Source organism: Stenotrophomonas maltophilia, from assembly GCF_004920835.1.
GTDB lineage: Bacteria > Pseudomonadota > Gammaproteobacteria > Xanthomonadales > Xanthomonadaceae > Stenotrophomonas > Stenotrophomonas maltophilia_AQ.
The window spans coordinates 1-57,671 of the sequence record NZ_QFHO01000007.1 but is presented as its reverse complement, the minus strand read 5'-3'; the positions used below and the strand labels follow the sequence as shown (position 1 = coordinate 57,671).

Genomic DNA, 57,671 nt, shown 5'->3' with positions numbered 1-57,671 from the left:
GGCACCGAGTAAGTACCCGGGGTCACCGCGCGCACCAGATAGAACACGTTGGCCTTGCTGCCACGCGAGAGCTTCAGCGCGGCCACATAGCGGTCGTCGCGGAACTCTTCGTGCTTGGTGTCAGCGGCTTCGCCGCGGTCGCTGATGGTGATGCCATCAACCACCACATCGGCCCACTGCTTGGCATCGCCCAGATTGAAGTTCTCGATCTCCAGGCCGGCCGGCAACAGGTCGGTCAGCAATGCATCGGGCATCGTGGTGTCGGCGGTAACGGTGACGCGCACGATCAGGGCTTCGCCCTCCTTCAGCGGACGCGGCGACCACGGCTTGCCATCGGTGCCGAAGTAGCTGCGCTCGATACCCAGCACGCGGTTGTCCGGTGCGGGCGCACTGCGCGGAATGCCGGCCACGTCGATGCTGGCGAACATCGGCGGCTGCCCCTGCGGGGTGAAGCGCACGCCACTGGCCAGTTCGCTAGCACTGAAGTTGCGGCCGAACAGCTTGCGCTCGCCGATGGTCTCGGTGTTGCCACCGATCACCAGTTCACCGGCCACCAGTGCCTTCTGGTTGGCGGCCAGGGCCTTGCCAAGACGGGCGATGGCCACCTGCTCCTGCGTACTCAGCCACATCCAGCCCGCATTACGGCGCGCATCCAGGCCACGGCCCAGATCAACCGCACGTGCATCCCAGGCCGGCTTGGCCAGCTTGTTTTCGTGGGTCAGCGCGATCATCAGCGCGTCATCACGGATCGCACTGCCGTAGTCGCCGAAGTACGACGGGCGTTCGCTGCTGGACTTGGCGAAGGCCGCGGCCAGTGCCGCCTGGCCACGCTTGGCATCGCCCTGCAGCGACAGCGCCACGCCCAGGTGGACCAGCGACAGGCCACCCACCGCCTTGCTGCGCTCGTTGTCGTACAGCGTGCGCAGCGTACCCAGCGGCGCACGGTTGACCCGGGCCAGCACGTAACCCGAGTACGCCTGATTGGCGAACTTCAGCTTCTCGCGATCCTCCTGGCCGTAGAACTGGTTGCCACCGGACAGCAGGTCCTCGCTGAGCCGGTTCAGTGCCTTCTGCAGCACGTTGTCGGGCACCGCGAAGCCGGCGTCCTTGGCGTCGAGCAGGAACTCGGTGATGTACGGGGTCAGCCACGGGTTCACATAGCCGTCGTCACCCCACATCGAGAAGTTGCCGTTGGCCACCTGCATCGACGCCAGGCGGCCGAACGCGCCTTCCATGCGCTCGCGGCGGGTCTTGGCATCCAGGCCGTCGGCACCGAGCATCGACGATGTCGCCTGGTCCAGGATCAGCGCCGCATAGCCCTTGCTGGTGGTCTGCTCGGCACAGCCGTACGGGTAGTTCAACGCGCCCTGCAGCGCACTGGCGAACGGGATCGGCGGCAGCGGGCTGACCAGCAGGCGGGCATTGACCGACTCGGACATCAAGCCATCGGTCAGGCTGTTGTCGAGGCTGACCGCCGCCAACGGATCCAGCGTGCGCACCTGCGAACGCAGCACCTGCGGCCACGCCGCACGCACCGGCAGCTCGTAGCGGCGGTCGGCCTTGAAGCCGTTGCCATCCACCCGCACCCGCACCTTGGCCACGCTGTGGCCTTCGCGTGCAGACAGCGGGAAGCTCAGCGTGGTCTTGGCATCTGCATTCAACTGCACGCTGCGGCTGCCCTCGCCCAGGTTCAGCGGGCCTTCGCTTTCCACCTTCACGTTGAACTGGCCCGGCTTGCCGGTGAAATTCTGCACGTCCAGGGTCACCGTACTGCGGTCGCCCGGGGCCAGCACGCGCGGCATGCTGGCTTCGGCCAGGATCGGCGCGCGCACCACGGTTTCCACGTCACGCTTGCCGTACTGGTCATCGCTGTAGACCAGCGCAGACACCCGCAGTGTGCCGTTGAAGTCTGGCACCTTCAGGCGTATGCGGGCGATGCCCTTTGCATCAAGCTGCACCGGGCCGGAGAACAGGTCCACGGTCTGCACGCGCGCGGTCGGGCGCTTGGCCTGCGGCAATGCCTGCAGCGCCATGTCGCCACCGAACTTCAGCTTGCCGGCACCGCCGTCGAAGCTCTCGATCACCCGGCTGTAGATGTCGTAGGCATCAATGCCAAGGCGACGCTGGGCGAAGAAGTGCGCACCGGCATCGGGCACCGGGAAGCGGGTGATGTTGAGGATGCCCACGTCCACCGCCGAGACGGTGACGTGCGCCATCTTGCCGGCCAGCTGCGGCGCGCTGACCGTCACCGGCAGGTCCTGCTCCGGCCGCATCTGCTTGGGCGCGGCCAGGCCGACGGCTACGGTGCGCCCCTTGCGATCCATCGGCACATGCACCACGCCCACGGCACGGGCCGGAGTGATCTTGCTCGGCGCGCTGCCGCCGCGGAACACCAGTGCGGTGATGTAGACGTCGTGGCGCTCCCAATCGGCGGTGACCGGAATCTTGAAGGTCGAACCCGGCTTGGCCTCGATGTCCTGCACGTACAGCATGCGGTCGGTCTCGACCATCAGGATGCCCTTGCCGGCATGCGGCGGGGTCACCGTCACTTCCAGGGTGTCACCAGCCTTGTAGCCGGTCTTGTCCAGGCCCAGCTTGACCTTGTCCGGGCGTGCATCCAGGCCACGGTTGTCATCGCCCCAGCTCCAGCCAGCACGGAACGGGTAGCGACTCGTCAGGCCGGTGGACGGATCGAACACGTCCACCCGGTATTCGCCCCACTCCACCGGGAAATCGAAGGCGACCGCGCTGCTGCCGGCATCGACGGTGCGGGTTTCCTTGTTCTCGAAGCGGCGGGTGAAATCGTAGTCCCAGCGGTTGTCGTTGAAGGTCCAGTGGTAGTCGCGCAGTTCGCGCACCAGGGTGATCTTCAGGCCCTTGGCCGGCTGCGGTGTGCCGGCAGCATCCACGCGCATCAGCTCGAAGCGTGCGTTGCCGTTGGAGTCAGCACCATCCTCGGGGTTGAACAGCGGGCGCACGCCGACCAGCGCGTTGGCCGGCCACATCACCCGCTTCAGGGTGCGGGTGACGGTACGGCCACCGGTTTCATACAGGCTGCCGGACAGCACCACGGCGATCGGCGCCTTGGCCTTGGCCGCCTCTTCCGGCAACGCCACATCCTCACGCAGCTGGCCGTTGCCCGGCAGCGTGGTGTCGATCACGTCCTTGGCTTCGCGCGGCAACTGCAGGGTCGGGTCACCGAAGAAGTAGCCCGGCAGGCCCTCGACCGGCTGCTGCTCGACGGCCACCGCCATGCGCGCGGTGAAACGGTTGCCGTCCGCCGGCGCACCGTACAGGTAGGCACCATTGGCCTGCAGGCGCAGGTCCTCGCCCGGCTTCAGCGTCTTCTGCGCGCTGTCCAGGTCCAGCTTCATGCGCTCGGGCAGGAACTCCTCGATACGCAGGGTCATGCCCTGGATCGCCTCCTTGCTGGCCGGATCGGTGCGGAACTCGACCTGCCAGCGCCCGGTCGGCGCCTCGGGGGGAATGACCTGCTCGAAGTTGATGTAGCCCTGCTCGCCCGGCTGCAGGCGGGTCTCGCGGAAGGTCTTGCCGTCGGGCTGCTTCAAGCGCAGGAACACCGGCTGTGCCTTGACCGGCTTGCCGTCGTTGTCACGCAGCAGGGCGGACAGGCGCACGGTCTCGCCCGGGCGATACAGGTCACGGCCGGACCAGGCGTAAACGTCGAACCAGGCATTGTCACGACCGGCCACGGCAAATTCGCTCAGGTCCAGCGCAGGCTGGTTGAACGGCAGGAAGCTGGTGTCCTTGCCCGTGCTGGCGACCAGCACGTGGGTGGCATCCAGGGTGTAGTTCAGCAGCGCATTGCCGTTGCCGTCGGTGCTGCCCTTCAGCACCACCTCGCCCTTGGCGTCGAGCACACGCAGGTCGATGCTCTTCAGCGGCGCACCGTCCTTGAGGCCGGCGGTGTGCACGAACAGCTTGTCCTTGTAGGCGCGCGTATGCAGGCCGATGTCGCTGACCGAGAAGAACGCGGTATCGAACTCGCCTTCATAGTCGCCGGTGCGCTTGAGCAGGGCGAAGTACAGGCCCGGCTCCTGCAGTTCCTTGATGTCCTGGGTCGGCAGGTAGGTCAGTACCCGCTCGTTTTTCTTGCCGCCAAGGATGAAGCGATTGACGTAGACCGGCTCGGCCAGCTTGTTGATCGGACTGCGCTCGTAGTCGCTGCTCAGCTCCCAGCTGCCACGGCGGCCGCCACGCTGGTACTGGCTGAAGAAGGTCGGCAGGTCCTTCTCGCGCACGCGCAGAAATTCGACGTCGACCTCCGGCACGTTCACCGAGACCACCGGCAGGCCGCGGCTGTCCTTGGCCGGCAGCACGCTGCCCTGCGAGGCGAAGCCAACCACCGGCTTCAGCTCGCCGCTGAACACCTTCTGCTTCAGTTCCTTGCCCAGCCGGCTGCCATCGGCGGCCAGCAGGTCGGGCGAGACCACCAGGCTGAACTCCTTGCCGGCCTCGACGAACGGATAGCGCAGGGTCAGGCCGTCATCGGACAGCGTCCAGCTGCTGTCGTCGGTGCCGACCTTCTCCTCGAAGCGCACCAGCTTGTCGAAATCCTGGGTGCCAACCAGCGGGCGCGAGAACTCCAGCGCCAACGACAAACCTTCGTTCTTCTGGTCCGGGTAAGCGCGCAGCAGGGTGAATTCCTTCACCTGCTCGGCCTTGGTGGTGATGGCCTCACCGCTGCTCTTGGGCAGCTGCCCGCTGTCGTTGCGGCAGCCGGCCAGGCCCAGCACCAGGCCTCCTGCCAGTACCACCGCCGCCCAACCCCACCGCTTCCGCCGTGCCGGACCGCTCATGTCGTCACTCCTTGATCGAGGCAGACATTATAGGCGCGCCGCGTCAAGGTGTTGACGCCCCGGCGGTCGGAAAGCGGGGCCAAGGGTAGCGCCGGGCCATGCCCGGCGGGATCGGCGTCGCCAGACGGGTACCCGGGTGGCGCCCCGGGCGCGGCGCTGCCCACACATCAACAGCCCACCAACCCGCGCGGCGCCCCCCTGCACACGAAGCCAAAACCGTCCACCAGTGTCGGAGATAACCCCCAACCCACCCACTGCCGACCCACCTTCAATCATCGCTGTAGCATCGAGCGTCCGCCCAACTTATAAAGGCAACCCGACGTGACAAGAGAGCGCTTGCTCCACGATCCGACGACCGGAAAGATCTGGGGCACCCGTTGTGAAGGTGCGATTGTGGAAGTGACGTCCGGCAACGCTGCCAAGCCGAAAGTGCAGCCGAAGGAGTTCCTAGGGCCAGACGAAGCCGTTGCATGGGCAGTCAAGCAGGAATGGTCGCGGCTGAAGAAGGGCTTCGTACTGGTGAATCCTGCCGCTGAAGCAGGGCAACCGAGCATGCAGAGGTACATCGGCGGCGGCTATACAGGGGCCCTGATGATTGCCGGCTGCGCTGGCAGAGTAGTGACCAACCGGCATCAGGATGAGGATGCGTCTGGTGCAGCAACCGACATGCTGGTGCTCGTTGGTGACGATGCCAGGACACTCCATGAGTGGCGCCCCGGCAAAACCGATCTTGCATGGTCAGCACTCCCTGCGAATGACGGCACCGGCTTCCTGATCCGATTCGACTCCGGCATCTACCTTTGGCCATCTGATGGCAGTCCTGCCCAGCGGATCAGTGATGCAACGGTAATGTCATCGCCGTTCCTGACAACGTCCAACGGGCACGTCGCGTGGCATGATAGCGATCATGTAACGGTCATGAGACTCGCCAATAGGCAGCGCGTACTGCAGTTGACACGTACCCCCGCGATGGTGGGCGGGCATTCGAGGCAGATGATGGGCGCGCTCTCCCCGAATGCCGCAATGCTTGCCTGCTGCGCCACTCCCGGTGAGATCGAGTACATCGATATCGCTCAGGCGGAAACTGTCCGCCGACATCGAAGTGATTTTGAAATGATCACCAAGATGGAGTGGAGCCCCGATGGGCGCTGGCTGCTGGCGTTGGAACAATATGGAAAATGGCGCTTGCTGTGCCTGGATACGGCAACAGGGGCGTGTCCTTCCGGCTGGCCGAATTTCGCTGACATGACACGAGCCGACTTTGCGCTGGACGCCGACGGTAAGCGACTGGCCATCCTGCGCCGTGGACAGATCATCCTCCATGACTTCGCGGACATGAGGGAAATTCGAAGCTTTGCGATAGATCATGTGGTACGTACCGCGCATATCGCATGGACGGGAGACAACGCCATCTCGGTACGGACCGACTATGGATGCCTTTCCACATACGTGATCTGATCCGGCGCACACAATGGTAGATGCCAGCCTTGGTTGGCGCTCCTGACGCCAACCAAGGCTGGCATCTACCAGAGCCCCTACCCCGGCAGATACAGGTCCACGTAGTCCGTCACCGGCATCGCGGCCAGCGCCACCGGGTCCAGCGAGGCCGCCAGGATGCGCTGCTGCTGGCCGGTCGGGAACCGGTGCGCGAGGTGCCGGCGGAACTTGTCCATCAGCAGCGGAATGCCCTCCTGCCGGCGCCGCGCGTGGCCGAGCGGGTACTCCACCAGTACCTCCGGCAGTCCGTTGCCATCGGTGAAGCGCACGGTCAGCCCGTTGGCGATACTGCGCTTGTCCGGGTCCAGATAGTCCGCGCTGAGCTGCGGGTCTTCCCAGCAGGCCATCTTCGCCCGCAGCGCGTCGATGCGCGGGTCGGCGGCCATGTCGTCCTCGTAGTCCTCGGCCACCAGCCGCCCGTGCAGCAGCGCGATGGCCACCATGTACTGCACGCAGTGATCGCGGTCGGCCGGATTATGCAGCGGCCCCTGCTTGTCGATGATGCGGATGCAGGCTTCCTGGGTGCGGATGTCGATGTGCGCGATGTCCTCGACCCGCCGCCCCGCAGCACGCAGCTGCTGGTGCAGCGTGATCGCCGCCTCCACGGCCGTCTGGCCGTGGAACTCGGCCGGGTAGCTGATCTTGAACAGCACGTTCTCCATCACATAGCTGCCCAGCGGTCGCCCCAGCGTCAGTGCCTGGCCGTGCATGGATACCGCCTCGAAACCCCAGACCGGTGCACTGAGCACGCTCGGATAGCCCATTTCGCCCGTTGCCGCGATCAGCGCCAGGCGCACGCCACGACTGGTGGCGTCGCCGGCGGCCCAGCTCTTGCGCGAACCGGTGTTGGGCGCGTGCCGGTAGGTGCGCAGCGCCTGGCCATCGACCCAGGCCAGCGACACTGCATTGAGCATGCGTTCGCGATCAAGCCCGAGCAACTGCGCGACCACGGCGGTGGTCGCCACCTTGACCAGCACAACATGGTCCAGCCCGACCCGGTTGAAGGAATTCTTCAGCGCCAGCACGCCCTGGATCTCATGCGCCTTGATCATCGCCAGCAGCACGTCGTGCACGGTCGGCGGTGGTCGACGCAGGGCCTGCGCGTTGCGTCCCAGCCAATCGCAGACGGCGAGGATGCCGCCCAGGTTGTCCGACGGGTGGCCCCATTCGGCAGCCAGCCAGGTGTCGTTGAAATCGAGCCAGCGCACCATCGCGCCAAGGTTGAAGGCGGCCTGCACCGGATCCAGCACGTAGTGCGTACCCGGCACGCGCGCGCCATTGACCACGCTGATGCCCGGCACCACGGGACCGAGCAGCTTGCTGCAGGCCGGGAAGGACAGCGCTTCCAGGCCGCAGCCCAGCGTATCAAGCAGGCAGTGATGCGCGGTCTGGAACGCCAGTGGTGAGTCGATGCGCGCGTCGCGCACGTAGTCGACGATGTCCACCAGCAGCGCATCCCACGCTGCACGCTCGTTGGATGGGGTGTGGTTGCCGGACATCGTCGATCTCCTCTTCAGAAAAGCAGGTCAGGCCGCGCATCCCGGTAGTCGCCAACCTTGGTTGGCGCTGGAGATTGCCCGGGCGGTGCCAATGCCATGCCAACCAAGGTTGGCATCTACCGAAGCGTGTGATGCCAGCGCCGACCTGCTGGTTACTCGGCCGGCACCCGCACCTTGCCTTCCATCAGCACGCGGGCACTGCGGCTCATGATGGCCTTGCTTACTGTCCACTGCCCGTCAACGAGTGCCGCCTGCGCACCCACGCGCAATGTGCCGGAGGGATGACCGAAGGTCACCGCTTCGCGCTCGCCGCCGCCTGCAGCACGGTTGACCAGTGTTCCGGGAATTGCCGCTGCAGTGCCGATCGCCACGGCGGCGGTACCCATCATCGCGTGGTGCAGTTTTCCCATCGACAACGCGCGCGCGTGCAGGTCGATCGCCGACGCCGGGATAGCTTTGCCACTGGACGAGACATAGTCCTGTGCCGGCGCCACGAAGGCCACCTTCGGCGTGTGCTGACGGGTGGCCGCGTCTTCCAGCTTCGAGATCAGGCCCATGCGCACTGCACCGTAGGCGCGGATCTTCTCGAAGCGCTCCAGCGCTCCTTTATCCTCGTTGATCACCGGCTGCAGCTCGGTACCGGTGTAACCCAGGTCGGCGGCGTTGAGGAAGATCGTCGGAATGCCGGCGGTGATCATCGTCACCTCGAAGCTGCCCACGCTCGGCACTTCCAGCGTATCGACCAGATTCCCGGTGGGGAACATCGCGCCCGCATCGCCGTCGTCGGACGGATCAATGAATTCAAGCTGGATCTCGGCGGCCGGGAAGGTCACGCCATCCAGCTCGAAATCGCCGGTTTCCTGCACTTCGCCATCGCGCATCGGCACATGGGCAATGATGGTCTTGCCGATGTTGGCCTGCCAGATGCGCACGGTGCACAGGCCATCGCGCGGCACGCGGGCAGGATCGATCAGGCCGTTGGCGATGGCGAACGGACCCACCGCAGTGCTGAGATTGCCGCAGTTGCCGCTCCAATCGACGAAGGCGGAGTCGATCGAGACCTGGCCGTACAGATAGTCGACATCGTGATCCGGCACAGAGGCGGTGGAGATGATCACGCACTTGCTGGTGCTGGAGGTGGCGCCCCCCATGCCGTCGGTCTGCTTGCCATACGGATCGGGCGAACCGATCACGCGCATCAGCAGCGCATCGCGCGCAGCGCCCGGCACCTGCGCGGCCTCGGGCAGGTCCTGCAGGCGGAAGAACACGCCCTTGCTGGTGCCGCCGCGCATGTAGGTGGCGGGAATACAGAGTTGCGGGAGAAATGCCATGGAACGGTTCCTTGCAATGAAAGACGGCCCGTTACCGGGCCGTCGGATGCCTTACGCCACCTTGGCGCCTTCCAGGAAGTCCTGTGCGAAACGCTGCAGCACGCCACCGGCTTCGTAGATCGCCACTTCCTCGTCACTGTCCAGGCGGCAGGTGACCGGCACGATCACGTCCTGGCCGTCGCGGCGGTGGATGACCACGCGCAGCTCGGCGCGCGGCGTGCGTTCACCGATGACGTCGAAGGTTTCGGTGCCATCGATGCCCAGGGTCAGACGGGTGGTGCCCGGCTTGAACTCCAGCGGCAGCACGCCCATGCCGATCAGGTTGGTGCGGTGGATGCGCTCAAAGCCTTCGGCAACGATGGCCTCCACGCCAGCCAGGCGCACGCCCTTGGCGGCCCAGTCACGCGAAGAACCCTGCCCGTAGTCGGCACCGGCGATGATGATCAGCGGCTGCTTGCGCTCCATGTAGGTCTCGATCGCTTCCCACATGCGCATGACCTTGCCTTCCGGCTCGACGCGCGCCAGCGAACCCTGTTTCACGCTGCCATCTTCATTGCGCACCATCTCGTTGAACAGCTTCGGGTTGGCGAAGGTGGCACGCTGCGCGGTCAGGTGGTCACCGCGATGGGTGGCGTAGGAATTGAAGTCCTCTTCCGGCAGGCCCATCTTCGCCAGGTATTCGCCGGCGGCGCTGGAGGCCATGATCGCGTTGGACGGCGACAGGTGGTCGGTGGTGATGTTGTCGGGCAACACCGCCAGCGCACGCATGCCGGCCAGCGAGCGCTCACCGGCCAGTGCACCTTCCCAGTACGGCGGACGACGGATGTAGGTGCTCTGCGGGCGCCAGTCGTACAGCGGGCTCACCGCTGCGCCGTGTTCGACGCGTACGTTGAACATCGGGTTGTAGACGCTGCGGAACTGCTCCGGCTTCACCGCCGCCTTCACCACCGCATCGATCTCGGCGTCACTCGGCCAGATGTCCTTCAGGCGCACCTCGTTGCCGTCGGTGTCCACGCCCAGCACATCCTTCTCGATGTCAAAGCGGATGGTGCCGGCAATGGCGTAGGCGATCACCAGCGGCGGCGAGGCCAGGAAGGCCTGCTTGGCGTACGGATGGATGCGGCCGTCGAAGTTGCGGTTGCCCGACAGTACCGCCGTGGCGTACAGGTCACGGTCGATGATTTCCTGCTGGATCTTCGGATCCAGCGCGCCGCTCATGCCATTGCAGGTGGTGCAGGCGAAGGCGACGATGCCGAAGCCCAGCTTCTCCAGGTCGGGCAGCAGGCCCGCTTCTTCCAGGTACAGCTGCACTGCCTTGGAACCGGGTGCCAGCGACGACTTCACCCAAGGCTTGCGCAGCAGGCCACGCTCGTTGGCCTTGCGTGCCAGCAGGCCGGCGGCGATCACGTTGCGCGGGTTGGAGGTATTGGTGCAGCTGGTGATGGCAGCGATGATCACCGCGCCATCGGGCATCAGCCCCTGCGCCTGCTCGGCCTTGCCTGCTTCCAGCTTGGCTTCGTCGGCGATGCCGCGCTCGGCCAGCTCGGCGGTGGCCACGCGCTTGTGCGGGTTGGACGGGCCGGCCATGTTGCGCACCACGGTCGACAGATCGAAGCGCAGCACGCGCTCGTACTGTGCGGTGGCCAGGTCATCGGCCCACAGGCCGGTGGTGCGTGCATAGTTTTCCACCAGCGCCACCTGCGATTCCTCGCGGCCGGTCAGGCGCAGGTACTCGGTGGTCTGCGCATCGATGTAGAACATCGCCGCAGTGGCGCCGTACTCCGGGCACATATTGGAGATGGTGGCGCGGTCACCGATGGTCAGTGCCGCGGCACCCTCGCCGAAGAATTCAAGCCAGGCGCCCACCACGCGTTCCTTGCGCAGGAACTCGGTCAATGCCAGCACCACGTCGGTGGCGGTGATGCCGGGCTGCGGCTTGCCGGTCAGCTCGACACCGATGATGTCCGGCAGGCGCATCCACGAGGCGCGGCCCAGCATCACGTTTTCTGCTTCCAGGCCGCCAACACCGATGGCGATCACGCCCAGTGCATCCACATGCGGGGTGTGGCTGTCGGTGCCCACGCAGGTATCCGGGAAGGCCACGCCGTCCTGCACGTAGACTACCGGCGACATCTTCTCCAGGTTGATCTGGTGCATGATGCCATTGCCTGGCGGAATCACGTCCACGTTCTCGAAGGCCAGCTTGGTCCAGTCGATGAAGTGGAAACGGTCTTCGTTGCGGCGATCCTCGATGGCGCGGTTCTTCTCGAACGCCTGCGGATCGTAACCACCGCATTCCACCGCCAGCGAGTGATCGACGATCAGCTGCACCGGCACCACCGGGTTGACCTTGGCCGGGTCGCCGCCCTTGTCGGCAATCGCATCACGCAGGCCGGCCAGGTCGACCAGTGCGGTCTGCCCGAGGATGTCATGGCACACCACGCGCGCAGGGAACCACGGGAAATCCAGGTCGCGACGGCGCTCGATCAGCTGCTTCAGCGAATCGGTCAGCGTCGCCGGATCGCAGCGGCGCACCAGGTTCTCGGCCAGCACGCGCGATACGTACGGCAGCGTGGCGTAGGCGCCGGGCTGGATCGCATCGACAGCGGCGCGCGCGTCGAAATAGTCCAGCGAGCTGCCGGGGAGGTTCTTGCGGTAATCGGTATTCATGGGCTGGCGGGATGCTTTGGGCGGGCCGGGTGCCGGCAGTGCGGCGGCGAAAGCATCCGGCCGGCACAGGGCCGGCCGGATGGATACAGCAGGTGGATCAGACGCGCTTGTCGATGGCGACGAAGTCGCGGTCTTCCGGGCCGATGTAATTGGCGCTCGGGCGGATGATCTTGCCGTCGATACGCTGCTCGACGATGTGCGCGCTCCAGCCGGCGGTGCGGGCGATCACGAACAGGGGGGTGAACATCGCGGTCGGCACGCCCATCATGTGGTAGCTGACGGCGCTGAACCAGTCCAGGTTCGGGAACATCTTCTTGATGTCCCACATCACCGTTTCCAGGCGCTCGGCGATGTCGTACATCTTCATGCTCGACTGCTCTTCGGACAGTTCGCGGGCGACGTCCTTGATCACCTTGTTGCGCGGATCGGACACGGTGTAGACCGGGTGGCCGAAACCGATCACCACTTCCTTGCGCTCCACGCGGGCCTTGATGTCTTCCTCGGCTTCGTCCGGATTGTCATAGCGCTTCTGCACTTCGAACGCCACTTCGTTGGCGCCGCCGTGCTTGGGGCCGCGCAGCGCGCCGATGCCACCGCAGATCGCGCTGTACATGTCGCTGCCGGTGCCGGCGATGACGCGGCAGGCGAAGGTCGAAGCGTTGAACTCGTGCTCGGCGTACAGGATCAGCGAGGTGTGCATCGCCTTCACCCACGAATCCTGCGGCTTCTCGCCGTGCAGCAGATGCAGGAAGTGACCACCGATGGAGTCGTCGTCGGTCTCCACATCGATGGCGCGGCCGTTGTGGCTCCAGTGGTACCAGTACAGCAGCATCGAACCGAGGCAGGCCATCAGCTTGTCGGCGATGTCGCGCGCGCCCGGATGGTTGTGGTCGTCCTTTTCCGGCGACACGCAGCCGAGCACGGACACGCCGGTGCGCATCACGTCCATCGGGTGTGCCGACGGCGGCAGTTCTTCCAGAGCGGCCTTCACCGCCGCCGGAATGCCACGCAGCGACTTCAGCTTGGCCTTGTACGAAACCAGCTCGGCGCGGGTCGGGAGCTTGCCGTGCACCAGCAGGTAGGCGATTTCCTCGAACTCGCTGGTGTTGGCCAGGTCCAGGATGTCGTAGCCACGGTAGTGCAGATCGTTGCCGCTGCGGCCGACGCTGCACAGCGCGGTGTTGCCGGCAGCAGTGCCGGACAGGGCGACGGACTTCTTCGGCTTGAAGGTCGGGGTTGCGGTTGTATCGTTCATGTTTTCCCTCCGAAAACTGATGGTGCAGGGTACTGCTTATTTCTTGGCGGCGAACAGTGCATCGAGCTGCTGCTCGAAGGCGTGGTAGCCGATGCGGTCATACAGCTCTTCGCGCGTCTGCATGCTCTCCACCACATTGCGCTGATGGCCATCGCGGCGCACCGCCTGGTAGACATTTTCGGCGGCCTTGTTGGCCGCACGGAACGCCGACAGCGGGAACAGCTGGATGGCAACGCCGGCCGAGGCCAGTTCATCGCGGCTGAACAGCGGGGTGGCACCGAATTCGGTGATGTTGGCCAGCACCGGCACCTTCACCGCATCGACGAAGCGGCGGTAGGTGTCCAGATCATAGGCAGCCTCGGCGAAGATGCCGTCGGCACCTGCCTCGACACAGGCGATGGCGCGCTCGATGGCCTTGTCCACGCCGTCCACCTGGATGGCATCGGTGCGTGCGATCAGGAAGAAGTCCGGATCAGTCTTGGCATCGGCGGCAGCCTTCACGCGGTCGACCATTTCACCCTGCGAGACGATCTCCTTGCCCGGACGGTGGCCGCAGCGCTTGGCGCCAACCTGGTCTTCGATGTGGCAGGCAGCCGCGCCGGCCTTGATCAGCGACTTCACGGTGCGCGCGATGTTGAACGCGCTCGGGCCGAAACCGGTGTCGATGTCGACCATCAGCGGCAGGTCGCAGACATCGGTGATGCGCCGCACGTCGATCAGCACGTCTTCCAGGGTGTTGATACCCAGGTCCGGCAGACCCAGCGAACCAGCGGCGACGCCACCACCGGACAGATAGATGGCACGGAAGCCAGCGCGCTTGGCCAGCAGCGCATGGTTGGCGTTGATCGCGCCGATCACCTGCAGCGGCGATTCGGCAGCCAGCGCCTCACGGAAGCGGGCACCGGCGGAGAATGGGGCGGAAGCGGTCATGCGGCAATCCAGGTTGAAGAACGGGAAGGTAGGCGCAAGCACCATGCCAAGCTGCAAGCGGTTGATTTCACGGGGATGACCGGCACGCAACGGCGAAACAAATGAAACATTGAAACAGATGTATCATGAAACACCCCGCCCGAACCCGCCGCCATGTACCTGCCCCGATCACCCCTGCGCCACGCCGATATCGACCCCGGCCGCCCGGTGATCTGGACCGTCAGCGTCTCGCGGCTGACCGGCCTGCTCGGCGACGTCATTCCCGAATTCGACCGCCGCGCACGCATCGAGCAGATCAACCTCGGCTTCGAGGAGGCGGTAGAGGTGATCGGCCAGCGCCTGCGTCGCGAGCACTGCGATGTGGTGATTGCCGGCGGCTCCAACGCGGCGTGGCTGCGTGGTCGGCTGGAGCTGCCACTGGTGCCGATCCAGGCCAACGGCTTCGACCTGATGGAAGCACTGGCGCGCGCGCGACGCATCGCTCCGCGCATCGGCCTGGTCACCCACGCCAGCGATGTACCGGTGTTCAGCAACTTCCAGCAGAGTTTCGGCCTGGATATCGAGCATCGCCGCTTCGTCACCCGCGAGGACGCGCGCGACTGCATCGCCGACCTGCGCGCCAACGGCATCGAGGTGATCGTCGGCACCGGCATGGCCATCGACCATGCCGAGCAGGCCGGCCTGCCCGGGGTGCTGCTGTATTCGGCCGACTCGGTGCGGCAGGCGTTCGAACATGCACTGGAACTGACCCAGACCCTGGCACGTTCCGGCAGCAACCGCCCTGCCCCGCGCCGGCGCCCGGCAGCGCGTGCCGATGCGCATGAACTGCTCGGCGACAGCGACGCGATGGCGCAGGTGCGCGCGCAGATCGCGCTCTATGCCCCACATGACAGCACCGTGCTGGTCAGCGGCGAAACCGGCACCGGCAAGGAGCTGGTGGCGCGCCAGCTGCACGCCGCCAGCGGTCGTCGCGGACGCTTCGTGGCGCTGAACTGCGGCGCGATCAGTGAATCGCTGCTGGAGGCGGAACTGTTCGGCTACAGCGATGGCGCCTTCACCGGCGCACGTCGTGGCGGCCGCGTTGGCCTGGTTGAAGCCGCAGACGGCGGGACGCTGTTCCTGGATGAGATCGGCGAACTGCCACTGCCACTGCAGACCCGCCTGCTGCGAGTGCTGGAAGAACGTGAAGTGCTGCGTGTCGGCGCCACCGAACCGACCCCGGTGGACCTGCGCGTGGTGGCCGCCACCCTGCAGTCGCTGGAGCAGCGCGCGGCCACCGGAAGCTTCCGCCGCGACCTGTATTACCGCTTGGCAGCGCTGCGCATTGCCCTGCCCTCGCTGCGTGCGCGGCGCGGTGACATCCTGATGTTGGCGCAGCACTTCTTCCGCCAGCTGCGCGGCATCGACGCGCCGCTGGATGAGGATGCACTGGCGGTGTTGACCGCTGCCGAATGGCCCGGCAACGTGCGCGAACTTCGCAATCTGATGGATCGCCTGCGCATCCACTGGCAGCCCGGTGAAGGGCTGATTGATGCCGCGCGACTGCTGCAGCTTGCGCCCGAACTTGTGAATGAGGGCGTTGCAGCATTGCCGGTGGAAAGCAACGGCAAGCGCCCACCGCGTGCGCAGCTGGAAGCGCTGCTGCAGGAACATCGCAATGATCGCGAGGGCATGGCGCAGGCGCTGGGTGTATCGCGCACCACGCTGTGGCGCTGGCTGCGCGCTGAAGGCCTGTAGAGCCGAGCCCATGCTCGGCTGCTTCTGCGGGAAGATCAGCCGAGCATGGGCTTGGCTCTACAGGGTGCGTGCCGTCAGCGTGCCCAGCGCGCCTCTATCGCAAACCGGCCGCTGCCCACTGCCGCAACCCATAACAGCAGCACCCCAAGCGGCACTTCACTCAGATAGAAGAACCAGCTCAACCAATCCAGCACGCTCAATCCTGCAGGAATGCGTGCGATGCCATCGGTCAATGCAGCCACCGCGCAGATGCCCGCCAGCAGCAACGCAGAGGGGCGGCTGAGCAGCCCCAATACCAACAGGCCGCCCGCGATCCATTCGATCGCCCCGAGCACCGGCGCACTGAACACCGGGAACGGAATGCCCGCATCAACCAACGTATGCACCATGCGCTCGCGCCCCGCGTCGGTGAACACCTTGTTCCAGCCGGACACGCAGAACATCACACCGGCAACGATACGGGCGAGCAGCAGCAGGTACGCTTCCACGCCGCGGCGGGTGGGAGGTACGGCGAACAGGCAGCGCCAGGAAGGCATGGCGACTCCGGAAATCGAGGGAATTCTTCGGAGTGTGCCGGTTGCTGACCTGCTCGCAGATGAAGCTGACCAGTCCGTTCGCGACAACGAGCTCTTGTGGAGTCGAGCCATGCTCGACTGCTTTACGCGCCAGAGCAACAGCAGCCGAGCATGGCTCGGCTCTACAAGGAGCTTGCATCAGCAAGCAGCAGCTCGATTTCCTCCACCTGCACCACCGGCACCTGCCACGGGTGATGCGGCGCAATGCCCTGTTCGAAGATGCGCTGAAGCCGCTGCGGATCACGCGGCAGGCAGAATTCCAGACGCACGCTGTCGACCACTTCGGTGCGACCCGCCTCACCCCGTACGGGCGTCGCACCCACGCGTGGACGGAACTGTTCAAACCCCGGCGCCGACCACCACATACCGTGTTCGTAGTCGCCGGCCGCCAGCGCGTCCACCGCCAGGATGCCCTGCTTCACCGCGTCCAGTGCTGCCGATGGCACGAACACCACCACGCGGTACAGCGGCAGGCGCTGCATCGGGCAGCCTTACGGATACAGCAGACGCTTGCTCCAGCGCCCTTCGGCACCGGCTTCATAGCACCAGCGTTCATGCAGGCGGAACTGCGCGCCGTACCAGAACTCCATGCGGTCGGGTACCACACGCAGGCCGCTCCAACCCTCCGGGCGCGGCACGTCCTTGCCTTCGAAGCGGGCTTCGATCTCGGCCACGCGCGCGTCGAACTCTTCGCGCGTTGCCAGCGTCTTCGACTGCTGCGAGGCCCACGCGCCGATCTGGCTCATGCGCGGGCGGCTGGCGAAATAGGCATCGGCCTCGGCGTCTGCCACCTGTTCGACACGGCCTTCGATGCGCACCTGGATGCCAGCCTCGCGCAGGCTGCGCCACAGGAACAGCAGTGCGGCCTGCGGATTGGCCTGAAGTTCCTGGCCCTTGTGGCTGTCCAGATGGGTGTAGAAGACAAAGCCACGCTCGTCGAAGGCCTTCAGCAGCACGGTGCGCGCCGAGGGACGGCCCTGCGTATCAGCAGTGGCTACGGTCATCGCATTCGGCTCGACCTCGCGACTCTGTTTGGCCTCTTCGAACAGGCCGGCAAACGTGGACAGGGCTTCGGCGTACAGGTCGCTCATGATTGCGTTCTTCTCACACGGATTGGGCTATTGTGGCTGCATGGTCGCTGCTGCGTATATGCCCCAGGTGAAAGGATTCCCCGAAACATTGGCCGAACAGGCGCTGGACGATGCGCTGGCCAGCGGTGCAGCGGTTCCAGTATTGGCGATCAGCGGCCTGCAGGGGAGCGGCAAATCGACGCTGGCGGCGCAGGTGGTGGCGCGCGCGCAAGCACGTGGCCTGAACGCGGCCACGCTGTCGATCGATGATGTCTACCTGACCCGCGCGCAGCGCCAGCGGCTGGCCCGCCAGGTGCATCCGCTGCTGATCACCCGCGGGCCGCCCGGCACCCACGACCTGCCGCTGGCCCACGCCGTGCTGGACGCGGTGGCCGCACGCCAGCCCTTTGCGATGCCACGATTCGACAAGCTGGCCGACGAGCGCCTGCCTGAGGCTCAGTGGCCGCAGCTGCAGCAGCCATTGGACCTGCTGGTGTTCGAAGGCTGGTTCCTCGGCACACCAGCGCAGGATGACAACGCACTGGACAGCCCGTTGAACGCGCTGGAACGCGAGGCCGACGCCGATGGCCGTTGGCGCCGCTGGTGCAATCAGGCACTAGCCCGCGACTACCCGGCGTTGTGGCAGCGCTGCAACCGCCTGTGGTTCCTGCAGCCGCCGGATTTTTCGGTGGTGCCGCGCTGGCGCTGGCAGCAGGAGCAGAACCTGCAGGCGGCGCAGCCGGGCCGGCATGGCATGAGCCGGCCGCAGCTGGAGCGCTTCGTACAGTATTACGAGCGGGTCAGCCGGCAGGCACTGCATGCCCTGCCCGGCCTGGCCGACCACGTGGTGGTGCTGGACGGCCAGCGCCAGGTGCAGGCGGTGCGCTGAGGGCGCCTATTCCACCAGGAACGTCACCCGCAGATTGACCCGCCATTCGGTGATTTCGCCGTTGCCATCGGTCACCACCTTGGTTTCGTTGATCCAGGCGCCCTGGATGCCCTTGACCGTCCCGGATACCTTCTTCAAGCCACTGCGCACGGCATCTTCCACGCTCTTGGGCGAGGACGCATTGATTTCGATGACCTTGGCGACCGTCATGGCTGCTACTCCGTCAGGCGCGGGAAACCCCGCAGGGACCCCCACCGTGACGTGAAGAACGTAAAGGCCAAGGCACGGAGGTGTTAGGATCAGAGGGGCATGAACCCTGCTCCGAACCTGATCCTGATCGGCCCGATGGGCGCCGGTAAAACCTGCATCGGCCGCCGCCTGGCCGAGCGCTTCACGCTGGACTTCGTCGATGTCGACCAGGCCATCGTCGATGCCGCCGGCGCCAGCATCCCGACCATTTTCGAGCACTCGGGCGAAACCGGCTTCCGCAGCCATGAGCGCGAGGCGCTTGCGCGCGTACTGGAAGGCCGTGGCCAGCTGGTCTCCACCGGTGGCGGCGCCGTACTGGATCCGGGCAACCGTGCGCTGATCGCCCAGCGCGGATTCGTGGTCTATCTGCGGGTCAGCGTGGCCGAACAGCTGGAGCGCCTGGCCCGCGACAAGGGCCGGCCGCTGCTGCAGCGCCCTGACCGCGAGCAGGTGCTGCACGATCTGGCCGCACATCGCGACCCACTGTACCGTGAGCTGGCCGACCTCACCCTCGATACCGACCCGTATACCGCTGCCGACGCGACCGCCCACCTGGTGGTCAAGCTGGCTACGCAATGGCAGCGCCAGGACCTGACCGCATGACTTCCCCCGCCCTGCTGCAGGTCGCCGTTGGCGGCGACCGCCCCTACTCCATCACCATCGGCGCCGGTGCCCAGGCCGACGGCGCTGCGCTGGCCTCGCACGTTCGCGGCCGCCACGTGCTGCTGCTCAGCGACAGCGAAGTGGCCCCGCGCTACCTGGCCGCCGTGAAGCAGGCGCTGCTGGCCGCACGCCCCGACCTGATCGTCGGCGAGCACGTGCTGGCCGCCGGCGAAGCCTCCAAGACCCTGGCCGAATTCGGCCGCGCGATCGAAGCGCTGGCCGCACTCGGCGCCACCCGCGATGCCTGCGTGTTCGCCCTCGGCGGCGGCGTGGTCGGTGACCTCGCCGGTTTCGCCGCCGCCTGCTGGATGCGCGGCGTGGACTGCGTGCAATTGCCGACCACCCTGCTGGCGATGGTCGATTCGTCGGTGGGCGGCAAGACCGCGGTCGACATCCCGGCCGGCAAGAACCTGGTCGGCGCGTTCCATCCGCCGCGCGCGGTGATCGCTGATACCCGCGTGCTGGCCACCCTGCCGCCGCGCGAACTGCGCGCTGGCCTGGCCGAAGTGGTGAAGTACGGTGCACTGGGCGACGCGGTGTTCTTCGAATGGCTGCAGCAGCATGCCGATGCGCTGCTGGCCAGCGAAGACGCAGTGCTGGCCGAAGCCATCGCGCGCAGCTGCCGGCACAAGGCCGCCATCGTCGAACGCGATCCGTTCGAGAAGGGCGAGCGTGCCCTGCTCAACCTGGGCCATACCTTCGGCCATGCCATCGAGACCGAACAGGGCTATTCGGCCCCGGGCCGCGATGCGTTGAACCACGGCGAAGCGGTGGCGGTGGGCATGGTGCTGGCGGCAAAGCTGTCCACCGACCTGGGTCTGGCCGACGATGCCGACCGTGCGCGCCTGCAGGCGCTGCTGGAACGCCTCGGCCTGCCGGTGGCGATCCCGGCCGGACTGGACCCGCAGGCCCTGCTCGGCCGCATGCGGCTGGACAAGAAGAACGTGGCCGGCCGCCTGCGCCTGGTGCTGTGGCGTGGCATGGGCCGCGCCGAAGTGGTGCCGGACGTGGATGAGGCGGCGGTGCTGAAGGTGCTGGGCGCGGCCTGACCATCCCCTGGTCCGGTAGTGCCGGCCGCTGGCCAGCTGCTGCGCTCATGAAGTTGCCGGCCAGCGGCCGGCACTACCGCGTTGCGGCCGGGGTCACCCGGGCCCCGCTACAATCGGTGCCATGCACGTTTACCTGCAACATCCCGACGCCGGTGCCCAGGCACCGCGCTTCCTGCGCCTGAGCCTGCAGACGGACCTGTTCGGCGGCTGGGAGCTGCTGCGCGAGAGCGGTCGCGTCGGTGGTCGCTCGCAGCTGCGGCGTGAGCTGTTCCTGCAGGCCGACGAAGCCCGCCATGCCTTCGAGAAGGCCCGCGATGCCGAACTGCATCGCGGCTTCCAGATTCTTCTGCACGGCGACTGACGCCGCTGCCAACTTTCGCCCAAGGAATGCTCATCGTGACCAGCCCTCTCCGCAACGATCGCCTGCTGCGCGCCCTGCGCCGCGAACCGGTGGACTGCACCCCCGTCTGGCTGATGCGCCAGGCCGGCCGCTACCTGCCGGAGTACCGCGCGACCCGGGCCAAGGCCGGCAGCTTCCTGGCCATGGCCAAGAACCCGGAGATCGCCTGCGAAGTGACCCTGCAGCCGCTGCGCCGCTTCCCGCTGGACGCTGCGATCCTGTTCTCGGACATCCTCACCATTCCCGATGCGATGGGGCTGGAGCTGTACTTCGTCGAAGGCGAAGGCCCGAAGTTCCGCCACCCGGTGCGTGATGAAGCGGCCATCGCCAAGCTGGCCGTGCCGGACATGGAACAGGACCTGGGCTACGTGATGGACGCGGTGCGCCTGATCCGCCGCGAGCTGGATGGCCAGGTGCCGCTGATCGGTTTCTCCGGCAGCCCCTGGACGCTGGCCTGCTACATGGTGGAAGGCGGCGGCAGCAAGGACTTCGCGCGCATCAAGGCGATGGCACTGAACCATCCGCAGGCGCTGCACCGTCTGCTGGAAGTCACCACCGAGGCGGTCATCGCCTACCTCGGCGCGCAGCGCGCAGCCGGTGCGCAGGCGCTGCAGGTGTTCGACACCTGGGGTGGCGTGCTGTCGCCGTCGATGTACCGCGAGTTCTCGCTGCGCTACCTGCAGCGCATCGCCGAGGGCCTGGAGCGTGGCGAAGGCAGCGAGCGCACGCCGCTGATCCTGTTCGGCAAGGGCACCGGCCTGCACTTGGAGGCGCTGTCACGGACCGGTGCCGATGCGCTGGGCCTGGACTGGACGCTGGACCTGGACGAGGCGATGCGCCGCACCGGTGGCCGCGTTGCCCTGCAGGGCAACCTCGACCCGACCACGCTGTATGCCTCGCCGGATGCAATCGCCGCCGCCGCCGCGCGCGTGCTCGACACCTATGCCGCCGGCAATGGCGGCTCGCGCGAGGGACATGTATTCAACCTCGGCCACGGCATGTCGCCGGACATGGACCCGGCGCACGTGCAGGTGCTGGTCGACGCGGTGCACGCGCACAGCCAGCGCTGAGCATCCGGCATGCCGTCACGGCGCAACCTTGATCGCGCCGTGACCCGCAGTGCGCGATCATGGCATCCCCCACGTCGCACCGGCCACACCCCATGTCCACATCGCCATCGACCTACAACCGCCAGCGCCCCCTGCTCTGGCTGGTTTCGCTGGCGATCTTCATGCAGATGCTGGACTCGACCATCGTCAACACGGCCTTGCCGGCGATGGCGGCCAGCCTGGGCGAAAGCCCGCTGCAGATGCAGTCGGTGGTGTTCAGCTACGCGCTGGCGGTAGCCACCTTCATTCCCGCTTCCGGATGGATCGCCGACCGCTACGGCACCCGACGCACCTTCCTGGTGGCGATCATCCTGTTCACCCTCGGCTCGCTGGCCTGCGCGCTGGCCCAGCACCTGCACCAGCTGGTCGGTGCGCGCGTGCTGCAGGGTATCGGCGGTGCGATGCTGCTGCCGGTCGGCCGCCTGGCAGTGATGCGTTCGGTACCACGCGAGGATTTCCTGCGCGCGATGAGCTTCATCGCCATCCCGGCCCTGGTCGGCCCGTTGATCGGCCCCACGTTGGGTGGCTGGCTGGTCGAGATCGCATCGTGGCACTGGGTGTTCCTGATCAACCTGCCGATTGGCGTGATCGGCTTCATCGCCGCGATGAAGATCATGCCCGACCACTACGCCAGCCATCGCACCCGTTTCGACCTGCGCGGCTACATCATGCTGGCCTTTGCGATGGTGGTGCTGTCGCTGGCGCTGGATGGCATCTCCGGGCTCGGTACGCCACACGCGCTGGTGATGCTGATGACCGTGGCCGGCCTGGCGGCGCTGGTGGGTTACTGGCTGCACGCCGCCAACTCCACCGCACCGTTGTTCTCGCTGGCACTGTTCCGCGTACCCAGCTACCGCATCGGCATCCTTGGCAACCTGTTCTCGCGCATCGGCAGCAGCGCCATGCCGATGCTGATCCCGTTGCTGCTGCAGGTCGGCCTGGGCTTGGGCCCAATGAACGCCGGCCTGATGATGGTTCCGGTGGCGGCCGCCGGCATGGTGTCCAAGAAGCTGGCGGTGAAGCTGGTCGAGCGCTACGGCTACCGCCGCGTGCTGATGGTCAACACCGTGCTGGTGGGCCTGGCGATGGCCAGCTTCATCCTGATGACGCCCGGCCAGCATCTGGCCTGGCGCCTGCTGCAGCTGGCGTTCTTCGGTGCGGTCAATTCGCTGCAGTTCACTGTGATGAACACCGTGACCCTGCGTGATCTGGACCGCGAGTTCGCCAGCTCCGGCAACAGCCTGCTATCGATGGTGATGATGCTCGCAGCCGGTTTCGGTGCCGCCGCCGCCGGCAGCCTGCTGGCGGCGTTCGGCAACCACCTTGACAGCAACAGCGCCACCGCCGCGCTGCACGCCACCTTCCTGTGCGTGGGTGCGATCACCCTGACCTCGACGATGATCTTCTGGCAGCTGCCCGACACCAAGCCCGAACCGCGGCAGGTCGAGCACGTCGCGGAGTGAGGGGTTCGGCAGGGCCTGCGGCCCTGCACCCGCAGAGGCCGAAGCAACAGCAACAGCAACAGCGAGCATTCCGTGGGTTGGCGGGATGGTGTGGGCTTGCAGGACACGCCGTAAACCCATCCATGGGGGCTCGATGGCGCCATCCATGGCGCCAACGGTCCTGCAAGCCCACACCGCCCCACCTCTGACAGGTTCACGCGGCTGCGGGTAACGGCGGCTGTTGGAACACGCGGTTGTTGGTAGGTGTCGACCTTGGTCGACACATCTGTCAGATATCGAATTCCAGATTGGGGTCGGAGCCTGTTGCGCAGCAACCGGATCCACACCGCCATCCCACGGAATGCAGGCTTTTGACGTTGACGTTGATTCTGCAGGTGCAGGGCTGCAAGCCCTGCAATAAACCCTACCTGCCCATGACCCGGGCGATCGCTTCCACCAGCAGTTCGCCGGTCACCGGCTTGCGCAGGAAGCCACCGATGCCGGCCGCTTCCACCTGCTGCTGCAGATCCGGGTCGGTACGCGCGGTCACCGCCAGCAGCGGCAGCATGTAGCCCTGGTTGCGCAGGTGCTGGGCCAGCTCGAAGCCACTCAGGCCCGGCAGGTCAAGGTCCAGCAGGCCGACGTCGAAGTCACCGGCACTGATCTCGCGCAACGCCGCCAGCGCGTGGCCGGCATGTACCACGTCATGCCCACGCGCGCTCAACAGTCCGCGCACCACGTCAGCCACGGTGGCGTCGTCCTCCACCAGCAGCACCCGCAACGGTGGCATGTTCGCCGCCTCCTCACGGTGCGCTTCGCCAGCGGCTTCGGCGTCGGCGTCGACCACCAGCGGCAACGGCAAGGTCACGCCGAAACAGGTGCCCCGCCCCAGCTGACTCTCAACCTGGATCCGGCCCTGCATGGCCTGCGCCAGCTCGCGGCAGATCGCCAGGCCCAGGCCGCTGCCGCCGTACTGCGCGGCGGTGCGCGCACCGTCTGCCTGCTCGAAGCGGCGGAACAGGCGTTGCTGTTGTTCCTGGCTGATGCCCGGACCGGTATCGCGCACCTCGAAGTGCAGCGCGCGCAGTTCGCCATCACTGCGCGCGTGCAGGGTGATGGTCCCGCGGCTGGTGAACTTCACCGCGTTCGACAGCAGGTTGAGCAGGATCTGGCGTACCCGCATCGCATCACCGGTCGCCTGCAGCCCCGGCGGCAACTGGTTGTCCAGGGTGAAACGCAGGCCCTTCTGCGCGGCCAGCGGTCCCATCAACGCGGCCAGGTCCTGCAGCAGGCGACTCAACGCGAACGGCTTGGACTGCAGTTCCAGCCTGCCCGATTCGATCCGCGCCAGGTCCAAGGCGTCATTGACCAGATGCAGCAGGTGTTCGCCGGCATGGCGGATCGACTGCGTATAGCCGCGCTGCTGCGGATCCAGCGGCGAGGCCAGCAGCAGTTCGCTCATGCCCAGCACACCGGTCATCGGCGTGCGGATCTCATGGCCGAGGTTGGCCAGGAAACGGGTCTTGGCGGCGGAGGCCTGTTCGGCCAGCTCCTGCTTGTGCAGCGCCAGCTGGTAGGCATGGCGACGCTGCAGGCGGCGGCGATACAGCCAGGCGAACCAGCTGGTCAGCAGCAGTGCGATCGACGCCAGCACCAGCAACCCGGACAGGCTGCGCCACCATGGCGGCTGCACGCGGAATTCGAGGCTCTGCACGCGCGACCAGACATGGTCGGCCGAGCGCGCCTGCACTTCCAGGCGATAGCTGCCCGGCGGCAGCCGCGAGAACAGGCGCTCACCGGCCGGCCCCACTTCAACCCAGTCCGGGTCGTAGCCGGCCAGCCGGTAGCGATAGGTGTTGGAGGCCGAATCCGCAAACGACAGCAGGCGCGCGACGATGCGCAGGTCACGGTCGCCATCGGCAATCTGCAACGGCGTGTCATGGGTCAGGTCCAGCACCTGCTCGTTGCGGCGCACCTCGACACGCTCGATCACCAGCGGTGCACGCCGCACCGACGGCCGCACCTGTTCCGGGTCGAACACCACCACGCCGGCCGGCGTGCCCGCCACCAGGTGCCCGTCGCCCGAGGTCGTCAGTGTGTGCTCGCGGAACTCCTGGCTGGGCAGGCCGTCATGCACGCCATACAGACGCACGCTCTGGCCGTCGGCTCCCACCCGCACCAGCCCGCGTGCGCTGGTCGCCCAGGCCACGCCCTGCGCGTCGACCACCAGGCCAGAGGCAGAGATTGCCGGATAGCCCTGCTCGGCACCGATCACGGCCTGCCGTTCCAGGCGCCCCTGGCTCCAGCGGTAACGCGACAGGCGCCCGTCTTCGGACAGCCAGACCTGGCCATCGCGGCCCACGTGCAGTGCGTGGATCGCCGTAGCAGGTGCACCGGGCACCGGCTGGAATCGTTCGCTCTCCGGCAACCACTGCAGCAGGCCACGGCTGCTGGCCAGCCAGATGTGGTCCTGCGGGCCACATTCCACGTCAAGGTTGAGCTGGCCCTGCTGCAATCCACGCTGGCCATTGTCCAGCTGCCGGCGCAGGCGCCCATCCAGATCACGCTGCTGCAGGCCGGCCGGAAGCATCAGCCAGAGGCTGTCGCCATCGCAGGTCATCATCGATTCGATGACCCCTTCCATGGTCGCGTCGGCGCCAGCATCACGCCCCCACCGGCGCAGGTCGCGACGCTTGGGGTCGTAGCGCATCAGCGCGTCGGTCGAGCCGATCCAGACCTGGCCACGCCGGTCCTCGCGCACCGAGGTCAGCCAGTACATGCCATTGACCCAGGTCCGGTGCTGCTCGATCCTGCCGGTCTTCGGGTCGAAACGGTCCAGCGCGCCGTGGCTGCCCACCGTCCAGATACCGCCATTGCTGGAGGGACTGGTCCCGAGCACGAAAGCATTGCGCAGCGAACTGGCATCGTCCTCGAGCCGCGACAGCACCGAGAACTGCCACCAGCGCGGCAGCAGGTGCCACAGGCCTGCATTGGTGCTGGCCAGCCAGATGCCGCCTTCGCGGTCCTCGTAGGCGCCGGTCCAGTTCGGTCGTACCGGGCCGCGCGCAACCGCGCTGTACAGCGGAACGGTCTGGTACTGGCCATCCACGGCCCGGCCCAGGCCACTGCGGGTATCCAGCCAATGCCCGCCCTGCTCGTCGCGCAACATCATGCCGAGCACCTGCTCGCCCTGCGGCAGCTTCCACGGCAACGTTTCGAAACGACCATCGGGACGACGCACGGTGGCGCCGGCCATCGTGCTGATCCACAGGCTGCCGTCAGGTTCGCTGGTCAGGCCATTGATCAGCAGGCTGGGAATCACGTCGGCGCCGATGCGCTCGAAATCGGTGCCGGTCCAGCGCGCCACGCCATGCTTGGTGCCGACCCACAGGCTGCCATCGGCCAGCGTGACCAGGTACGGCACCGACGCAGCAGGCAGGCTGCGCGGATTGTTCGCCTCCGGCAGGAAGCGCTGCAGGCGGTCCTGGCTGTCCAGGCGGTACAGGCCGCCTTCGTGGGTACCGAACCAGATCGAACCGTCCGGCGTGGTTGCCAGGCTCCAGATGGTGTTGGTGCCCATCAGCGGCTGGCTGCTGCGGTCGTAGAAATGCAGTTGCCGGCGGTCGGCCGACATCCGCACCAGGCCGGCGTTCTCAGTACCGATCCAGAGTTGGTTGCGTGCATCCACCAGCACCGTCCAGATGCGGTTGTCGCGCAGCCCGTCTTCCGAGCGCCAGATCCGGTAGTTGCGGCCGTCGTAGCGGGCCAGGCCGTCATTGGTGGCGATCCACAGGTAGCCGTAGCGGTCCTCGGCCATGCGGTTGACCGTATTGGACGGCAGGCCATCGAACACCGTCACCTGGCGCGGGCTCGGCGGCACCGGCTGCGCCGCAGCTGGCGACAGGCAGCACAGGAGGACCAGCAGCAGCATCGCCGCCCGCAGATACACCACCGATTGCCTCCTCACGCTGCTTCTGATGGATTCCCGCGCTGCGGGCGTCGGCATGGTAAACCGAAAGTCACGTCGTTAACGTCTGGCACCGACGCTTTCAATGGGCAACTTGTCGTTTTGCGCGAGCCTGGGCAATCGCGGTCACCAGCAGGTCGCCGGTGACCGGCTTGCGCAGGAAACCATCGAAACCGGCCGCCAGCACCTGGCTTTCGGCGTAGGCGTCGGAGCGTGCGGTTACCGCCACCAGCGGTAGTTCATAGCCCATGGTGCGCAGCTGGCGGGCGATCGCGGTTCCATCCAGGGCAGGCAGGTCGAGGTCGAGCAGGCCGACATCGAAGCCATCGGTAGCGATCTCGGACAAGGCTCCCAGCCCGTGCAGCACATGCACCACCTCGTGGCCACGGCCACGCAGCAGGCCAGCGATGACCTCGGCCACGGTGGCATCGTCTTCGACCAGCAGGATGCGCAAGGGCGGCAGTACCGGCAGCGCCGGGGAGTCGCCCTGCGCGTTGGCCGCCTGCCGGGTCCACGGCAACGGCAGGCGCACCTGGAAGCGCGCGCCCTTGCCTGGCTGGCTGTCCACTTCGATGCGCCCGCCCATCGCCACCGCCAGTTCCTGGCAGATCGCCAGGCCCAGGCCGCTGCCACCATAGCGCGACGCCGTGCGCGGCCCCTCTGCCTGCTCGAAGCGATGGAACAAGCGCTCCTGCTGCTCGGCATTGATACCCGGACCACTGTCGTGCACCTCGAAGCAGAGGCCAGCACCGTTGTCATCCAGCCGCACGGCCAGTCCAACATGGCCACGTTCGGTGAACTTGATCGCATTGCCCAGCAGGTTGAGCAGGATCTGGCGCACGCGCATCTCATCACCGCTGACGCTGATCGGCCCGGGCGGATCGTCGCCCCGCTGGAAGGCCAGCTGACGCTGCCGCGCCATCGGCTGCATCAGCGCCTGCACCTGGTCGAGCAGGCCGCCCAGGTCGAACGGACGCAGGTCCAGCTCCAGCCGCCCAGCCTCGATGCGGGCCAGGTCCAGTGCATCGTTGACCAGCCGCAACAGGTGGCTGCCCGCCTGCTGGATCGAGCCGGCGTAACTGCGCTGTACCGGATCCAGCGGCGTGGCCAGCAGCAGCTCGCTCATGCCCAGCACGCCTGTCATCGGCGTGCGCACTTCGTGGCCCAGTGTGGCCAGGAAACGGCTCTTGGCCTGCGACGCCTGCTCGGCCAGCTGCTGCTTGTGCACGGTCAGCTGCCACTGCTGGCGGCGACGCAGGCGCGCCCGGATCGACCACACCAGGGTCACCAGCAGCAACGAACCAAGCAGGATATAGCCGAAGATCGCCATGCCGCTGCGCCACCACGGCGGCAGCACCTTCACCTGCAGTCGCTGTGATGGTGTCCATGCGCCGCTGGCGGTCGCCGCCTGCACTTCGATGACATAGCTGCCGGTGGGCAACCGCGAGAGCGTGCGCTGGCCGTCACCGCCCTGCTCTACCCAGTTCTGGTCGTAGCCTCGCACCCGGAAGCGATAGCGATTGCCCTGCGGGTTGGCGTAGGACAGCAGCCGCGCGTCGATCTGCAGATCACGATCATCCGGCCCCAGCAGCAGCGTGCCGGTGTTCGGCAGCGGCTGCCAGCCGCGGGCGTCATCACGGCGCACGCGTACCTCGGCAATCACCAACGACGAAGGCGGCAACACCGCGTCAACCGAGTTCACATCGAATGCGACCAGCCCGGTCTGGCTCACCGCCAGAACACGACCATCGGCATTCACCGCCGGTGGCCGGCTGGTGAACTCGGCATCGGACAGGCCATCGCGTTCGTTGAACTGCTGCAGTCGCCGCGCCTTGGGATCCCAGCGCAGCAGCCCACGCGGCGTGGTCGCCCACAGGCGACCGTCATCGGCCAGCGCCAGCCCGCCCATGCTGACCGCGGGCACACCGGCACCACCATCAACGCGCTGGATCAGGCGCAGGCTCATGCCATCCCACTGGTAGCGCTCGAGCGCGCCCTGCCGGGCCAGCCACAGCTGTTGCGGATCAATCCACACCAAGTCGTAGATGAGCCCACGCGAGACACCCGGCACTGCTTCGAATCGTCCCGCGTGCTCACGCCAGATGCCCATGTCGCCCATCACCCAGGCCTGGCCACGGGCATCGAAACGGATCTGCTCGATCGGTGAATCGGCGGTGCCGCGGATGTCATCCAGCGGGAAACTGCGCAGCAGCCGGCCATCGGCGCTGCGCTGCTGCAGGCCCAGGTTCATCACCGACAGCCAGACCGTGCCATCCGGTGCCTGCCGCATCAGATCGATGCGCTGGCGCAGGTCGGCGCCGCCGTCGATGCGCCAGTCGTGAAGCGCACGGCTGGCCGGATCGTACACGCTGATGCGGCCTGCACGGCCCAGCCACAGGCGCCCGTCCGGCCGCGGCAGCACCGACCACACCGCCCCGCTGCCGATCTCGCGATCGCTGGCCAGCAGGCGCAGCGTGCCCTGCGCATCCAATTGGTACACACCATGCGCCGAGCCGACGTAGTAGTTCCTGCCGTCGCTGGCGGCGCTCAGCAGATACTGGCTGTCCAGCGGTTTGCCATCGAGCTGGTTCCAGATCGAGAAGCGACGCCAGTCCGGCGGCAGGTAGGCCAGGCCCTGGGTCAACAGCGCCACCCACAGTCCCCCTTCATGGTCCTGCAGCAGATCAAGCACACCGCTTTGCGCAGTCAGGAAGCCGCTGCCACGGTCCCCCTCGAGCCGGCGCAGCGTACTGGCATCGCCACGCAGCAGGCCATCGGACGTACCGGCCCAGTAACCGCCCTGGCGATCGGCCAGCACCAGTGCCGAACGCAGGCTGGCGCTGTCGGCCCAGCGCGGACGACTGACCCGGTCCTGCGCATCGATGCGGTACAGGCCCTCGTTCTGGCTGCCGACCCAGATCGAGCCGTCAGGATCCTGGCTCAGCCGCAGCACGCTCAGCGTACCCAGCTCGCGTGGGGCCACCGCCTCGAAGCTGCTACCGTTCCAGCGCGCCAGCCCCGCTTCGGTGCCGATCCACAGACGGCCCTTTGCATCGACCAGGCTGCTGAAGATGGTGTTACTGGGCAGTCCGCCGGGATGCGCCGGATCATGCTGGAAGAAGCGCAGGCTGCCGTCCTCGCCGAAACGGCAGACACCATGGCCGCTGGTGCCGATCCAGAGGGCGTCCTCGGCATAGGCCAGGGTCCAGAACTGGCTCATGCACGGACCATTGACCGTGTCGAAGGTCTTGAAGCGCTCGCGATCGGCATCCAGGCGTGCTACGCCCTTGCCGTTGATACCCACCCATACGCGATCCAGCGGATCGACCAGCAGGGTCTCGATCTCGTTGCCGGGCAGCGAGCCCGGCTGATCCGGATCGTGCTCCCAGACCCTCAGGCCGCCCCCGTCGTAGCGCACCAGGCCGCCGTCGGTAGCCGCCCAGATATGCCCCTGGCGATCCTCGGCCAGGGCCAGCACCATGCGCGACGGCAAGCCTTCGGCGGCACCAAAGCGGCGCAGGCGCGGTGTTTCCGCCATGTCCAAGGTAGCGGCTGCCACGGCAAACGCCATCAGCAGCAGCCCCATACCCGCGATGCCTTGGCACCACAGGCGCCAGCCGCTCGTCATCCTGAACCCCCTGTCCTGTCCCGATTGTCACACAGGGGCAGGTCCATCGCTGCAACAGCCTGTTTCCAGAGGCAATACCACCACGAACTGTTGCAGCCGTGCACGCAACGTTGGCAGGGGGCTATGCGTATGATCGCAGCGTCCCCCCTTCCGGAACCCGCCATCGATGCGTCCCTGCCTGGCCCTGCTGCCGATGATGCTCGCCACAGCGCCCGCTTGGGCGGACGCAGACACCTATCGCCTCGACCCAGTACATACGCGGGTGCTGTTCGCCATCGACCATGCCGGCTACTCGCAGGCGATGGGGACGGTCTCCGGCAGTGAGGGCCGCCTGCAGTTCGATCCCGACAACTGGCGCGAGGCTACGCTCGACGTCGAAGTCCCCGTGTCGCGATTGGACCTTGGCGATGCCAAGTGGAACCAGGCCACGCTGGCCCGCAGCCTGCTCGATGGCGAGCGCTTCCCGAGCGCGCGCTTCGTCTCCACCCGGGTTGAACCGATCGATGCCAGGCGTGCCCACGTGATCGGCACCCTGACCCTGCGCGGGGTCAGCCAGGAGGTCACGCTGGACGTGACCCTCAACGCCATCAAGCGCTACCCGCTACCCCCGTTCCGACGCACCGCCGGTTTTTCCGCCAGCACCACACTGAGCCGGCGTGCGTTCGGCATCACCGCCTGGCCGGGCGTCATCGGTGATGCAGTACAGCTGAGGATCGAGGCTGAAGCCACCCTCGACCGCAGCGACGCCCCGGGAACTCCCGCTCCCGTTCCGCACTCCGATCCCAAGACGGCCCGCTAGAGGACCCTTCATGACCGCCAAGAACACCCCCGCCGCCTGGGGGAGTGTCAGCCAGATCCTGCATTGGTTGATCGCATTGCTGATCCTCGCCCTGGGCGTGGTCGGCCTGACGATGGGCGAACTGCCCAAGACCCCCAAGTATTTCTGGGTCTACACCGCGCACAAGTCGATCGGCATTACCGTGCTGGCGCTGGTGCTCTTCCGCCTCGGCTGGCGCGTGTATGCCGGTGCGCCCAAGCCGGTGCCGGGCGTGCCCAGCTGGCAGGAACGCATCGCCAGCGCCACCCACGTGCTGCTCTACGTGCTGATGTTCGCCATCCCGCTGTCGGGCTGGCTGTACGACTCGGCCAGTGGCCTGCGCCCCTTCCGCTGGTTCGGCCTGGTTGATGTGCCGAAACTCAGCGGCCCGGACCCGCAGGTCGTGGCGGTGTCCCATGCCATCCACGAATACGGCTTCTGGCTGTTGATCGCGGTGGTGCTGGCCCATGCCGGTGCTGCCTTCTACCACCACCTGTTCCAGCGCGATGCAACGTTGTCCCGCATGTTGCCGCGCGGCTGGCTCGCCTCCCCTCAGAAGGACTGATCGATGAACCTGAAACTGACCACTCCGGCCGCCGTGGCCGCCGCCCTGGCCGGCATGCTGGCCACCGCCCCGGTGCTCGCCGCCGACTACGCGCAGGCGCCTGGCACCGGCTCGATCCTGGTGTTCGCCACCAAGTACGACGGTGAGGTGTTCACCGGCAGTTTCCCGGGCTTCGCCACCAAGCTCAGCTTCGACCCGGCCAATCCGGCCGCCGGTTCGCTGGACGTGGTGATCCCGCTGGCCGGCGCCAAGAGTGGCAACAGTGATCGCGACTCGACCCTGCAGACCGCGGACTTCTTCAACGTCGGCAAGTTCGCCACTGCGCGCTACACCGCCAAGGGCTTCCGTGCGGTGGGCAACGACCAGTTCGCCGCCGACGGCACCCTGGAACTGCGCGGCGTCAGCAAGCCGGTCACCCTCACCTTCACCTGGAAGCCGGGCACCCAGCCAGTGCTGACCGGCAAGGCCACGGTCAAGCGCCTGGACTTCGGCGTCGGCGGCGGTGATTGGGCCGATACCAAGACCATTCCGGACGAAACCGCGATCAGCACGATCGTGAAGTTCGACGCGAAATGAGTAACGGCCGGGGCACCGCCCCGGCCATCATCTCCGGTAGTGCCGGCCGCTGGCCGGCACTACCGATCGACAGCCAGCCAGGCCTGAACCGTGGCCGCATCGAACGGCCAGTCCAGCTCGCGCCCGCCGCGCTCGTCGCGCAGCACAGGCACCCGCGCGCCGTAGCGCGCTTCCAGCGCCGGCTGGTCATCCAGGAACACCGATTCGAACTCCGGCGCCCTGGCCTTGGCCAGCTCGGCCAGTGCCATGTCGCACAGGTGGCAGTCGTCACGCTGGAACAGAGTCAACACCGGATGGGTCTCCTTGGCGGAAATGCTGCGCCGCAGCCATGGAAGTGCGGCGTGAACCGCTAGAATAGCGGTCTCTTCCGGTACCCGCAGTACGGCAACCATGGCTGTCAGCACGTTCGACGTTTTCAAGATCGGCATTGGCCCGAGCTCCTCGCACACCGTCGGGCCGATGAAGGCCGCCGAGCGATTCATCCACCGTTGGCTGCTCGATCCGGGCCGCCTGCACGAGGTCGCGCGCATCCGTGCCGATGTCTACGGCTCGCTGGCGCTGACCGGCCGCGGCCATGGCACCGACAAGGCGATCCTGCTGGGCCTGGAAGGGCAGCGGCCGAACCTGATCGACCCGGACATCATTCCGGCCACCCTGGAGCGCATCCGCAGCAGCAAGCGCATCCAGCTGATGGGCCAGCACGAGATCGCCTTCGACGAGAAGCGCGACCTCGGCATGAACAAGCGCCAGAAGCTGCCGTACCACACCAACGGCATGCGCTTCACCGCGTACAACGCCGAGGACGAAGTGATCGCCACCCGCGATTACTACTCCGTCGGTGGTGGCTTCGTGGTCAACCAGGACGACGCGGCCGATGACCGCATCGTGCCCGACGAAACCCCGCTGCCCTACCCGTTCAAGAGCGGCGACGAGCTGCTGGCGCAGACCGCGCGCAGTGGCCTGAGCATCGCCCAGCTGATGTTCGAGAACGAGAAGTGCTGGCGCAGCGAAGACGAGATCCGCGCCAACCTGCGCGAGATCTGGAGCGCGATGCAGTCGTGCGTGAGCCGCGGAATCCGTGAAGAAGGCGTGCTGCCGGGCGGCCTGAAGGTGGGCCGTCGTGCACCAGCGCTGTACCGCGAGCTGTCGTCGAAGCCGGAAGCGGCAATGCGCGATCCGCTGACCACGCTGGACTGGGTCAATCTGTACGCGCTGGCGGTGAACGAAGAGAACGCCGCCGGTGGCCGCGTGGTGACCGCGCCGACCAACGGTGCGGCCGGCGTGCTGCCCGCCGTGCTGCATTACTTCGACCGTTTCTGCCCGGGTGCGAACGAGCAGCGCGTGTTCGACTTCCTGCTTACCTCGGCGGCGATCGGCATCCTGTACAAGGAAAACGCCTCGATCTCCGGCGCCGAAGTGGGCTGCCAGGGCGAAGTGGGCGTGGCCTGTTCGATGGCAGCGGGCGGTCTGGTTGCCGCACTGGGTGGCAACCCCAGCCAGATCGAGAACGCCGCGGAAATCGGCATGGAACACAACCTGGGCCTGACCTGCGACCCGATCGGTGGACTGGTGCAGATCCCCTGCATCGAGCGCAACGCGATGGGTGCGGTGAAGGCGATCAATGCCTCGCGCATGGCGATGCGTGGCGACGGCAAGCACAAGGTGTCGCTGGACAAGGTGATCAAGACCATGCGCGATACCGGCCGCGACATGCAGGACAAGTACAAGGAAACCAGCCGCGGTGGCCTGGCGGTGAACGTCATCGAGTGCTGAACGCCCGGGGTAGAGTCGACCGTTGGTCGACTATCGCGCGCAGCGCGGGCTTTTCGCTGGTTGTCGGGAAGGCAGTCGACTAACAGTCGACTCTACCCGGTCGCCTATACCCGGTCGAATCTGCCCCGCCGGACGACACCGTCACCGCGTTCCGGTTAGGCTCGGGGCTCCCTCGCCCCGGATTGCCCCATGCGCGTAACCGCCGCCGCACTGCTTGCCTGCCTGCCGCTATCCGTCGCTGCCGCACCGACCTATGGTCCGCGGCTGGAGGGCTTCGACTACGGCTATCCAGTCAAGACGTTCGCACTGGAATCACAGCGGCAGCCCGTGGAGATGGCCTATCTGGATGTCCTGCCCAAGCGCCGCGCCATCGGCGTGGTGGTACTGCTGCACGGCAAGAATTTCTGCGCAGCCACCTGGCAGCAGACCATCGCGCCGCTGCTGAACGCCGGTTACCGGGTCATCGCGCCCGACCAGGTGGGCTTCTGCAAATCCAGCAAGCCCGAGCGCTACCAGTACTCGTTCGCGCAGCTGGCGGCCAACACCCATGCGCTGCTGCAGCAGTTGCAACTGGAGGGCATGCCGGTGCATCTGGTCGGCCATTCGATGGGCGGCATGCTGGCGGTGCGCTATGCGCTGATGTACCGGCAGGACCTGCGCAGTCTGTCACTGGTCAACCCGATCGGACTGGAAGACTGGAAGGCGCTGGGCGTGCCATGGCGCAGCCTGGATACGTGGTACGCAGGCGAACTGAAAACCAGCTACGACAGTATCCGCCGCTACCAGCTGGACGTGTACTACGACGGCCAATGGAAGCCGGCCTATGAAACCTGGGCGAGGATGCAGTCGGGCATGTACGAAGGCCCGGGCAGGCAGGCCGTCGCGTGGAGCCAGGCCCTGGCCTCGGACATGGTGTTCAACCAGCCGGTGGTCTACGAGCTGAAGAACCTGCAGGTGCCGACCACGCTGTTCATCGGCCAGAAGGACCGCACGGCGATCGGCCGTGACCTGGCGCCGCCGGAACTGAAGGCGACGCTGGGCAACTATCCGGTGCTGGGCAAGAGGGCGGCCGAGGCGATTCCGGGCGCGACGCTGGTCGAGTTCTCCGAGCTTGGGCATTCACCGCAGGTGCAGGACCCGAAGCAGTTCAATGCGGCGTTGTTGAATGCGTTGAAGTCGCGTTGAGATTGCGGGTCCGCCGGGCATGGCCCGGCGCTACCTGCGAGCGGGGTTGGTAGCGCCGGGCCATGCCCGGCGAGCGCAGCAGCAGGGACGTCAACCCACGATCCGCAGCACGTCATCCAGCAGCGCGGCCGCGGTGACTTCCGCGCCCGCGCCCGGTCCCTGGATCAACAACGGCTGGCGCTGATAGCGATCGCTGTGGATCGCTACCCGGTTGTCGGTGCCCGCGCCCTGTGCCAGCGGATGATCGGCCGGCAGCTCGCGCAGGCCCACCTGGGCACCATTGCCGTCAACCCGGCCGACAAACCGCAGCACGCGTCCGTTGTCGCGTGCCTGCTGCCAGCGCGCCTGCAGCGGCGCATCCAGCTGTTCCAGCGCAGCCACGGCATCCTCCAGCGGCAGCGCTGCCAGTGTTTCGGGTACCAGCGAATCCACCTGCACCTGCGAAGCATCCAGCGCCAGCCCGCTGCTGCGGGCCAGGATCAGCAACTTGCGGCGCACATCCTCGCCGGACAGATCCAGGCGTGGGTCGGGTTCGGTGTAGCCCGCCGCCAGCGCTTCGCGCACCGCCGCCGAGAACGGCGCTTGGCCGTCATAGCGATGGAACAGCCAAGCCAGCGAACCGGACAGCACGCCCTCGATGGCATGGATGTGGTCACCACCGGCCACCAGCGCGCGCAGGCTGCTGAGCAACGGCAGGCCCGCGCCCACCGTGGCGCTGTCGCCGTAGCGCGCACCGCTGTCGGCACAGCTATCGGCAATGGCCTGTGCGCGTGCCAGCTGCGCGCCACGGCCCAGCTTGTTGGCAGTCACCACGTGCACACCGCGCGCCAACCACTGCACGTGGCGCGCGGCGACGTCTTCACTGGCGGTGGCATCGACCACCACGTCGCCACGCTCCAGCCCTTCGGCACTGGCCCATGGCGGCGAGCTCTGGCCATCACGCGGCGCACGCCGCGCCAGTTCCAGCGGCAGCGCCAGATCACGGTCGATCGCCAGCGCGGTGCGCGAATTGGCCAGCCACTGCACGCTGGGCAGCTCAAGCCCGCGCGCCTGCAATGCCTGGTAGCGCTGCACGAAGGCCGAACCAACCGTGCCAGTGCCGAGCAGCGCCAGGCGCCCCGCGCCCAGCGCAGGAATGTCAGCGGCGAGTGCGCTCATGCATCCACCACCTGTTTGCGGCGTGCAGCCGCATCAATCACCGCTTCGGCGCGCCGCAGTGCTGCGCCGAGATCCGCCAGCAGGTCACGCTCGGCCTCGATGCCGACCGACAGGCGCAGCAGGCCTTCGCTGATGCCGGCGGCCGCGCGCGCTTCGGCGGTCATCGCTGCATGGGTCATCGTCGCCGGATGCGCGATCAGGCTTTCGACGCCACCCAGCGATTCGGCCAGGGTGAAGCAACGCAGGCCATCGACGAACGCGCGCACAGCGGCATGCGGATCGTCACCGGCACAGTCTGCCAGTTCGAACGACAGCATCGCGCCGAAACCACTCTGCTGGCGCGCGGCAATGGCATGGCCCGGATGATCTGCCAGGCCCGGGTAGTAGACCGCGCCGACCGCCGGATGCTGATCCAGCAGGGCCACGATCGAGGCGGTGTTCTCCTGGTGCACGCGCAGGCGCGCATCCAGCGTGCGCAGGCCGCGCAAGGTCAGGAAGGCGTCGAACGGCGAACCGGTCAGGCCCAGCGCATTGCCCCACCACACCAGCTGCTCATGCAGTGCCGGATCACGCGCGATCACCGCACCGCCGACCACGTCACTGTGGCCGTTGATGTACTTGGTGGTCGAATGCAGCACCAGGTCCGCGCCGAACGACAGCGGTTGTTGCAGCGCCGGCGACAGGAAGGTGTTGTCGACCACTACCAGCGCACCAGCCTTGTGTGCCGCCTCGATGACGAAGCGCAGGTCGGTGATGCGCAGCAGCGGGTTGGACGGCGTTTCCACCAGCACCAGCTTCGGCTGGGTGGCCAACGCCTGCGCCAGCGCGCGCGGATCGGTCAGGTCAGCGGTGACCAGTTCGAAGTGGCCCTTCTTCGCCAGCGCATTGAACAGGCGCCAGCTGCCACCGTACGCATCGTGCGGCACCACCAGGGTATCGCCCGGCTGCAGCAGCGCGTTCAACACCAGGTTGATCGCGCCCATGCCGGTGGCAGTGATGACGCCACCGGCGCCGCCCTCCAGTTCCGCAAGCGCTTCACCCAGCAGGTCGCGGGTCGGGTTGCCACTGCGCGTGTAGTCGTACTGGCGCTTGTTGCCGAAACCTTCAAAGCTGAAATTCGATGACAGCACGATCGGCGGCGTGACCGCGCCATGCGCAGTATCCCGATCGATGCCGGCACGGACGGCGGCAGTGGTGCGACTACAGGACGGCTCGTTTGCGTGCAGGCTCATGCGGACTCTCCAGAAGTGCGGAAGGCGGTGGCGAGGATCGCGTCGATGCGATCGGTTTCTTTGAGGAAGGCGTCGTGGCCATAGGGCGAGCGCAATACGCGCAGGCTGCCGCGTGGGCCCAGTCCTTCGACCAGGCCGACCAGGTCGGCAAGCGGCACTAGGCGGTCGCCCTCCACGGCCACCACCACGGTCGGCGGCAGAATCGCGGTGGGGTCGACGCGATGCAGGTCGATCGATTCGGACAGGCGCAGGTAGGCGGTCACCGGCGTGCGCGCGACGTACTGCGCACCAGCGGCATCGAGATAGTCCTCGGCGGCAACACGCACGCGGCCATTGATCACTTCCGGTGCTGCGTCGAAGCGCTCGCCGAATTCCTCCGGCGTGCGGTAGCTGAGCATGGCGAACTGCCGCGCCAAGGCCAGGCCGTGGTCTTCACCGCACTGCAGCTGGCCAAGGGCAACCGCACGACGCTGCAGTGCGCGCCAGGCGGCGGCATAGGGATGCGGGCGATGTGCGCCGCTGGCCAGCACCAGTTGGCGCACACGGGCACGATGACGGATCGCGAACTGCTGGCCGACCAGCGCGCCATAGGAATAGCCGACGAACGCCTTCAGCGCACGGATGCCGAGATGGTCCAGCAGCAGCGCCAGTGCATCAGCCTGGTCGGCGGTATCGATCGGCACGTCCAGCGCGCCGTCGGCACCGATGAAATCGAAGGCCAGTACACGCAGCTGCTGCGGATCCAGCGCGCGCCCGCTGCCGACCAGATCTTCGGCCCAGCCCTTCTCGCTGAACTGTGCATTGGACGCCACGTGGCGATGGGCTGAAATGCCGCCTGCCAGCACCACCACCGGCGCGTTGGCCGGGCCGACCCACTCGTAGCGCAGGCGCACCGGGCTGGGGCCGGCGTGACGCATCGACAGCACCGCGGCGAACTCACCGCGCTCGGCATGCACACGGTCTTCGACCGGCACGCTGACGGGGACAAAGGGTTCGGGGCGAATGGCGGTACTGGCGGCGAAGCTCATGGCGGGATCCGGTTGGGGAATCGGCCATCGAGCCTTCGCGGGGCCCGCGTTCGAGATGCACGTGCGGTGCATGGTTCGAACCATCTTCCGGTGGACGCCACGGTCCCCGCAGGATTTGGCACCTACGCAGTCGCTTGCGCGCCTGCGGGCTGCCCCGGCTTCAAAGGGCCTGTCCCTCTGCCGGTCTCGATGGTGGAGCTACGATGCCAGCCTCTTTCGGGACTGTCAATCCCTTCATGCGGATAGAGCGATAAATGTTTTCAGCCCAGCTGTGCGAAGGCGGTCGCGGTCGTCCCGTTCAGGATCGGCTACAGTCCCGGCGGTCCCTACCCGCTGGAACCGCTGATGCCGCGCCTGCCCCTGACCTGCCTGTTGTTGTCCCTGCTGGCGAGCGCGACGGTAAGCGCCGGCGACTGGCGCCAGGGTTGGGGACTGGTGCCCAAGCCCGCCCCGGTCGCTCCGCCCCCCCGTGGCGAGACCGCCCAGAGCGCCGCGCCGATGGCCCAGCTGCGCCTGCAGCCGATCGGCCAGCAGTGGCAAGCCCGGATCGACAACGCCCTGGCCGGGCCACTACAGGTCGAGCTGCGCGCCGCGCCCGGACACCCTGTCGAGGGCCTTCCGGTACAGTCGCTTATCCAGGGCGACAGCAGCCTGGTGGTCGGCCACCTGCCCGCGCCGGTCAACGGACGCACACTGGACCTGCGCCTGCAGTCGGTGCCGGGCAACCCGGCCGCACAGGCCGAGGACGTGGCCTATCGCCTGCCCTTCGATGACGCCCGCCCGCGCGTGGACCAGGCACCACAGGGCCGTTTCAGCCACAATGACGAGGAAAACCGCGACGCGGTCGACTTCGCACTGCCCGAGGCAACATTGGTGCTGGCCGCGCGCGAGGGCACGGTGATGCAGATCCAGGACGGCTTCCAGGGCAACGGCCAGGACCGCGAACGCGATGGTGCGCGCGCAAACTTCATCCGCGTGCTGCACAGCGACGGCAGCATGGCCCTTTACGGCCACCTGCAGGCCGGTGGCATGCGTGTGCGTCGCGGCCAGGCGGTGCAGGCGGGGCAACCGATCGGCCTGTCGGGCAACAGCGGCTACAGCAGCGCCCCGCACCTGCACTTCGTGGTGCAGGTCAACCGCGGCATGGGCCTGCGCTCGGTGCCGGCGCGGATCTTTGCCGAGCAGGGCCAGCTGCAGTTCGCCCGCGAGGGCGAGGCCGACGGCGGCACCGGGCGCTGACCGGCCCCGGCCGGTATAATCGGGCGCTTATCTCTTTGAAAAGCGCCCCGGGCGGGCGCCACTGCCATGTCCGAAGTCGCCAACGAAGCGTCGCGTCGCCGCACCTTCGCCATCATTTCCCATCCTGACGCCGGCAAGACCACGCTGACCGAAAAGCTGCTGCTGTTCGGAGGCGCGATCCAGATGGCCGGTTCGGTCAAGGGCCGCAAGGCCGCCCGCCATGCCACCTCCGACTGGATGGCACTGGAGAAAGAGCGCGGCATCTCCGTCACCTCCTCGGTGATGCAGTTCCCGTATGAAGGCAAGATCGTCAACCTGCTCGACACCCCCGGCCACGCCGACTTCGGCGAGGACACCTACCGCGTGCTGACCGCGGTGGACTCGGCGCTGATGGTGATCGACGTGGCCAAGGGCGTGGAAGAGCGCACCATCAAGCTGATGGAAGTGTGCCGCCTGCGCGACACCCCGATCATGACCTTCATCAACAAGCTCGACCGCGAGGGCAAGGACCCGATCGAGCTGCTGGATGAAGTGGAGACCGTACTCGGCATCCAGTGCGCACCGGTGACCTGGCCGATCGGCATGGGCCAGCGCCTGAAGGGCGTGGTGCACCTGCTGACAGGCGAGGTGCATCTGTACGAACCGGGCCGCAACTTCACCCGCCAGGACTCCACCATCTTCCCGTCCATCGATGCGCCCGGCCTGGCCGAGAAGATCGGTGCACAGATGCTGGCCGAGCTGCGCGACGAGCTTGACCTGGTGCAGGGCGCCAGCCATCCGTTCGACCTCGACGCTTACCGTGCCGGCAAGCAGACCCCGGTGTTTTTCGGCTCGGGCGTGAACAACTTCGGCGTGCAGCCGCTGCTGGACTTCTTCGTCGAGCATGCACCACCGCCGCAGGCGCGCACCACCACCGGCCGGGTGATCGCCCCGGAAGAGAACAAGCTGACCGGCTTCGTGTTCAAGATCCAGGCCAACATGGACCCGCAGCACCGTGACCGCGTGGCGTTCATGCGCATCTGCTCGGGCCGTTTCAGCGCCGGCATGAAGACCTTCCACGTGCGCACCGGCAAGGACATGAAGCTGGCCAACGCGCTGACCTTCATGGCCAGCGACCGCGAGATCGCCGCCGAGGCGTGGCCGGGCGATGTGATCGGCATCCACAACCACGGCACCATCTCGATCGGCGACACCTTCACCGAAGGCGAAGCGGTCACCTTCACCGGCATCCCCAACTTCGCCCCGGAACTGTTCCGCCGCGCCCGCCTGCGTGATCCGCTCAAGCTCAAGCAGCTGCAGAAGGGCCTGGCCCAGCTGTCCGAGGAAGGCGCGACCCAGTTCTTCCGCCCGTTGACCAGCAACGACCTGATCCTGGGTGCGGTGGGTGTGCTGCAGTTCGACGTGGCCGCCTACCGCCTGAAGGACGAATATGGCGTGGAAGCCACCTTCGAGCAGGTCAGCGTCAGCACCGCACGCTGGGTCCACTGCAGCAACGAAAAGAAGCTGGAAGAGTTCCGCGAGAAGAACGCGTTGAACCTGGCACTGGATGCAGCCGGCCATCTGGTCTACCTGGCACCAACCCGGGTCAACCTGCAGCTGGCCCAGGAGCGCTCGCCCGACGTGCGCTTCTCGGCCACCCGTGAAGCGGCGCATACCGTTTCGGTAGGCTGAGCCGTGGGGTCGGATCCCTTTCCGCCAGGAAAGGGCTCTGACCCCGGCAGTCGCGGGCGGTTCATCCACGCAACACAGGGATTCACCGACCATACGGTGACGGGCGTGCACGCGCCGGCCATCGCGGCGATGATAGGGGGACGCGGGTCCCCCTCCCCGCGACCGATGCCCATGCCCATGTCCACGACGTCCATTGCTTCGATCCGTGAAGAAATCGCCAGCGCCTTGACCCACGGGTTGGGCGCGGTATTCGCCCTGGCTGCCAGTGCGGTGTTGATCACCCTGGCCGCGATCTACGGTGACGGCTGGCAGCTGGCCAGTGCGATCGTGTTCGGTATCGCCCTGTTGCTGCTGTATACCGCCTCCACGCTGTACCACGCCATCCAGCATCCGGTCGCCAAGGGCCGCCTGAAGGTCTTCGACCATTGCGCGATCTACGTGCTGATCGCCGGCACCTATACACCATTCACCCTGATCGGCCTGCGCGGCCCCTGGGGCTGGGGCCTGTTCACCGCGATCTGGGCGCTGGCGCTGGGCGGCGTGGTTTTCAAACTGTTCTACACCGGCCGTTTCAAGGTGCTTTCGACCGTGATCTACATCGCCATGGGCTGGTTGGTGGTGGTGGCGATCAAGCCGATGTGGGCCTCCATCGATGGCGGCACCCTGGCCTGGCTGTTCGGTGGCGGCCTGTCGTACACGCTGGGCACGTATTTCTACCACCGCGAGTCGATCCCCTATTCGCACGCGATCTGGCACCTGTTCGTGATCGGCGGCAGCGTCTGCCACTTCGTCGCAGTCACCATGCAGGTGCTGTAAGCGCACACGCGCGCGGCTTGTGCACACCACGCACATGGACGCTTCGCGCCCCCTCCACGATCAGGGGGCAACCATGGCAGCGTGAATGCTGCCCCCTCCCCTGCCGCGCCACGCGCATCCCGCTGGCGTTTCCGCCGCCCAGGCCCGCGCGGCCAGCGCTGGTTGGCCGTGCTGGTCTTCGTGCTGGCCGCGATCCTGCTGCTGATCGCGCTGTGGGACTGGAACTGGTTCAAGGGCCCGGTCGAGCGCGCCGTGCAGGCGCGCACCGGCCGTGTGCTGCACATCGGCCACCTGGATGTCGACCTCGGCCGCACCAGCACGATCCGCGCCGATGCGATCACCTTCGCCAATGCAAGCTGGTCGAAGCAGCCGGAGATGGCCACGGCCGACCGCATCGAGATCGATGTGCGGGTGTGGCCCCTGCTGCGCGGCAGCGTGCAACTGCCCGAGGTGCGCCTGACCCGGCCGGATGTACTGCTGGAAACCGCCCCGCGCAAGGATGAACCAGGCAACTGGGATTTCCTCGGGGACCGCTCCGGCGGGACCAGCCCGCAGCTCAAGCGCCTGCGCATCGATGACGGGCGCCTGCAGTTCCTCGACGCTCTGGGCCGCACCGACATCCGTGTGGATGTGCGCAGCGGCCAGCCGAAGCAGGCCGACGCCGCACCACCGCTGCTGGTGCAGGGCAAGGGTCGCTGGCGGGGCAATCCATTCACCCTGCGTGGCGGTACCGAGTCGCCACTGCAGCTGACCGACAGCGATCATCCGTTCCGCATCCACCTCGATGGCCGCGCCGGCGCCACCCATGCTGTGGCCACCGGTACGCTGACCAATCCCTTCCAGCTGCGCGTATTCGACCTGCAGTTTGCGCTCAGCGGCGAGGATCTGGCTGATCTCTATCCACTGCTGGGTATCGCCATTCCACCGTCGCCACCGTATGCACTGGACGGTCGCCTCAAGCGCGATCACAACGTCTGGCGCTATGAGCAGTTCACCGGCAAGGTCGGCGACAGCGACCTCGGCGGCAACCTGCAGTTCGAGGTGGGCGGCGCACGGCCGCGGCTGACTGCCACACTGGAATCCAAGCGCCTGGACTTCGACGACCTGGCCGGTTTCGTCGGTGCGCCACCGAAGACCGGCGGCGGTGAAACCGCGAACGCGCAGCAGAAGGCCGAGGCCGCACGCGTTGCGGCCAGCGCGCGGGTGCTGCCGGATACTCCGTACAACCTGGGCAAGCTGCGCGCGATGGATGCCGACGTCCGCTGGAAGGCCCACCGCATCAATGCACCGTCACTGCCGCTGGATGACATGGATGCGCACCTGTTGCTGGATGATGGCGTGCTGCGGCTGGACCCGCTGAACTTTGGCGTGGCCGGCGGCGATATCCGCAGCACCATCCGCATGGACGCACGCCAGCCGCAGATCGCCACCGCGCTGAAGGCCAGCGTGCGCGGCGTACAGCTGGGCCAGCTGTTCCCTGATGCCAAGCTGGCCGAGCAGGCCAAGGGCGGCATCGGCGGTAACGTGGACCTGAGCGGCCACGGCAATTCGATCGCTGCAATGCTGGGTAGCAGCAGCGGCAAGGTCGGGCTGGCGATGGGGCGCGGCCATGTCGGCAACCTGGTGATGGAACTGGCCGGCCTGGACATCACCGAGTCGCTGAAGTTCCTGGTGACCGGCGACAAGCAGATCCAGCTGCGCTGCGCCTTCGCCGACTTCGGCGTACGCAACGGACTGATGACCAGCCAGGCGCTGGCGGTGGACACCACCGACACCATTCTCATCGGCGAAGGCACAGTCAGCCTGCGCGACGAGAGCCTGGATCTGCTGTTGAAGCCGCGCCCGAAGGACAAGAGCATCCTGGTACTGCGCTCGCCGCTGCACATCAGTGGCACGTTCAAGGACCCGTCATTCCGCCCGGACTTCAAGGCGTTGGGGATTCGTGGTGCGGTGGCCCTGGCGCTGGGCAGCATCGCCCCGCCAGCGGCGTTGCTGGCGACCATCGAACTGGGGCCGGGGAAGGACGCCGACTGCGGGGGGCAGTATGCGAAGTAGAAGCGTTGTTCGCGGCGCCTCGTTTTTCCGCGCGTAGAGCCGGAGCAAGGCGACAGGCAGGACAAGCCGTAAATACGTCCCTGTAGGCTCGGTCGGCGCATCCATGCGCCGATCGAGCCCCCATGAATGGGTTTACGGCGTGTCCTGCCCAGCCGCACCCTCCGCCTTCAGATGTATCAGGAAGGCGCTGCTCTCAGCTCTGGCTTTGGCCTCAAAAAGCGGGCCGGCGGGCCGCAGGCCCGCCAGCAAACAACTCATCCCGCCACGATGTACTGCTGCAGCTGATCCAACTCCCGCCGCTGCGCATCGATCACCGACTTCACCAGGTCGCCGATGGAGATCACCCCCAGTACCTGCGCACCCTCCACCACCGGCAGGTGGCGGATGCGGTAATCGGTCACCAGTTGCAGGCAGTGCTCCACCTGCTCGCCCGGTGACACCGTCACCACCTTGGCCGTCATGATCTCAGCCACCGCTGTATCGCGCGACGAACGATCGCGCAGCACGATCTTGCGCGCGTAATCGCGCTCGGACAGGATGCCGACCAGCCGCGGCCCGTCCATCACCAGCACCGCACCGATGCCCTTCTCCGCCATCAACCGGATCGCATCGATCACCGCCGCATCGGGCGTGACCGCATGTACTTCAGGAGACTTGCCGTCCAACAGTTGCCGTACCGTCGTCATCCGCCTGCCCTCCGAGGGTGGGTTGCAGGGCCGAGTCTGCCACGGCGGATGCTAGCCAGGCGTCAACCAGGTACAACGGCCGCTGCTTGGACTCCTCGTACAGCCGCCCCAGGTACTCCCCGATCAGTCCGAGTGCGATCAGCTGCACGCCGCCCAGGAACAGGATCACCGCCATCATCGTCGGCCAGCCGGCAACCCGGTCGCCGTACAGGGCCGCCTTGGCAATCACCCAGACGCCGAACACGAAGGCCACCGCCGCCGTCACCAGGCCCATATAGGTTGCCGCCCGCAGCGGAACGGTCGAGAACCCGGTGATGCCCTCCAGCGCGAAATTCCACAGCCGCCACAGGCTGAACTTGCTGGATCCGGCCACGCGCGCATGGCGGTGATAGGGCACGGCGATCCGCTTGAATCCGACCCAGCTGAAAAGGCCTTTCATGAAGCGATGGCGCTCACGCATTTCGCGTAGTGCACTCAGCGCGCGCGCCGAGAGCAGGCGAAAATCACCGGTATCGGCGGGGATCGGTGTGCGCGAGAGGCGGCCGATCACCCGGTAGAACATCGCAGCTGTGGCGCGTTTGATCCAGTTCTCGCCATCACGCACCAAGCGTGTGCCATAGATGTTGTCGTAGCCTTCGCGCCAGCGCTCAACAAACTGCGGCACCAGTTCCGGCGGATCCTGTCCATCAGCATCGAGAATCATCGCCGCACCTTCGCGCACCAGGTCCAGGCCCGCAGTCAGTGCCGCTTCCTTGCCGAAGTTGCGCGACAGCTTCAACGCCGACACGCGCCCATCGGCCTGTGCCAAGCCCGCGATCACCTCCCAGGTGCCATCGTGGCTGCCATCGTCCACGTACAGGATGTGGCCGTCGATGTCGGGCATTGCGTCCAGCACCGCACACAAGCGCGGATGCAGGCAAGGCAGGGCCTGGGCTTCGTTGTAGGCGGCGATGACGAAAGTAAGGCGTTCACGTGTCATGCCTGGATTGTACGTTGGCAGCAGGCGCCCGGCCTGCCAATCCGCCCGTGGGCGCCTCAATCCTCCGAAAGGTATGACGCTCCACCCAACTGCCGCGCCTGGCGCTGGATCCACGCCGCGCGCCGCTGCACATACGGCCCCGGCGCCGCTGCGTTGTAGCGTCGCGGCGCCGGCAGTACCGCCGCCAACCGCGCACTCTCGGCGGGGCTCAGCCGCGCTGCATCCTTGCCCCAGAATTTCTGCGCTGCCGCCTGCGCGCCGTACACGCCATCACCGAACTCGGCGATGTTGGCGTACATCTCCAGGATCCGCTCCTTCGGCCAGAGCGCCTCGATCAGCACCGTGTACCAGACCTCCAGGCCCTTGCGGATCCAGCTGCGGCCCTGCCACAGGAACAGGTTCTTGGCCACCTGCTGGCTGATCGTACTGGCACCGCGCAGGCGCCCGCCCTTGGCATTGTGGTCACGGGCCTTCTCGATGGCCTGCAGATCGAAGCCACTGTGCTCGGGAAAGCGCTGGTCCTCGGCCGCCACCAGCGAAATCGGCAGGCTCGGCGCCATCTGCTCCATATCCCGCCATTGGTAGTGCAGGCGATAGGACCAGTCACCCTCGCCCAGCGCCTCGCCATAGCGCCACAGCATGACCGTGGACAGTGGCGGGTCGATGAAGCGCAGCACCAGCACCTGCAGGCAACTGAAGGCAGCCAGCAGCACCGGCAGCCACAGCAGGCGCTTCCAGTGCCAGCGACGACGGCGTGGCGGAACCGCAACCGCTTCTACCTTGTGCTGCTCTCCCGCTGCCCCCATTACTGGTGCATCCTTCTTCTGTCTGGTTGTCGGCACATTATCCGGCAACCGCCCCTGTTTACGCGCGATGTGAGCCGATGACCGCCAACCCCGATTCCCTGATCCGCTTCCTGCTGCCCGACGCCGGCGTCCGCGGCGTCCATGTGCGCCTGCAGGCGACCTGGCAGGAGATCCTGTCCCACGCCCAGTACCCGGATACCGCCGCCGAGCTGCTCGGCGAGGCCTGCGTGGCCTCGGCACTGTTCACCGGCCACACCAAGATCGATGGCCGCCTGTCGATCCAGCTGCGTAGCAGCACTGCGCTGCGCACCCTGTTCGCCGAATGCACGGCGGCCGGCACCCTGCGTGGCATCGCCCAGCTCAGCGAGGGCGCCGACGCGCCGCGCGACCTGTCCAGCCTCGGCGATGACGCCCTGCTCGCCATCACCATTGAAAACCCGGGACTGGACCCGCGCGAGCCGCAGCGCTACCAGAGCCTGGTCGGGCTGACCGCGCCGGAACTGGACGAGGCCTTCGAGGACTACTTCCGCCAGTCCGAACAGCTGCCAACCCGCCTGCTGCTGGTCGCCGACCGCGACGGCGCCGCCGGCCTGCTGCTGCAGAAGCTGCCCGGTGACGAGGGCGACGAGGATGGCTGGGCACGCGCCAGCGCCCTGTTCGAGACCCTGGGCAAGGCCGAACTGCTGGCCACCCCGGCCGAGCAGCTGCTGCACCGGCTGTTCCACGAGGAGCAGCCGGCGCTGCTGGGCGAAAAGACGCTGTCCTTCGCCTGTTCATGCTCCCGTGACCGGGTGGCCTCGATGCTGCAGTCGCTGGGCGAGGACGAGGCCCGTGCTGCCGCCGAAGCCAGTGGCGCGGTCGAGGTCCGTTGCGAATTCTGCGGGCGGGAGTATCACTTTCCGTTGACGGAGTTCGGCATACTGTTCCACGGTGCCGAGGGGACTGTACCGGCGCCTGAACGGCTTCAGTAAACGGCTTGTCTTGCATCTGGGGGGATCAAGGCTTGTTAAGAATTCATAAACACCCTAGGATCAAGTTCCCGTATTCGCGGGAACTTCCGTTGTCCGTCCCTGTCTGAACTGGTCCGATGCGTACCTTCCTGCGTCTACCGCTGGCCCTGCTGATCGCCCTTGGCGCGATCACGGGCGTGCATGCGCAGAGCAAGGACACCCGCACCGTTCTACCGGTGTGGAACAAGGGCAGCGGCAAGGTCGAGGCCCTGCTGTACCTTGAACCGACCGGCGAACAGGCCGCCGGCGCGCGCTGGCACTTCGGCCGCAACTCGCTGGATGCCGCCTTCGGGCTGTCGTCCGGCGACTCGCTGGGCCTGCTCTGCAGCAACAGCAGCGGAACCAGCATGAGCGGTCTCGCCAGCCACTGCATGCTGGCCAGCCTCGGCGATGACGATGACCTCAACAGCCGTCGCTTCACCGGCACCGCAGCGCTGAACCGTGGCAACAGCCGACTGGGCATCACCGCCGGCACCGGCCGTGAAACCCTGCCCGCCTGGCTGTCAGGACCGAACAAGACGCCTTCGCTGCGCGCCGAGCAGAACGACCTGACTGTATTCGCGCAGAAGAACATCGGCCGCGAGGGGTTCGTCTCCATCGCCGGTACCTACGCCAAGGCGCGGCTGGTGCCATTGGCCGATGCCTCACCGGCCCTCGTCGACCGCTGGGACAGCAAAAGCCTGAGCATCGGCGCCGGCTATGGCAACTTTACCGGCAGCATCATCGGCCGCGTCATCGACGTACCGGGCAAGCCCGGAAAGTGGGAAGGCCTGGGTATCGGCCTGACCTGGCGCACCCCGTGGTCTGGCCAGCTCACCGTCGGCGCCGAGAATGTGATCAGCCGCGGCAAGAATCCGTTCTCGCCCCGCAACGAGAGCAACGACGACGGCACCGTGCCGTACGTGCGTTACGAACAGGATCTCTGATCCCGCTACGCGGATACCGCAGTGACTTTCTCCCGGGCGCCGAAAGGCGCCCGTTGTATGTGCGCGCCTGGAATCTTCTGAAGGAAATTCCGCCGCGGCAGAGATACTGCGGAAAACATATTGATACGTATCGACACATATCAAAAGAGAATTTTTTCGTCATTCTGCGTTAACAAACGAGGCACCTCGTCATCCCATACAACGTAAACGTTTGATTTTTCTTGAAACAGTGAATTTTTACCAAAATCACAGGTTTGATTAACACAGCTTTAATTCTTGGCGAACGCCCGCTACTATCGGCTCAGCCTCGCGATTTGGGAGCGCTTTTCGCTCCCCCGCCGGGCATTAACCCAGCCAAGATTTCTTGGAGAGAGAGAGCCAATGAAACTCAAGTCCAGCCAGCTGCGTGACGCAGTTGTGATCGCGCTTGTCGCCGGTGCTACCACCGCGACGGCACATGCCCAGGAAGCCACCAACCTCGACCGTATCGAGGTCACCGGTTCGCGCATCCGTCAGGTCGATACCGAAACCGCCCAGCCCGTTCTGAGCATCAGCCGTGCTTCGATCGAGAAGAGCGGCTTCAAGACGGTTGCCGACGTCCTGCAGAACATCGCAGCCGCCGGCAGCCCGGCCATCAGCCGTTCCGAGCCGCTGTCCTCCGGTGAAGCCGTCGGTGGCTTCTACATCGACCTGCGCAATCTCGGTGCCGAGCGCACCCTGGTGCTGGTCGACGGCAAGCGCCTCGGCGCCAGCGTCAGCGGCCTGCAGGACGTCTCGCAGATCCCGTCGGCCATCGTCGAGCGTATCGACGTGCTGAAGGATGGCGCTTCGTCGATCTACGGCTCCGACGCGATCGCCGGCGTGATCAACATCATCACCCGCAAGAACTTCGAAGGCCTGGAGGCCAATGCCTACGTCGGCCAGTACGGCGAAGGTGACGGCCAGAAGACCAGCTACGACTTCGTGGCCGGCTTCACCGGTGACCGTGGCTCGGTCACCATCGGTGCCGAGTACGCCGAAGAAAAGGAAGTCTGGGCCAGGGATCGCTGGTTCAGCCGTTACTCGCGCACCACCTTCCACCCGGAACAGAACTGGAGCCCGGTCAGCCAGTGGGGCACGATCATCGATCCGGACACCGATGACTGGCTCACCCTGAACCGCGGTGGCGACTACCGCGACGTCAACCAGTATCACGACCAGGACTTCGCCGGCATCACCGGTGATACCAGCAACTCGAACGAGCAGATGCACCTGCTGACGCCGACCAAGCGGCGTTCGGTATTTGCCAATGTCCAGTACGACCTCACCGACAACGTCCGTTTCGTCTCCGACCTGCTGTACACGCGTCGTGAAGCGCAGGCCCAGGTCGCCGGCTATCCGCTGCAGTCTTCTGCCTATTCGCGGCAGGGCGCAAAGTGGGACGCTGACAGCTACTACAACCCGTTCGGCAAGGACATGGGCTTCATGCGCCGTGGCTGGGAAGTGCCGCGCCTGTCGACCAACAAGCTGACCACCTTCCGATTCACCGGAGCACTGCAGGGCAGCTTCCAGTTCAATGACAAGTACTTCGACTGGGAAGCTGGCTACATCTACCAGAACTCGGAGAACCTGCAGACCCAGACCGGTAACTACAACGTGCTGGCGGTCAACGCAGCTACCGGTCCGTCGTTCTTCAACCCGGCCACCGGTCGCGTCGAGTGCGGCAGTGCAGCTGGGCTGGTGGATGGTTCGAACCCGATCTACGGTTCCGGTGCCGGCGGCTGTATCCCGTGGAATCCGGCCATTCCGGCGGGCCGTACCGGCGACGGTGGCCTGAGCGGCAACCCGGACCTGCAGCAGTTCCTGTTCCCGACCACCAAGAACACTGGTGAAGTCACCACCAAGACTTACTACGCGAACATCGCCGGCAGCCTGTTCACCCTGCCCGCTGGCGACCTGGGCTTCGCGCTGGGCTACGAGTACCGTGAAGACAAGGGCTCCTACAATCCTGACGCCCTGTCGCAGACCGGTTACTCCACCGATCTGGCCGCAGGTCCGACCGGTGGCGGCTACAACGTCAACGAAGTGTATCTGGAGCTGAATGTTCCGATCCTGGCTGACCTGCCGGGTGCCAAGGAACTGAGCTTCAACGCGGCCACGCGTTATTCCAAGTACAACACCTTCGGCAACACCACCAACAACAAGTTCGGTCTGAAGTGGAAGCCGATCGACCAGCTGCTGGTGCGTGCAACCTACGCTGAAGGCTTCCGCGCGCCGACCATCGACAATCTGTACGGTGGCAGTTCGCAGACCTTCGCGTACTTCACCGATCCGTGCGACACGTCGTTCGGCTCGACCGGCGATCCGGCCGTCGCCGCTCGCTGCGCCGCCGCCATCGGCCCGACCGCCAGCACCTTCCGTCAGCTGCGCCAGGGTTATGTGCCTGCCAGCGGACCGGATGAGCAGACGCCGGACCCGTTCAATGCGGTCTCCAATCCGGACCTGACCCCGGAGAAGTCCAAGTCCAAGACCGTCGGCCTGGTGTGGAGCCCGACCTTCGCCCAGGGCCTGAACCTGAGCCTGGACTGGTGGAACATCAAGATCACCAACACCATCGTCACCGACAGCCCGGATGACCAGCTGAACGACTGCTACGTGCTCGGCATTGCTGAACGCTGCAACTCGTTCTCCCGCGATCCGAACCGCCACAACGTGGTCAACCTGACCTATGCACCGCGCAACGCTGGTTACCAGGAAACCGAAGGCTTCGACTTCGACGTGGCCTACCGCTTCGAGACCAGCAGCTGGGGTACCTTCAACGCCAACCTGCAGAACAGCTACGTCAGCAAGAACGTGCTGAAGACCACCAATGCGCAGGAAGTGCCGGTGTCGATCCTCAACGGCTTCGGCAGCAACTTCCGCCTGCGTTCGAACCTGGTGCTGGGCTGGGAGCGTGGTGACTGGGGCGTCACCTGGGGCACCCGCTACTTCTCGGGTGTCAAGGAGCGCTGCTACTACAGCACTGAGTGCACCCTGCCGGACTTCGGCTCGCCGGATCCGGTGCGCGACCGCGCAATGAACGAGCGTGGCTCGACCATGTTCCACGATGTCCAGGTGTCCTGGAACGCCCCGTGGAATGCGACCATCGCGGTCGGCGCACGCAACGTGTTCGACCATTACGGCCCGCAGATGTACTCGGCGCCGAACTCGCAGTACTCGTACTACGGCGGCTACGACATCGGTCGCTTCATGTACATGCAGTACAAGCAGAAGTTCTGATCGATCCACTGATCAGCTGATGCAGCAACGGCCCCGCAAGGGGCCGTTGTTCTTTGTGCCACCGGGCAGGTGGCTGACCGGCGCCCAACAAAAAAGGCCGCAGCAGGGCTGCGGCCTTCCAGCAACCTCATCGCAGGGCGCTTATCCGTTCGGAATCAACGTGTCGATCAGGTGTTCGACATACGCCTCGAAATCCTCACGGGCCTGCTTGGGCTGCTGCAGCTGCAGCGACAGCTGCAGGAAGCCGACGTAGGCGGCATAGGCCAGGCGCGCACGATGGCGTGCATCGGTCGAACTGAGCCCTGCCTGACGGAAGGAAGCGATCAGATAATCCAGGCGACGCTGCGAGACGCGGTCGATCACCGGGCGCACCATCGGGTGGTCCAGCGCCTTCAGCAGTTCGCTGTAGATGATGTGCGGCTGCACTTCATGGGCGACCATCTGGAAGAGCTGGCGCAGGCGCACGCGCGGATCCGGCACGTCTTCGAGGCTGCCGAATACCTGTTCCTGTTCGAACAGTTCCCAGCGCTCCAACGCCGCCTGCAGCAACGCATCGCGCGATGGGAAATGCCAGTAGAAACTGCCCTTGGTCACGCCCAGGCGCCGCGCCAACGGTTCCACCGCGACGGCACCCACGCCTTGTTCAGCAATCAGATCGAGGGCCGCCTGGGCCCAGTCTTCGGCACTCAGGCGGCTGTTGCGGCCGGCGCGCGGTTCGCCGGCAGAAGCGTCAGGTTGATTCATGGGCTGATTTAACCATACGCCGGGGTTCGTTGCAGTACGCGATTGCAGCCGGAACCGTCACAGCGGCGTCCAGATCGCCTCCCGCACCGCACCATACGATGCAGTATTGACTTCCTTCCGAAGCAATCCATACTAGCAAGTATGGTTATGTCCCCGACTCCCGCTGCGTTCCATGACCTGCGCCTGGAAGCGGCCCATGGCACCCGTCTGGCCGCCACCGCCAGTGACCACGGTCGTCGTGGCCGCGTGCTGTTCGCGCATGGCTTCGGCCAGACCCGGCACGCCTGGAATGCGACTGCCAGCGCCCTGTCCGCAGCGGGCCTGCAGACCCTGGCCTACGATGCCCGCGGCCATGGCGATTCGGACTGGAATGCCGCCGACCTGCCCTATCACGGCGAACAGTTCGCAGATGATCTGATCGTGCTGGCCGGCGAGCAACCGCGCCCGCCGGTGCTGGTCGCGGCATCGATGGGCGGCCTGTTCGGCCTGCTGGCCGAGTCGCGCTGGCCGGGCCTGTTCTCGGCGATGGTGCTTGTCGACATCACCCCGCGCTGGGATACCGCCGGGGTCGAACGCATCCTGGCCTTCATGACCGCCCATCCCGATGGCTTCGCCTCGCTGGCCCAAGCCGCCGACGTGATCTCGGCCTACATGCCGCACCGCCCGCGCAAATCCGAACAGTCGCTGCGCGCGCTGCTGCGCGAGGACGACCACGGCCGCTGGCGCTGGCACTGGGACCCGCGGCTGGTAGCCGAACTGGCCCGCGACAGCGAACAGCACCAGGACGCGCTGGCTGAAGCCGCACGCCAGGTGAAGTGCCCGCTGCTGCTGGTCAGCGGTGGCCGCAGCGACCTGGTCACGCCACAGACCGTGGCCGAATTCCTGGCGTTGGCGCCGCACGCGCGCCATGTACAGCTGCCGCAGGCCACACATATGGTTGCCGGCGACGACAACAACGCCTTTACCGCTACTGTGTTGGACTATCTGGACGTGTTGCCCGCAGCGGATGCTGCGGCTTCGTCCGCCACAAACGAGCACGTCACCGGAGCACGCTCATGAGCATCGTTCTTCCCTTCCTCGCCCTGCTGCTGGCAGGCGCGTTCGTCGCCTACCACCGCATGCGGCTGGTTACCTGGACGCTGATCAGCGTGGCCCTGCTGGCCGCCTGCTGGTTCATTCCCTACGTCAACCAGACCGCCACGATCGTCGCGGCCGCTGTGTTGGCCGTCATCGCCGTGCCGCTGCTGCTGCCGTTCATCCGCAAGCCGCTGCTGACCGGCCCGATGATGAAGGTGTTCCGCAAGGTGCTGCCGCCGCTGTCGCAGACCGAGCGCATTGCGCTGGAAACCGGCTCGGTCGGTTTCGAAGGCGAGCTGTTCACCGGTGACCCGGACTGGAACATCCTGCTCAACTACCCGAAGCCGCAGCTGACCGCCGAAGAACAGGCCTTCCTCGATGGTCCGGTGGAAGAGCTGTGCAAGATGGTCAACGACTGGGAAATCACCCACGTCCATGCCGACCTGCCGCCGGAACTGTGGGCCTTCATCAAGAAGAACAAGTTCTTCGGCATGATCATCCCGAAGGAGTATGGCGGCTTGGGCTTCTCCGCGCTGGCTCACCACAAGGTGATCCAGAAGCTCGCCTCGGTGTCTTCGGTGGTCAGCTCCACGGTCGGCGTGCCCAACTCGCTGGGCCCGGGTGAACTGCTGGTGCATTACGGCACCCAGGAACAGAAGGACCAGTACCTGCCGCGCCTGGCCGATGGCCGCGAAGTGCCCTGCTTCGGCCTGACCGGTCCGTTCGCCGGCTCCGACGCCACCTCGATTCCCGACTACGGCATCGTCTGCAAGGGCGAGTGGAACGGCGAGCAGGTGCTCGGCGTCAAGCTGACCTTCGACAAGCGCTACATCACGCTGGCCCCGGTTGCCTCGCTGATCGGCCTGGCCTTCCGCATGTACGATCCGGACGGCCTGATCGGTGAAACCCGCGACATCGGCATCACCCTGGGCCTGCTGCCGCGCGAGACCGCCGGCGTTGAAATCGGCCGTCGCCACTTCCCGCTGAACTCGACCTTCCAGAACGGCCCCATCCGCGGCAAGGACGTGTTCATTCCGCTGACCCAGCTGATCGGTGGCGCTGCCATGGCCGGCAAGGGTTGGAACATGCTCAACGAGTGCCTGGCCGTGGGCCGCTCGATCACCCTGCCCTCCACCGCCAGCGGCGGTGCCAAGGCCGGTGCCGCGGTGACCGGTGCCTACGCTCGCATCCGCAAGCAGTTCGGCCTGTCGGTCGGCCGCTTCGAGGGCGTGGAAGAAGCGCTGGCCCGCATCGGCGGCAAAGCCTACAAGATCAGCGCGCTGTCGCAGGCCACGGCGGCAGCGGTGGACCGCGGCGACGTGCCGTCGGTGCCGTCGGCGATCGCCAAGTACCACTGCACCAACATGAGCCGCGAAGTGATCTCGGACATGATGGACGTGATCGGCGGCAAGGGCATCATCCTGGGGCCGCGCAACTTCGCCGGCCGCAGCTGGCAGGCCGCGCCGATCGCGATCACCGTGGAAGGCGCCAACATCATGACCCGCAGCCTGCTGATCTTCGGCCAGGGTGCGATCCTCTGCCACCCGTGGGTGCTGAAGGAAATGAAGGCCGCGCAGGATCCGGACACCCGTGCCGGCCTGCAGGACTTCGACCGCAGCCTGTTCGGCCACATCCGCTACGGCATCTCCAATGCCGTGCGTTCGTTCTGGTTCGGCCTGACCGGCGCGCGCTTCGGTGCCGCTCCGGGTGACGCCTACACCCGCCGTTACTTCCGCAAGCTGGACCGTTACTCGGCCAACCTGGCGCTGATGGCCGACATCTCGATGATGACGCTGGGCGGCAAGCTGAAGTTCAAGGAGTCGCTGTCCGGCCGCCTGGGCGACGTGCTCAGCCATGTCTACATGACCAGCGCCATGCTCAAGCGCTACCACGACGAAGGCGCACCGCAGGCCGACCAGCCGCTGCTGGCCTGGGCCTTCCATGACAGCGTGCACAAGATCGAGGAGTCACTGTCGGCCGCCCTGCGCAACTTCCCGATCCGTCCGATCGGCTGGCTGATGTGGGCGCTGATCTTCCCGCTGGGCCGTCGCGCCGAGGCTCCGGGCGACCGCCTGAGCCGCCGTGTTGCCGCCCTGCTGATGGCCCCGAACGAAGCGCGTGATCGTCTGGCCAGCGGCGTGTTCCTGACCCCGTGCGAGAACAACCCGGGTGGCCGCATCAACAGCTACCTGAGCAAGGCGATCATGGCCGAGCCGGTGGAGCGCAAGTTCCTGAAGGCACTGAAGAGCAAGGGCATCGAAGCGCTGGACTTCAACAGCCAGCTGGACGAAGCCGTGGCCGAAGGCGTGATCACCCAGGACGAGCGCAGCCTGCTGGAAGAGCTGCGTACGCTGACCTTGGACACCATCACCGTGGACGACTTCGACACCCACGAACTGCGCGCGGCCAGCTACTACGACCGCCAGCACAAGGACCCGCACTCGCAGGCAGCCTGATCGCCCGCGACATGTGTTGCCTTCGACGGCGGGCTTCGGCCCGCCGTTGTTTCATCTGCCGACCGGAATTCCAACCATGTCCACGCCCCTGCTGTCCCTCTACCAGCGTCTGCAGCGATGGCCTGCCGGCAACTGGCTGTTCGCGCGCGCGGTGTGCTTCAAGGCGCCCTACTTCGCCAGCATCGCGCCGCGCATCACCCGCCTTGAGCACGGCCGCTGTGAAGGCACGCTGGCCGACCGGCGCAAGGTGCGCAACCACATCGGCACGGTGCACGCGATCGCGATGTGCAACCTGGCCGAGCTGACCGCCGGGTTGATGGTCGATGCCTCGCTGCCGAAGGGCATGCGCTGGATCCCCAAGGGCATGCAGGTGCAGTACCTGGCCAAGGCGCGCGGCATGTTGCAGGCAGTTGCGCTGCCGGCGCAGCCGATCGTGGCCGCTGCCGAGGGCTATGCGCTGCCGGTGACGGTGAGCGTGCGTGACCGCGCGGGGACGGAGGTGTTCAGCGCGGTGATCGACATGTGGGTGTCGCCGGCGAAGTAGTGTTCCCGCGAACGGCGCAGCCCCTCGTGGGTGGACGGCGAAAGCGGTTTATCGGTTGGGCCGGAGGGGTGGGTCCATGCGGGGACGCCGCCCGGCCCCACCCCTCCGGCCTCGGACGGATCTCTGCGGCGTCCCCCACGGAAGAGAAAAAGAAGAGCAAAAGCAAAAGCGACCCATCGGCCGCTTTTTTTCATGCACGCAGAACCCACAAGCGCAGCGACCCGCTGTTGCTCTTGATCTTCTTTTCTTCTCCGTGGGCTGGCCGCGCACGGAACCTGTCAGGGGTCGGG

General features: G+C 66.4%; 43 protein-coding genes and 1 riboswitch (1 of these 44 running past the window's edge). Of the genes, 23 read left to right on the top strand and 20 right to left on the bottom strand.

Annotated elements, in window-relative coordinates:
• Positions 1-4,820, bottom strand: partial view of an alpha-2-macroglobulin family protein gene (locus DI041_RS07265; protein WP_136639073.1) — the 5' portion only. 88 nt of this gene lie to the left of the window's left edge; 4,820 of the gene's 4,908 nt are visible here — the first part of the coding sequence; its start codon is at positions 4,818-4,820; its stop codon lies beyond the left edge, outside the window.
• Positions 4,821-5,156: 336 nt separating this feature from the next.
• Here DI041_RS07265 and DI041_RS07260 point away from each other — a divergent pair, with 336 nt between their 5' ends.
• Positions 5,157-6,278, top strand: coding sequence for a WD40 repeat domain-containing protein (locus DI041_RS07260; protein WP_136639074.1), 1,122 nt, complete (start codon positions 5,157-5,159; stop codon positions 6,276-6,278).
• A gap of 77 nt (positions 6,279-6,355) precedes the next feature.
• On the opposite strand, the gene DI041_RS07255 is transcribed toward DI041_RS07260, so the two are convergent.
• The 5 genes from DI041_RS07255 to prpB form a co-directional block, all read right to left on the bottom strand.
• Complete coding sequence (locus tag DI041_RS07255) at positions 6,356-7,816, bottom strand: bifunctional 2-methylcitrate dehydratase/aconitate hydratase (protein WP_136639075.1); 1,461 nt, start codon at positions 7,814-7,816, stop codon at positions 6,356-6,358.
• A gap of 152 nt (positions 7,817-7,968) precedes the next feature.
• Positions 7,969-9,147, bottom strand: a complete 1,179-nt coding sequence (gene prpF, locus DI041_RS07250; protein ID WP_136639076.1) for a 2-methylaconitate cis-trans isomerase PrpF — start codon at positions 9,145-9,147, stop codon at positions 7,969-7,971.
• A gap of 51 nt (positions 9,148-9,198) precedes the next feature.
• Complete coding sequence (gene acnD, locus DI041_RS07245; protein ID WP_136639077.1) at positions 9,199-11,817, bottom strand: Fe/S-dependent 2-methylisocitrate dehydratase AcnD; 2,619 nt, start codon at positions 11,815-11,817, stop codon at positions 9,199-9,201.
• Positions 11,818-11,914: 97 nt separating this feature from the next.
• Positions 11,915-13,072, bottom strand: coding sequence for a bifunctional 2-methylcitrate synthase/citrate synthase (prpC, locus tag DI041_RS07240; protein WP_046985081.1), 1,158 nt, complete (start codon positions 13,070-13,072; stop codon positions 11,915-11,917).
• A 36-nt stretch (positions 13,073-13,108) separates the two neighbouring features.
• Positions 13,109-14,002 carry a methylisocitrate lyase gene (gene prpB / locus DI041_RS07235; protein ID WP_012511842.1) on the bottom strand — a complete coding sequence of 298 codons (894 nt, stop codon included), beginning with the start codon at positions 14,000-14,002 and terminating at the stop codon, positions 13,109-13,111.
• A 153-nt stretch (positions 14,003-14,155) separates the two neighbouring features.
• Here prpB and prpR point away from each other — a divergent pair, with 153 nt between their 5' ends.
• Positions 14,156-15,739, top strand: coding sequence for a propionate catabolism operon regulatory protein PrpR (gene prpR / locus DI041_RS07230; protein WP_136639078.1), 1,584 nt, complete (start codon positions 14,156-14,158; stop codon positions 15,737-15,739).
• Between the two features lie 74 nt (positions 15,740-15,813).
• On the opposite strand, the gene DI041_RS07225 is transcribed toward prpR, so the two are convergent.
• The 3 genes from DI041_RS07225 to pdxH all read right to left on the bottom strand — a co-directional run bounded on the left by DI041_RS07225 (position 15,814) and on the right by pdxH (position 17,405).
• Positions 15,814-16,275 carry a DoxX family protein gene (locus tag DI041_RS07225; protein ID WP_136639079.1) on the bottom strand — a complete coding sequence of 154 codons (462 nt, stop codon included), beginning with the start codon at positions 16,273-16,275 and terminating at the stop codon, positions 15,814-15,816.
• 161 nt (positions 16,276-16,436) lie between these two features.
• Complete coding sequence (locus DI041_RS07220) at positions 16,437-16,796, bottom strand: YqfO family protein (protein WP_088479627.1); 360 nt, start codon at positions 16,794-16,796, stop codon at positions 16,437-16,439.
• Positions 16,797-16,805: 9 nt separating this feature from the next.
• Complete coding sequence (gene pdxH / locus DI041_RS07215) at positions 16,806-17,405, bottom strand: pyridoxamine 5'-phosphate oxidase (RefSeq protein WP_046985077.1); 600 nt, start codon at positions 17,403-17,405, stop codon at positions 16,806-16,808.
• 40 nt (positions 17,406-17,445) lie between these two features.
• Between pdxH and DI041_RS07210 the strand changes: the two genes are divergently transcribed.
• Positions 17,446-18,273, top strand: a complete 828-nt coding sequence (locus DI041_RS07210) for a kinase (RefSeq protein ID WP_046985076.1) — start codon at positions 17,446-17,448, stop codon at positions 18,271-18,273.
• A gap of 6 nt (positions 18,274-18,279) precedes the next feature.
• Here the strand turns inward: DI041_RS07210 and DI041_RS07205 are convergent, their stop codons facing one another.
• The gene (locus DI041_RS07205) at positions 18,280-18,483 is read right to left on the bottom strand and encodes a dodecin family protein (protein ID WP_012511846.1); all 204 of its coding nucleotides are present in this window, start codon (positions 18,481-18,483) and stop codon (positions 18,280-18,282) included.
• A 99-nt stretch (positions 18,484-18,582) separates the two neighbouring features.
• Between DI041_RS07205 and DI041_RS07200 the strand changes: the two genes are divergently transcribed.
• The 5 genes from DI041_RS07200 to mdtD all read left to right on the top strand — a co-directional run bounded on the left by DI041_RS07200 (position 18,583) and on the right by mdtD (position 23,206).
• Positions 18,583-19,125 (top strand): shikimate kinase, encoded by a 543-nt coding sequence (locus DI041_RS07200; RefSeq protein WP_046985075.1) that lies wholly within the window; start codon positions 18,583-18,585, stop codon positions 19,123-19,125.
• Entirely contained in the window at positions 19,122-20,234 is a 1,113-nt protein-coding gene (aroB, locus tag DI041_RS07195) for a 3-dehydroquinate synthase (protein WP_136639080.1), read from the top strand. Before DI041_RS07200 ends, aroB begins: the two co-directional genes overlap by 4 nt.
• A gap of 121 nt (positions 20,235-20,355) precedes the next feature.
• Positions 20,356-20,595 carry a WGR domain-containing protein gene (locus DI041_RS07190; RefSeq protein ID WP_136639081.1) on the top strand — a complete coding sequence of 80 codons (240 nt, stop codon included), beginning with the start codon at positions 20,356-20,358 and terminating at the stop codon, positions 20,593-20,595.
• A 26-nt stretch (positions 20,596-20,621) separates the two neighbouring features.
• Complete coding sequence (hemE, locus tag DI041_RS07185; protein ID WP_046985072.1) at positions 20,622-21,704, top strand: uroporphyrinogen decarboxylase; 1,083 nt, start codon at positions 20,622-20,624, stop codon at positions 21,702-21,704.
• Between the two features lie 92 nt (positions 21,705-21,796).
• On the top strand, positions 21,797-23,206 hold the full coding sequence (gene mdtD / locus DI041_RS07180; protein ID WP_010482759.1) for a multidrug transporter subunit MdtD: 1,410 nt from the start codon (positions 21,797-21,799) through the stop codon (positions 23,204-23,206).
• 403 nt (positions 23,207-23,609) lie between these two features.
• Here mdtD and DI041_RS07175 read toward each other — a convergent pair whose 3' ends face one another.
• Together DI041_RS07175 and DI041_RS07170 are read right to left on the bottom strand one after the other, a co-directional pair.
• Positions 23,610-27,137: a hybrid sensor histidine kinase/response regulator gene (locus DI041_RS07175; protein WP_136639082.1), complete on the bottom strand. Its 3,528-nt coding sequence runs from the start codon at positions 27,135-27,137 to the stop codon at positions 23,610-23,612.
• A 97-nt stretch (positions 27,138-27,234) separates the two neighbouring features.
• On the bottom strand, positions 27,235-30,780 hold the full coding sequence (locus tag DI041_RS07170) for a hybrid sensor histidine kinase/response regulator (RefSeq protein WP_136639083.1): 3,546 nt from the start codon (positions 30,778-30,780) through the stop codon (positions 27,235-27,237).
• 166 nt (positions 30,781-30,946) lie between these two features.
• Here DI041_RS07170 and DI041_RS07165 point away from each other — a divergent pair, with 166 nt between their 5' ends.
• Genes DI041_RS07165 through DI041_RS07155 form a run of 3 tightly spaced genes read left to right on the top strand, consistent with a single transcriptional unit; the run spans position 30,947 to position 32,738 of the window.
• Positions 30,947-31,579, top strand: a complete 633-nt coding sequence (locus tag DI041_RS07165; protein ID WP_046985068.1) for a YceI family protein — start codon at positions 30,947-30,949, stop codon at positions 31,577-31,579.
• Between the two features lie 10 nt (positions 31,580-31,589).
• Entirely contained in the window at positions 31,590-32,162 is a 573-nt protein-coding gene (locus DI041_RS07160) for a cytochrome b (RefSeq protein ID WP_006384699.1), read from the top strand.
• Between the two features lie 3 nt (positions 32,163-32,165).
• Entirely contained in the window at positions 32,166-32,738 is a 573-nt protein-coding gene (locus tag DI041_RS07155) for a YceI family protein (protein ID WP_136639084.1), read from the top strand.
• A gap of 59 nt (positions 32,739-32,797) precedes the next feature.
• Here the strand turns inward: DI041_RS07155 and DI041_RS07150 are convergent, their stop codons facing one another.
• Positions 32,798-33,028 (bottom strand): glutaredoxin family protein, encoded by a 231-nt coding sequence (locus DI041_RS07150; protein WP_136639085.1) that lies wholly within the window; start codon positions 33,026-33,028, stop codon positions 32,798-32,800.
• Between the two features lie 100 nt (positions 33,029-33,128).
• Here DI041_RS07150 and DI041_RS07145 point away from each other — a divergent pair, with 100 nt between their 5' ends.
• Positions 33,129-34,511, top strand: a complete 1,383-nt coding sequence (locus DI041_RS07145) for an L-serine ammonia-lyase (protein ID WP_046985065.1) — start codon at positions 33,129-33,131, stop codon at positions 34,509-34,511.
• A gap of 189 nt (positions 34,512-34,700) precedes the next feature.
• The gene (locus tag DI041_RS07140) at positions 34,701-35,696 is read left to right on the top strand and encodes an alpha/beta fold hydrolase (protein WP_046985064.1); all 996 of its coding nucleotides are present in this window, start codon (positions 34,701-34,703) and stop codon (positions 35,694-35,696) included.
• 90 nt (positions 35,697-35,786) lie between these two features.
• Here DI041_RS07140 and DI041_RS07135 read toward each other — a convergent pair whose 3' ends face one another.
• From DI041_RS07135 to metX, 3 genes are read right to left on the bottom strand one after another with little or no spacing between them, the layout of a single operon-like run.
• Positions 35,787-36,854: a homoserine dehydrogenase family protein gene (locus DI041_RS07135; RefSeq protein WP_046985063.1), complete on the bottom strand. Its 1,068-nt coding sequence runs from the start codon at positions 36,852-36,854 to the stop codon at positions 35,787-35,789.
• On the bottom strand, positions 36,851-38,086 hold the full coding sequence (locus DI041_RS07130) for an O-succinylhomoserine (thiol)-lyase (protein WP_136639086.1): 1,236 nt from the start codon (positions 38,084-38,086) through the stop codon (positions 36,851-36,853). Before DI041_RS07130 ends, DI041_RS07135 begins: the two co-directional genes overlap by 4 nt.
• Positions 38,083-39,114, bottom strand: a complete 1,032-nt coding sequence (gene metX / locus DI041_RS07125) for a homoserine O-succinyltransferase MetX (RefSeq protein ID WP_100473625.1) — start codon at positions 39,112-39,114, stop codon at positions 38,083-38,085. The genes DI041_RS07130 and metX overlap by 4 nt, the downstream gene beginning before the upstream one ends.
• A 77-nt stretch (positions 39,115-39,191) precedes the next feature.
• Positions 39,192-39,310, bottom strand: a riboswitch (SAM riboswitch).
• Between the two features lie 149 nt (positions 39,311-39,459).
• Here metX and DI041_RS07120 point away from each other — a divergent pair.
• The 4 genes from DI041_RS07120 to DI041_RS07105 all read left to right on the top strand — a co-directional run bounded on the left by DI041_RS07120 (position 39,460) and on the right by DI041_RS07105 (position 44,895).
• Positions 39,460-40,353, top strand: a complete 894-nt coding sequence (locus DI041_RS07120) for a M23 family metallopeptidase (RefSeq protein ID WP_136639087.1) — start codon at positions 39,460-39,462, stop codon at positions 40,351-40,353.
• A 66-nt stretch (positions 40,354-40,419) separates the two neighbouring features.
• Positions 40,420-42,024: a peptide chain release factor 3 gene (locus tag DI041_RS07115; protein ID WP_006384729.1), complete on the top strand. Its 1,605-nt coding sequence runs from the start codon at positions 40,420-40,422 to the stop codon at positions 42,022-42,024.
• A gap of 177 nt (positions 42,025-42,201) precedes the next feature.
• A complete protein-coding gene (gene trhA / locus DI041_RS07110; RefSeq protein WP_032972214.1) occupies positions 42,202-42,840 on the top strand; it encodes a PAQR family membrane homeostasis protein TrhA in 639 nt (212 codons plus the stop codon).
• Between the two features lie 81 nt (positions 42,841-42,921).
• Positions 42,922-44,895 carry an AsmA family protein gene (locus DI041_RS07105; protein WP_136639088.1) on the top strand — a complete coding sequence of 658 codons (1,974 nt, stop codon included), beginning with the start codon at positions 42,922-42,924 and terminating at the stop codon, positions 44,893-44,895.
• Between the two features lie 254 nt (positions 44,896-45,149).
• Here DI041_RS07105 and DI041_RS07100 read toward each other — a convergent pair whose 3' ends face one another.
• From DI041_RS07100 to mtgA, 3 genes are read right to left on the bottom strand one after another with little or no spacing between them, the layout of a single operon-like run.
• Positions 45,150-45,581: a CBS domain-containing protein gene (locus DI041_RS07100; RefSeq protein ID WP_046985058.1), complete on the bottom strand. Its 432-nt coding sequence runs from the start codon at positions 45,579-45,581 to the stop codon at positions 45,150-45,152.
• Entirely contained in the window at positions 45,541-46,560 is a 1,020-nt protein-coding gene (locus tag DI041_RS07095) for a glycosyltransferase family 2 protein (RefSeq protein ID WP_046985057.1), read from the bottom strand. The genes DI041_RS07100 and DI041_RS07095 overlap by 41 nt, the downstream gene beginning before the upstream one ends.
• A 56-nt stretch (positions 46,561-46,616) precedes the next feature.
• Complete coding sequence (gene mtgA / locus DI041_RS07090; protein WP_136639089.1) at positions 46,617-47,366, bottom strand: monofunctional biosynthetic peptidoglycan transglycosylase; 750 nt, start codon at positions 47,364-47,366, stop codon at positions 46,617-46,619.
• A gap of 77 nt (positions 47,367-47,443) precedes the next feature.
• On the opposite strand from mtgA, the gene hslO reads away from it, so the two are divergent.
• The 3 genes from hslO (at position 47,444) to DI041_RS07075 (ending at position 52,560) form a co-directional block, all read left to right on the top strand.
• Positions 47,444-48,337, top strand: coding sequence for an Hsp33 family molecular chaperone HslO (hslO, locus tag DI041_RS07085; RefSeq protein WP_136639090.1), 894 nt, complete (start codon positions 47,444-47,446; stop codon positions 48,335-48,337).
• A 116-nt stretch (positions 48,338-48,453) separates the two neighbouring features.
• Positions 48,454-49,302, top strand: a complete 849-nt coding sequence (locus tag DI041_RS07080) for an XOO1806 family protein (protein WP_046987070.1) — start codon at positions 48,454-48,456, stop codon at positions 49,300-49,302.
• Between the two features lie 381 nt (positions 49,303-49,683).
• Positions 49,684-52,560, top strand: coding sequence for a TonB-dependent receptor plug domain-containing protein (locus tag DI041_RS07075; protein ID WP_136639091.1), 2,877 nt, complete (start codon positions 49,684-49,686; stop codon positions 52,558-52,560).
• Positions 52,561-52,701: 141 nt separating this feature from the next.
• On the opposite strand, the gene DI041_RS07070 is transcribed toward DI041_RS07075, so the two are convergent.
• Complete coding sequence (locus tag DI041_RS07070) at positions 52,702-53,304, bottom strand: TetR/AcrR family transcriptional regulator (protein ID WP_046987072.1); 603 nt, start codon at positions 53,302-53,304, stop codon at positions 52,702-52,704.
• A 141-nt stretch (positions 53,305-53,445) separates the two neighbouring features.
• On the opposite strand from DI041_RS07070, the gene DI041_RS07065 reads away from it, so the two are divergent.
• The 3 genes from DI041_RS07065 (at position 53,446) to DI041_RS07055 (ending at position 57,381) form a co-directional block, all read left to right on the top strand.
• On the top strand, positions 53,446-54,363 hold the full coding sequence (locus tag DI041_RS07065; protein ID WP_046987073.1) for an alpha/beta fold hydrolase: 918 nt from the start codon (positions 53,446-53,448) through the stop codon (positions 54,361-54,363).
• Positions 54,360-56,837, top strand: a complete 2,478-nt coding sequence (locus tag DI041_RS07060) for an acyl-CoA dehydrogenase (protein WP_136639092.1) — start codon at positions 54,360-54,362, stop codon at positions 56,835-56,837. Before DI041_RS07065 ends, DI041_RS07060 begins: the two co-directional genes overlap by 4 nt.
• 76 nt (positions 56,838-56,913) lie before the next feature.
• Entirely contained in the window at positions 56,914-57,381 is a 468-nt protein-coding gene (locus tag DI041_RS07055; RefSeq protein WP_136639093.1) for a hotdog fold domain-containing protein, read from the top strand.
• Positions 57,382-57,671 lie beyond the last annotated feature (290 nt).

Bases quoted from the DNA above. Each gene is read 5' to 3' on its own strand.
- DI041_RS07255 (WP_136639075.1), bottom strand. From the start codon at position 7,816: ATGTCCGGCAACCACACCCCATCCAACGAGCGTGCAGCGTGGGATGCG.
- prpF (WP_136639076.1), bottom strand. From the start codon at position 9,147: ATGGCATTTCTCCCGCAACTCTGTATTCCCGCCACCTACATGCGCGGC.
- acnD (WP_136639077.1), bottom strand. From the start codon at position 11,817: ATGAATACCGATTACCGCAAGAACCTCCCCGGCAGCTCGCTGGACTAT.
- prpC (WP_046985081.1), bottom strand. From the start codon at position 13,072: ATGAACGATACAACCGCAACCCCGACCTTCAAGCCGAAGAAGTCCGTC.
- prpB (WP_012511842.1), bottom strand. From the start codon at position 14,002: ATGACCGCTTCCGCCCCATTCTCCGCCGGTGCCCGCTTCCGTGAGGCG.
- prpR (WP_136639078.1), top strand. From the start codon at position 14,156: ATGTACCTGCCCCGATCACCCCTGCGCCACGCCGATATCGACCCCGGC.
- DI041_RS07225 (WP_136639079.1), bottom strand. From the start codon at position 16,275: ATGCCTTCCTGGCGCTGCCTGTTCGCCGTACCTCCCACCCGCCGCGGC.
- DI041_RS07220 (WP_088479627.1), bottom strand. From the start codon at position 16,796: ATGCAGCGCCTGCCGCTGTACCGCGTGGTGGTGTTCGTGCCATCGGCA.
- pdxH (WP_046985077.1), bottom strand. From the start codon at position 17,405: ATGAGCGACCTGTACGCCGAAGCCCTGTCCACGTTTGCCGGCCTGTTC.
- DI041_RS07210 (WP_046985076.1), top strand. From the start codon at position 17,446: ATGGTCGCTGCTGCGTATATGCCCCAGGTGAAAGGATTCCCCGAAACA.
- DI041_RS07205 (WP_012511846.1), bottom strand. From the start codon at position 18,483: ATGACGGTCGCCAAGGTCATCGAAATCAATGCGTCCTCGCCCAAGAGC.
- DI041_RS07200 (WP_046985075.1), top strand. From the start codon at position 18,583: ATGAACCCTGCTCCGAACCTGATCCTGATCGGCCCGATGGGCGCCGGT.
- aroB (WP_136639080.1), top strand. From the start codon at position 19,122: ATGACTTCCCCCGCCCTGCTGCAGGTCGCCGTTGGCGGCGACCGCCCC.
- DI041_RS07190 (WP_136639081.1), top strand. From the start codon at position 20,356: ATGCACGTTTACCTGCAACATCCCGACGCCGGTGCCCAGGCACCGCGC.
- hemE (WP_046985072.1), top strand. From the start codon at position 20,622: ATGCTCATCGTGACCAGCCCTCTCCGCAACGATCGCCTGCTGCGCGCC.
- mdtD (WP_010482759.1), top strand. From the start codon at position 21,797: ATGTCCACATCGCCATCGACCTACAACCGCCAGCGCCCCCTGCTCTGG.
- DI041_RS07170 (WP_136639083.1), bottom strand. From the start codon at position 30,780: ATGACGAGCGGCTGGCGCCTGTGGTGCCAAGGCATCGCGGGTATGGGG.
- DI041_RS07165 (WP_046985068.1), top strand. From the start codon at position 30,947: ATGCGTCCCTGCCTGGCCCTGCTGCCGATGATGCTCGCCACAGCGCCC.
- DI041_RS07160 (WP_006384699.1), top strand. From the start codon at position 31,590: ATGACCGCCAAGAACACCCCCGCCGCCTGGGGGAGTGTCAGCCAGATC.
- DI041_RS07155 (WP_136639084.1), top strand. From the start codon at position 32,166: ATGAACCTGAAACTGACCACTCCGGCCGCCGTGGCCGCCGCCCTGGCC.
- DI041_RS07145 (WP_046985065.1), top strand. From the start codon at position 33,129: ATGGCTGTCAGCACGTTCGACGTTTTCAAGATCGGCATTGGCCCGAGC.
- DI041_RS07140 (WP_046985064.1), top strand. From the start codon at position 34,701: ATGCGCGTAACCGCCGCCGCACTGCTTGCCTGCCTGCCGCTATCCGTC.
- DI041_RS07135 (WP_046985063.1), bottom strand. From the start codon at position 36,854: ATGAGCGCACTCGCCGCTGACATTCCTGCGCTGGGCGCGGGGCGCCTG.
- DI041_RS07130 (WP_136639086.1), bottom strand. From the start codon at position 38,086: ATGAGCCTGCACGCAAACGAGCCGTCCTGTAGTCGCACCACTGCCGCC.
- metX (WP_100473625.1), bottom strand. From the start codon at position 39,114: ATGAGCTTCGCCGCCAGTACCGCCATTCGCCCCGAACCCTTTGTCCCC.
- DI041_RS07120 (WP_136639087.1), top strand. From the start codon at position 39,460: ATGCCGCGCCTGCCCCTGACCTGCCTGTTGTTGTCCCTGCTGGCGAGC.
- DI041_RS07115 (WP_006384729.1), top strand. From the start codon at position 40,420: ATGTCCGAAGTCGCCAACGAAGCGTCGCGTCGCCGCACCTTCGCCATC.
- trhA (WP_032972214.1), top strand. From the start codon at position 42,202: ATGTCCACGACGTCCATTGCTTCGATCCGTGAAGAAATCGCCAGCGCC.
- DI041_RS07100 (WP_046985058.1), bottom strand. From the start codon at position 45,581: ATGACGACGGTACGGCAACTGTTGGACGGCAAGTCTCCTGAAGTACAT.
- DI041_RS07095 (WP_046985057.1), bottom strand. From the start codon at position 46,560: ATGACACGTGAACGCCTTACTTTCGTCATCGCCGCCTACAACGAAGCC.
- mtgA (WP_136639089.1), bottom strand. From the start codon at position 47,366: ATGGGGGCAGCGGGAGAGCAGCACAAGGTAGAAGCGGTTGCGGTTCCG.
- hslO (WP_136639090.1), top strand. From the start codon at position 47,444: ATGACCGCCAACCCCGATTCCCTGATCCGCTTCCTGCTGCCCGACGCC.
- DI041_RS07080 (WP_046987070.1), top strand. From the start codon at position 48,454: ATGCGTACCTTCCTGCGTCTACCGCTGGCCCTGCTGATCGCCCTTGGC.
- DI041_RS07075 (WP_136639091.1), top strand. From the start codon at position 49,684: ATGAAACTCAAGTCCAGCCAGCTGCGTGACGCAGTTGTGATCGCGCTT.
- DI041_RS07070 (WP_046987072.1), bottom strand. From the start codon at position 53,304: ATGAATCAACCTGACGCTTCTGCCGGCGAACCGCGCGCCGGCCGCAAC.
- DI041_RS07065 (WP_046987073.1), top strand. From the start codon at position 53,446: ATGGTTATGTCCCCGACTCCCGCTGCGTTCCATGACCTGCGCCTGGAA.
- DI041_RS07060 (WP_136639092.1), top strand. From the start codon at position 54,360: ATGAGCATCGTTCTTCCCTTCCTCGCCCTGCTGCTGGCAGGCGCGTTC.
- DI041_RS07055 (WP_136639093.1), top strand. From the start codon at position 56,914: ATGTCCACGCCCCTGCTGTCCCTCTACCAGCGTCTGCAGCGATGGCCT.